This window comes from Paenibacillus chondroitinus NBRC 15376 (genome assembly GCF_004000765.1).
Lineage (GTDB): Bacteria > Bacillota > Bacilli > Paenibacillales > NBRC-103111 > Paenibacillus_E > Paenibacillus_E chondroitinus.
Genome location: NZ_BILW01000035.1, coordinates 1 through 57,671, shown reverse-complemented (window position 1 = coordinate 57,671; position 57,671 = coordinate 1). Strand labels below are relative to the sequence as shown.

Genomic DNA, 57,671 nt, shown 5'->3' with positions numbered 1-57,671 from the left:
CGCAGGTACATAGCCGTTGTACATCGACTCCAGCAGCAGATGGATAGATTCAAAATCAGCAACGCGTGATAAAAGAAACCTTCGCGCATAGCGTGGAAACAAGCTGTATGGATAGTCTGTCAGCAAGTGATTGATGAACTCAATGGCGGAGGGGAATGGTTGGACATCAACTAGAATGGCTAGTGTTTTGGGATGGAAAAATAGCATGTCCGGCGAAAGAAAGCCCATATAAAACTGTTTATCGTGCAATATTGAAAGCGCTTTACAAAGGGGGATAAGAAGCTTAGCTTTGGTTTTATCGCTTAACTGTTCATGCTCCATTTGCGAAAAAGGCACGAAGCCATCCGGTAGAGAGGGCAGCTGCACAATCAGATCCCCGTCCGTGAGCTTCCAACTTGTCGGTTGACGGAAATAGTCTCCTTGAGCGGCTTCCGCCCAAGAGAGCAGGCGGCTCTCAATTTGTTTATAAGGGAAGTAAGACCATAACTTATGATTAAAATGCATTTCTGTATAGTCAAAGGTGTGAGAGTAAGTTAGATGTCGAGTTTCCGAAAAATTTCTATAAGTTGTAGTATTCATCTTACTCCCTCTCCTTCTAAAGTATAGGGTTTATGTATGTAGGGGATGGGGATGGTTCCATCGAATAGGTCTGATTTCTTAATTGTAACAAAAATAAGCGACAAATGGGAGATCGAAATGGTGAAAACACCAGAGAGCCTGTCATTTTTCGTCCTGATTGGACATCTACCTGCTTGGCTTGCAGAAAATGAGCCCATTTACCGGAAAACTAGGCATTGGTACATTCCTTGGACTAGGCATAGACGTATACTATCTCAAACCTAAAGAGGAGTTGACTTCATCAATGGCTTATCAACCGAATCAAACTAGCCAAGGAAAACAATTTCAGTGTCCCCCAGCTGACCCTATAATGACAAGTCCAGAAAGAATCGTTAGAGATTTCTATCACCCCCAAAAGGTTCAAGTTATTCACCCGATTCAAATCGTAAATAGACATCATTGTGTGCCAGTTTATGAGCATGTGTGTACGTATGAAGAGACAGATGAGTATTGTGGTACTCACCCGCATCCGCACCAAGGCATGCTGCGCGACAAATAAAGATGATACCCTAGTCTGAGTCTGTAAAGATTCCAGCTAGGGTTTTTTTATCGATGGGCGCCTTTTCCTGTATAATGAATAGATAGCTTTTTTGAGCGAGGAGGTCGGGCATGCACGAACTAGATGCTAAACCACAAATTGATTTAACGGCCCGGGGTCCGGTAAGCACTCCGAAGGAGACAGGAACGTGTGCGGATTGGATCCTTTATTTTGACAAGCAATATGCGAATTCTAAAGTATACAACGCTTTTAGCGTCGAGGAATTATATATGCGGGCGTGGGGTCAGCTCAATCAGTTTGCGGACGATTGGGAGTTAACAATCAGGGGTATCTATGATATTCAAGTTGTTCTGTATCTAACTCAGCTCTGCGATGCTTTGGCGGATGCGAAGTCAGGCATGTATGACTTTTTTTATAATGCAGGTTACTTTTTTTCTAAAATAACAAAGCACAGTCAGGGACAACTGACCACTGTTTTGCGTAGCATTGATATGGAGCATGCCCAGGAAAGGTACTCAGAGCATTTGAAAGAGCTTGCCGGTTATGTGGCTGTACAGGTTTTTAAGGAATCGAGGGAAGCCAGAGGCAAATGGTTTGAGATCAGTAAACTGCTGTGGTCTGGATTATTGTATGAAAAGGAGCTTATAGCGGACGAGCTTGTAAGGTTGCGGAAGATGGCAGGTGAAAGAGGAAGAAGTCAAGCGGAGCGTGAAACGGCGGTTATGGCGTTAGCGCATTTCGATATGTTGTCCGGTGAGGACGAAAATGCATGGGATCGCGTCCTGACGGGGACTGAGGTGATTGAGCCGGGGGATTGGTTTGGTTATCTAAGAGATTTTGTGCATGAGGAGAAGTGGGATCGATTACTGAAGTGGCTCAGATGGCTAGGTCATTCAATTCGCAAGGAAGTGACGTATGAGGCTGCTGAGTATTTTGATTTGTGGGAAGAGGCGGCAGCGGGCACGGGCATAGATGAAGAGTACAGGAGAGCCATGGTGGAGCAGCTTCCTGGCAGTTACCGGCATTACGCTCGCTTCTTGCTGGGGAAAGAGGAGTACCGGGCATGGGCAGATTTGATGCTTTGCTTAAGCATATCTCCCCTCGATATTGACTCTAATCAGCTGAAAATGGTCGAGAAAGCCGATGCTCACGCGCTGCTGCCGCTGTATCATTATGCCATAGATGAAATTCTCCAGGTTAAAAATCGCGAATCGTATAAACAAGGCGTCAAGCTCCTCAAAAAGCTGGCCGCTGCCTACAAAAAACTGAAACAAACGCCTAGATTTGAAGCGTATTTGGTGCAGCTTATTAAACAGTATTCGCGATACCGCGCATTTCAAGAGGAGTTACGGAAAGGGAAGCTACTGCTATGATCAGCTTGTCACAGGTACATATTCGCGTGCAAAAGCTCCCTACAGGGAGTTTTGCCTTCTATGGAGAGACAGAACAGGCCAACGAGGTTCCCGGCTACGCGCTGCGAAAGCTGCTATTTGCTTGGCATGAGGGGTCTTTTTACGGCACTCAGCTTGAAAGTATTCGAACGGGGTACGGCGAGGCCTTGGTCTTGACCCCTTATATGGCCTTGGACTACTTGGCTAATCCGGGTACATTATTGCATGGGAAATTATCCTGGGATGCAGATGTACTTTTGATGAAAAAAGGGGCTGCGCTGTTTAGTGAGGCGCTAACTGCCGGGTGGTACATGCCGTCTTTCCGGCATTGGCTTCAAGGCGGTATGGGGTGGAAGCCGCAGCTGCCAGGTGCGAAGCTGGGAGAGCTTGAGCATCTATACAAGGGGACGCAGGATGAGGATTTCTGGCATGACTGGTTCCATGCGGCAGCCTTGGAAATGATGAAAGAAGCGCCTGATTCGGAGATCGGCAAGGAATGGAGGCGATTATCGGAGGGGAATGCACTCTTGAGAGAGGGTCCATCCGCTGAAACGAGCTGGATGCAAGAGGAAGATTGGCTGCTGGCCATCGGTTGGAAACAGGACGGTAAACCTTACCGAATCTGTGTACAGCTCGTAGAACCCTATGCGGAAACGTATGTAGACGGGACAACGACGGCCAAAGATAACGGAGCGGACTGGCGGCTAAGATTCATCGCGCAGGATCGTCAGGATACTAATCATTTTGTGGAATTCAGCACGGCGGGGACTATTTTGGTGGGGAGAGTTCCTGCAGCATGGCAGGATGGCATAGATGCCAGCATCCAGGATCAAACGAATCGCGTGCTGCGTATTTTACCACAGCTTGAAAGTGAGTTTCAGAAGGGGAAAATCGTAGAGCAGTTATCAGACGATCAGGCCTGGGAGTTTCTTACGGAATCAAGCTTGCTGCTTGCTGCTGCCGGCATCTCGGTTTTCCTGCCTTCGTGGTGGGGAGAGCTCAGCCGTGCTCGGCCTCAGCTGCGAGCGAAAGTGCGCAGCTCTGTTGGCACATCGCGCAGGCCGATGTTCGGCATGGACCACATCATCCAGTTCGACTGGCGAGTGGCTTTGGGCGGTGTCGATCTATCCGAGGAAGAATTCCATCAGATTGCCGAGCAGAAAAAAAGGCTGATCTATATTCGCGGCAGATGGGTGCAGCTGAATCCTGCCGACTTAGAGCAGATGAAAGCGGCGATGCGGCAGAGAGAGAAGCGCAAGGGGTTCTCCCTTCGGGACGTTCTGGAGATGCAGCTTACGGACGAGCCTTCGCAGCAGGTGTCTTCCACCGGTGAACAGAAGGATGAATTTAAGGTCCATTTTGAACTAAACAGTTCGCTTAGGAACTTACTGAGGAAGCTCAATCAACGTGAATCGCTGCCTTTTGTTCAGATTGATGGCCTGGAGGCTGATCTTAGGCCCTATCAGGAGGAAGGGGTGTCGTGGCTCCTTTTTCTGCGTGGAATTGGACTGGGCGGGTGCCTGGCGGATGATATGGGGCTTGGGAAGACGGTGCAGTTTATTGCTTATTTGCTGGCTGTGAAGGGTGCTGCTGAGCAATTGACAGGTCGAATTCCAAGTCAGAGCCAAAGCAAAGGCCAAGCCCAAAGGAAAGACCAAAGCCACAGCCAGAGCAACGGCCAAACTGAGTTACAAGCTATAGCGGATACAGTTCCCTCCTTGTTGATTTGTCCGACCTCCGTACTTGGCAATTGGCAAAAGGAACTTGAGCGCTTCGCGCCATCTCTTAACATCCATCTCCATTATGGTGCGCAGCGCGCAAAGGGTGAGGCATTCGAAGCTTCTGTGGCAGGCGCCGACCTTGTCATAACTTCTTACAACATTGCTCTGTTGGATGAAGAAGAATTAGCTAGCATCACTTGGAACACGCTTTGTTTGGATGAAGCCCAAAATATCAAAAACGCTTATACGAAGCAATCTCAAGCCATTCGTGGTCTGAATGCCCGCCACCGGATCGCATTGACAGGTACGCCGCTTGAGAATCGGTTGACCGAGCTTTGGTCGATTTTTGATTTTATTAATCCAGGCTATCTCGGTACACTACGCCATTTCAATCATCATTATGTGGGACCCATTGAAAAAAGCACGGACGGCGCGCCAGGACTGACATCACGCGTTCAGCGCTTGATACGCCCATTCTTGTTAAGGCGAGTTAAAAAGGATCCGGCCATTCAGCTGAGCTTGCCCGAGAAAGTGGAGTCCAAAGCTTATGTGGCTTTGACCCCCGAACAGGGTGCACTCTACGAAAACGTCGTGCAAACCTTGATGGAGAGAATCGACAGTCTCTCCGTGATGGAGAAAAAAGGGCTTATTCTGGCTTCATTGACGAAGCTGAAGCAGATTTGCGATCATCCTTCCTTGTTTTTGAAGGAAGGAGATCGTGCGGGGGCAGGGGTAGCCCCCGGGAGAGGTGTGCGCTCAGCGAAGCTGGAGCGCTTGCTTGAAATGATCGACGAACTAAGAAGCGATGGAGGCGGCTGCCTCATCTTCACCCAGTTCGTCGAGATGGGCCACCTCCTGCAGCGCGTGATCGCGCAGGAGCGGGGGGAGCCCGTGCAGTTTTTGCACGGGGCTGTGGCGAAGGCGAAGCGCGATGAGATGATCGCGCGCTTCCAGGACGACGCGCTCCCGGAGGCGGAGCGCTGCAGGATCTTCATCCTCTCGCTGAAAGCAGGAGGAACCGGTTTAAACCTCACCGCGGCGAACCATGTTTTCCACTACGACCGCTGGTGGAATCCCGCCGTGGAAAACCAGGCCACGGACCGCGCCTTTCGCATCGGCCAGAGCCGCGATGTGCAGGTGCACAAGTTCATCACACTGGGCACGCTCGAGGAGCGTATCGATGAGATGATCGAACGCAAAAAAGGCCTCAGCGATCAAATTGTCGGCACCGGCGAGAGCTGGGTCACCGAGATGTCGACGAGTGAGCTGAGGGAGCTGTTTGCGCTTCGCCGGGAGTGGGTGGAGAAATAACGGACACAAAAAAGGCTATCTCTCAGGTCTATTAGACCTTTGAGACAGCCTTTTTACTATTTTGGAAAGCTTGCAGTAACAATCGCTTCAATGTTTTGCTTCTCAGCAGGATCTTTTGCAATTAATTTATCCTGAAGGGCTTGATCGTTTTTGCCTTGTTTCTGTAAAGCAGCCAAATACCATCGGATCAGAGTACGGTTCGGTTGGTCATCGAGATTATCTGTTATATAAGGTTGAATCGTTGAAGATGAACTAACGTAATCTCCACGCATATAGCTGATCTGACCGACATTCAATGCCATATTTGGTGTTACGGCAAAAGGACGGCCTTGTGCCTGCTCTTTAGGCAGGTTTTTCAGGGAATCAACACGAGCTAGAACTTCTTTGTAAATGGCAAGAGCATCATCGAGTCTTGCATTATACTCCTGCGTATTGTTCTTTGCACTTGCTTGATTCGCAAGATCGATATTTAGCGTTATACTTTTTTCGTACATTTCCGTGTACCAAGGGTAGTTTACAATTTGAGATTTCGACCAGTTTAGCGCCTCTTCGTGCTTACCTTTTAACAGAAGCATATTAAGCTGCTGCATGGCCACCGCACGGTTATGAGGTTCTTTTTTCAACAGCTGATTCATTAGATCTTGGGCTTGATTGAAAAAAGGCTCCGCTTTTGTTGGATCTTCTTTCTGCACTTGATTGTAAACCTGAAGCAGAATCCCGATTCTGCTGACTTGGCCCGTTAACAAATAATCCGGATGCGCAGGGTGTAAAGAGATTGCTTTGTCTAATGGTTGAATTATTTGATTGTAATCTTGGCTGGTTTTGATAACCGCAAGCGTTTCTTTATAAGAACCATTCGCCGAGAGAAGCTGAACCGAGATGTAGAACATCACAAGCGACAAGATAGCCAGCAGCGCCGGGAATGATTTGTGAATTACAGCAGAATCGTTTTTAAAACGAAGCGGTGCTGAAGACGTATTACTAAGCAGTCCACCAAGGGCAAGGAACAGAATAGCGCCCAAGTACACATAACTCAAATCGAAGTCAATCATACTGTGGACCAAAAGTGAGATCGTTACAATGAAAAATAGGAAGTGCAGATCTCGTTTCTCCTGCGAATTTTTAATGTAGCTTCGTATATAGAACACCATGACTGCAATTACAAAACCTACAAAAGCAAGGAATCCGAGCGCTCCGGTCTCGACTAGATATTGAAGGGCGAAGTTATGAGCCTGACGGCTTGTGTATGGATTGTTTTGATACTTCTCATATAAAGAAGCCCAAGCTCCCCCGCCGGCACCAATGATCGGATAATCCTTCCAAAGCTTAACTGCGTCTTTGTAGAACGTTCCGCGTTCTAGAACACTGTGCTGTTGGAAGTTAATATTTTCAATCCGAGTTTTTACATTGTCAGGAAGAATGTTTTTGAAGCCTGTATCACTTAGGATTAGAATGGCACCTAGAACACCAACAACGATAGCCGCTACTGGAAGAATGAAAGTAGCATATTTTTTTGCATCAAAACGAGCGGTAATTCGCTCTAACCATGGAGCTACGAAGAGCTGTATAACGATAGCAATCACTGTGAAAACTACAGAAGCAATGAGCAGAATTGACCAGCCGTGCCATGATTCAGAAGCACTAGGCTGCTTTTGTAAGCCGATTCCGATATCCGTTACTTTTTGAAGAATCAAGATAGACGTTAGGAAAGCTAGTCCGAACTGAAGGAGAGCAAGAATCTGTCTGCTGATCGAAAAGAAGAACAACATAATCAAGAAAACAACCGGAATAACCACGATAGCACCGCGGGAAAGCGTCAGCCAGAAGGAAACAAGGATCGGCACCAACAGGAACGCATGCGGGAGAACCGTTTGCCACTTGCGAGACTTCACTACGAAGAACAACGCTCCGAGTGATAAAGTAATTAAGAAAGCCGCGTATGTATTCGCGTATTGGAAAACGGAAGTCAGACGCAAACCGTTCGAGTCCGTCATGATCGCATCGCGGTATAAATTCGGTGAATCCATAAATGCGAACCAGCTAACCAGTTGTGCTGCAAAGCTTCCATTACCCAGCCAGTACAAAAGTCCGAATAAAACAATGAAATATCCCGATATCATCAATAAACTTGCAACTATCGACACACCAAGCTTGTTTTTTGTCAGAAATACACCTAAAATGAAGAAGGTTGCATACAGCATTTGGATATAGACCATATTGGTTGCCAAATAGTGTGAGGCCGAGTTCGACAAAGAAATGACATAAGTAAGAGGCATAATGAGTACTAGAATCGTTAATACATCTTTCTGATCCTTAAGCTTGAAAACAAAGAAAGCCAGGATTGCAATCAGCAGCATAATGATGGAGGACCACACCGAAGCCGAGTAGATCGAGCGCTCGAAATCAAACGTCCCTCCGTTAAACAACGCCCGCTGAAACGGCGCCCAGAACATGAATAAGCCCGTAAACACAATTAAAATCCAAAAGATAACAGAGCTCTTCTCTGTCGTTATCGTACCATTCGCTTTTGCACGCGACGCCGCGTAGGCATTCTTACTTGCACTCATGAGAAAATAGTCTCCTTCTTCGCTAAAGTTCGACTTCATTTTAGCATAGATGGAAGGGAGTTTCCAAATGGAGATTATATATAGTGTTTAGAATTATTATTTGAAATTTACCAGTAACCGTAATAACAATTTATTTTAAGTAACATGTGTCGTTATATGACATCAATTAAATTGAGAAATAAATTTATTAGATCAAATTTATTAAATTTAAGGAATAGCGGAGGCATTTTATTTTATGAAAAAAGCATTAATTACAGGAATAACAGGACAAGATGGAGCGTATCTTGCTGAATTTTTATTGAAAAAGGGTTACGAAGTGCATGGAGTTATAAGAAGAAGCTCTTCTTTTAATACAAGTAGAATTGAACATTTATATATTGATGAGTTGATAGAGGATATGCATTCCAATAGAAAGATACACCTGCATTATGGTGATATGACGGATTCAACCAATATAATTTCTATCATACAAAAGGTACAACCTGATGAGATTTACAATCTAGCTGCGATGTCACATGTGAAAGTTTCATTTGAAACTCCAGAGTATACAGCTAATGCAGATGGAATTGGGACTTTACGAATTCTGGAGGCTGTCAGGCTTTTAGGGTTAAATGACAGAACACGTATTTATCAAGCTTCAACTTCAGAGCTATACGGTCTAGTTCAGGAGATTCCTCAAAAAGAAACTACTCCTTTTTACCCGAGAAGTCCATACGGTGTCGCCAAGTTATATGGATTTTGGATCGTTAAGAATTATAGAGAGTCCTATAATATGTTTGCAGTAAACGGGATATTATTTAATCACGAATCACCAAGAAGAGGGGAGACTTTTGTAACAAGGAAAATTACTTTAGCTGCCTCTAGAATAAAACAGGGAAAACAAAAAAAACTTTATCTAGGTAATCTTGATGCGCTGCGAGATTGGGGACATGCGAGGGATTATGTAGAATGCATGTGGCTAATGTTACAACATGAACAGCCAGAAGATTTTGTCATTGCAACAGGCGAAATGCATAGTGTAAGGGAGTTTTGCACACTTGCATTCAAGGAAGCAGGAATCTCGCTTGAATGGCAAGGACAAGGGATTGAAGAAAGAGGAGTAAATCAATCAAATGGGGATGTTCTTGTAGAGGTAGATCCTAATTATTTTAGGCCGGCAGAAGTAGAACAACTATTAGGTGACCCAACTAAAGCCAAGTCTGTACTTGGATGGAATCCAACAAAAACAAGCTTTGAGGCACTTATTAAAGAAATGGTACACGAAGATATGAAGTTTGTTGAAAAAGAAGAACGTATTAGAAGAGCGTTTGACTAATTTATATATAAGGAAGATGGAATATGAATAAAGATAGTAAAATATATGTTGCTGGTCATAACGGGATGGTAGGATCTGCAATTATCAGAAAGCTTGAGATGGAAGGATATAAAAATATTATTTTTAAGAGATCCTCAGAATTGGATTTGACTAGACAAACAGAAGTTGAAAATTTCTTCTCATTTGAAAAGCCGGATTATGTTTTTTTGGCTGCAGCAAAAGTAGGGGGGATTCATGCAAATAACTCGTATCCTGCTGAATTTATTTATAGTAATTTAATGATTGAATCAAATATAATACATTCCTCTTACATTCACAAAGTTAAGAAATTACTTTTTCTTGGTAGTTCTTGTATATATCCTAAGATGGCATCACAACCTATTAAGGAAGAATCTCTTTTAAATGGTTATTTGGAGCCGACTAATGAAGCATATGCTGTTGCAAAAATAGCTGGTTTAAAAATGTGTGAATATTATAATCGTCAATTTGGTACAGAATTTATTAGTGCTATGCCTACGAATTTATACGGACCAAATGATAATTATGATTTACAGAACTCACATGTGTTACCAGCACTCATCAGAAAATTTCATGAAGCAAAAATCAGTGGAGTGAAGGAAGTCGTGATGTGGGGAACAGGCACTCCCAAACGGGAATTTTTGCATGTTGATGATCTAGCTGATGCTTGTTACTTCTTAATGTTAAATTATAAAGGAAATGAAACAGTGAACGTTGGTACTGGGAAGGAGATTTCTATTATAGAATTGGCTCATCTTGTAGGTGATATTATTGGTTACGACGGGGCTATTGTAAAGGACATAACTAAACCGGATGGTACACCTAGAAAGTTATTAGATGTTACAAAGCTTCATTCTTTAGGATGGGAAGCTAAAATTAAATTAAGAGAAGGTATAGAATCAACATATACTAGCTTTTTACAAAGGTAGGAGATTTTAATGAAAAGGTTCTCGGTTATTATGGCAGGCGGTGGAGGAACTCGCTTCTGGCCATTGTCTAGGCAAAACAAGCCCAAACAATTATTGAACATCAGCGGCAATGATATTATGATTAACGATACAATTCTTAGATATGAAAAAGTAATATCAATTGAAAATACAATAATAGTTACAAATAAATCTCAGGCTTCTCTACTTGAAGATATCTTATTAGAAGAAGTTCCAAGAAGAAACATATTGAAAGAACCACTCGGTAAGAATACCGCTGCATGCATTCTTTATGCAGCATTGTTTTTGCAAAAAAAATATGATGATTGCGTAATGATTGTTCTTCCATCAGATCACCATATTACAAATGTCAATAGTTTTAAATCAGTACTTGAAAAGGCGAGCCAGTTAGCTGAACAGGAAGATAACCTAGTTACTATCGGAATTAAACCGACTTTCCCATCTACAGGATATGGATATATTAACTTTAATAAGAGTATTTTGAACAATGGGGCTTATGAAGTTAAGGAATTTGTTGAAAAACCAAGTTTTGATAAGGCTAATCAATATCTGTCTTCAGGAGAATATTTGTGGAACAGTGGGATGTTTCTTTGGAAGACTAGTAAAATAATTGCTTGTTTTCAGAGATATCTTCCTAGGTTATACAATAATATGATGCAAATTTATGCTGATATTGGTACACAAAATGAAGAACAAGCTATTGCTGAGATTTACCCCAATTTACAAAATATATCAATTGACTATGGCATATTAGAAAGAAGTGATGATGTTATTGTAATTCCGGGGGATTTTGGTTGGAATGATGTTGGAAGCTGGGATGCTTTAGGTGGTATTTTCTCCCCTGATGATAAAGGTAACATTGTGAAAGCAAAACATATTGGTTTAGAAACCAAAAATAGCATCATCTTTGGAAATGATAGATTAATTGCTACAATCGGAATTAATAATTTAATTATAGCTGAAACACGAGATGCAATATTAGTATGTCCTAAAGATAGAGCACAAGATGTTAAAAATATCGTTGATATGCTTAAAGAAAAAGGCATGAGTGATTATGTATAAAAATCACCTAAAGCGTGTTTTAGCTTATTATAACAGCAAAGGACTTAGAAGCTTGATTTATAAAGTTTATAAAAAGATGGTTTATAGATTTTATAAAAAAAGACTGGAATCCTTGCAAAGGTATTCTTCAGATAGTTTTATCGAAAAAAGTCTACCTAAGTATCCAAAAATAATTTCTAGTGAAAAAATGATTGGTCGAACTTATACAAACTTAAAAGTTAGCATTATTATTTTTTTAGATGGAGACAAACAAGAATTATTAAGATGTATTGATTCAATTATCGATAAGAGTACTTATGATAACTATGAGATAATAGTCCTTGGAAACTCCGAGATAGTCGATAATGATTTTTCATTTGAAAATTTGAATGAATTTGACATTAAGATGTTATTCTATGAGAAATGTAATTATTCAATTGTATTAAACAGAATAATTAGAGAAATCAAAACAGAATATGTCGCCTTACTTAATAGTAATATTGTGATAGAAAGTCCAGATTGGATAGAAGAATTAATAACCTGCCTTAATTTTTCAAACACAGGAGTGGCAGCACCTTTAAAACTATCTTCGGATGCTTCATACAAACAAGCTTATAACAAGTCACAGGTCAGTGCTAATAATCTTCTAGAAGTATTAGCAGTGACCCAAGGGTGTTTAATGATAAAAAGTGAATCATTGTTAGAATGTAATGGACTAAATGAGTATCTATCTATTAAATATTCTATTATAGATTTATGTTTGAGGCTTCGTGAAAAAGGGAAGATTATTCTATATCAACCAAATATCATTGTTATTGGACAGGATGATAGTAGAAACAAAGAAACTGTTGATTTATTAGATCGAGCTCTATTTTGGAATAGCTGGGAAGATCGTGTGGAATTTAGATCTTTTTCGATCCAGAATAATTTGTTTATAGGTGAAACTTTGTGAATATACTATTTGTAAATTATCATGATTTTTCTAGCAATAGTGCGATTCATATTTTTAACTTTGCTAATAATTTAGTTAACATGAATGTTGACTGTGGGGTTTGTGTTCCAAATAATAAAGAATCAATTCATTTAATTGGAAAAGCAAATTTTGAGGTATTTGATTTTAATGATTTTCTAGAAGGGAAAATAAAATTCCCAGATGGAAGATATCCTGATATAATCCATGCTTGGACTCCAAGAGAAATCGTTAGAGAATTTACAGAAAAATTGGCTAAGCACTATAACTCTAAACTTATTGTACATCTTGAGGACAATGAAGAAGCTATTTTGAAAGCTTCATATAAAATTGAACATCAACAATGGTCTTTATTACCAGAAAAAGTGGTTAACCGGATTATTGAAAAGCAATTTTCCCATCCAATGAAATATAAAAAATTCTTAGCGAAAGCGGATGGTATTACAGTTATAATTGATAAATTATTAGAATTTAAACCATCTCCAATATTAGCTAAGGTAATCTGGCCTGGTTACGAAGAAAATCTCTTCAAACCAAGGCCTATTGACATAGAACTAAAGAATAAACTTGGAATTCATAATAAGACCTATGTTGTTGTATATTCCGGTAACGTTCATCTTTCAAATAAAAAGGAAGTATACAGTTTGTATCTCGCTATCGCTGCTTTAAATAGAAAAGGGATTTCAGTCAAACTTGTTAGAACGGGGCGAGATTTTGTTGATTTTCACGATGCTGCACTTATGAACTCAAAAGAATCATATATTGAGTTAGGGTTCGTTGAAAGGGAATTGCTTCCTAGAATTATGTCGATTGCCGACGTGTTCGTTCAACCAGGTGTATCAGATGAATTTAATGATTATCGTTTCCCTTCAAAGCTTCCGGAGTTTTTCGCCATGGGCAAACCTGTGATACTTCCAAAAACAAACATTGGGAGATACTTATCAGATATGTATAATTGTATATTATTAGAACAAGGAAATTCGTTAGAAATATGTGAAAAACTTGAATTTGTATTTAATAATAAAACTTATTGTAAGCAAATTGGAGATAGGGGTAAGCGATTCGCAAGTCAAAACTTCAATTGGTCTTTAAATACAAAATTATTACTTGAATTCTATAATGATGTGTTACAGAATTCTTCAAATTGACGGAGGAAACGAAAAGAATTATGCAAAGAATAAAAGAGCTCTTCAATAATAAAAGTTTGATTTGGAATTTTGCTAAAAATGATTTTAAAGTCCGCTATTCTGGTTCGATTTTTGGTATTACATGGGCGTTTATTCAACCTATAATGACTTTACTGACATTCTGGTTTGTATTCCAAATAGGATTTAAATCTACAGCCATCCAAGATGTACCCTTTATCTGTTGGTTTGCCGCGGGAATGATACCATGGTTTTTCTTCTCCGATGCCTGGTCTAGCGCCGGAAATGTTTTTGTTGAATATAGTTATTTAATTAAAAAAGTAGTTTTTAAAGTAAGTATTTTACCAATAATTAAAATAATCTCATCGCTATTCATTCATCTTGTATTTATTATTGTTTTGTTAACCATTTATTTAGTTTATGGTTTTTCTCCAAAAATAATATGGATTCAACTGATTTATTACTCATTTTGTATTAGTATATTAGCACTGGCATTAACGTTAATTACTTCGTCAATTGTTCCTTTTTTCAAAGATATCAGTAATATCGTGACTATAATTCTTCAATTCGGTATGTGGTTAACTCCAATTATGTGGTCATATAATATGGTCCCTTTGAAATACCAAGTATTTTTCAAATTAAATCCTATGTATTATATTGTTGAAGGGTATCGTGATACATTAATTAATCATGTTTGGTTTTGGCAAAGGTATAATCAAACTACATGGTTTTGGTTAATTATTTTAGTATTATTTTTGTTAGGAGCTACTTTTTATAAAAAGTTAAAGCCACATTTTGCAGACGTGATCTGATATACGGTTTTAGAAATTTTGAGTATCGGGTGGTAGCCATGACTGAAGAGATTGCAATCCAAGTAAATAACGTATCTAAGATTTATAAACTTTATGATAAACCAATTGATCGAGTTAACGAATCATTGAATTTTATCAAAAGTAAAAAATATCATAGAGAGTTTTTTGCTGTCAATGATGTTTCTTTTGATATTAAAAAGGGTGAAACCGTTGGTATTATAGGGAAAAATGGATCAGGTAAATCTACTTTATTGAAAATGATAACTGGCGTATTAACGCCCTCAAGTGGAAATATTCAAATAAATGGGAAAATATCAGCTTTACTTGAATTAGGTGCTGGTTTTAATCCGGAATATTCCGGTAGGCAAAATATTTATTTGAATGCATCTATGATGGGGCTGACAAAAGAAGAGATTGAGAACAAAGTTCCTTCTATTATCGAATTTGCTGATATTGGACCTCATATAGATCAACCTGTTAAAACTTATTCCAGTGGGATGTTTGTTAGATTAGCCTTTGCTGTAGCTATTAATGTCGATCCAGAAATATTAATAGTTGATGAAGCATTGGCAGTAGGAGACGACTTGTTTCAAAAAAAATGTTTCTCTAGGATTGATGCTTTCAAGAAAAGTGGTAAAACTGTTCTTTTTGTATCACACTCTGGAAATCTAATTGTAGAATTATGTGATAAAGCAATTTTAATGAATGATGGAGAAAAGCTCATAATGGGCCCCAGTAATACTGTTGTAAATTTGTATCAAAAATTATTATTTACTCCTAAAGACAAGTTGAATAATGTCAAGGAACAAATCGAAAAGATTAACCATTTTGGAATTGATAATAACAAATCGCATACTTCTGATAAGAAAAGTGATTTTGAAGAACATAGAGGAATTTATCATCTCAAAGAAGGGCTATTAGACGAACAAGAAGAATACTTCGATGAAGGACTAATTCCATCAAATCCGATTCTATATGAAAATAAGGGAGCAAGAATATTTGATTATAAAATTTTGAATTACAAGGGTGAAAATATTAATGTTCTTCGTTTTGGAAAGAAGTATGTTCTAAGTTATAAAGTTCATTTTTATGAGAAATGTCAAAATGTTCGTTTCGGGATGATTATTAAAACTAAAACTGGGATTGAAATAAGTGGAGCTGAAACTGCTAAACCTGGAAATGGTTTATCATCCATTGATGTAAATAATATACTTACTATTGAGTTTGAATTTACTCCCAAATTAGCTGCTGGTGTGTACTTTTTGCGATGTGGAGTGGTAGGAATCGAAGACGATACTGAAATATTCTTGGATAGACAAGTTGATGCTATTGCATTCAGAATGTTAGAACATAAAAAATCTCTAATGAATTCATTAGTTGATTTTGATATAACATCAAGCATATATAAGTTGTAAGGGAGATTTGAATTCCATGAAAAATCTAATCAAATCAATATTGCCTCATAGTATAGTTGAATTATATAGACAGCATTATGGAAATAAAGTAGATGCAGATATACAAGTAATTAATTTTCAGGTAAATAATTTTTGTAATTCTAGATGTGTTATGTGTGATATTTGGCGAAAGAATGATCAAGAAAATATTAATACAAGCCAATTTAAAGAGGTGCTACAAGATCCTCTTTTTAAAAATGTACAGCATATAGGAATTACGGGCGGAGAGCCTACATTAACAAAAAATCTCGCCGAGTATTTTCAGGTTGCAATTGAAGCATTACCGAAAGTTACAGGTTTAAGTTTGATTACCAATGCATTGCTACCACAACAAATCAAGACTATTGTAAAAGACATAGCTGATTTATGTAAAGTCAATGATAAACATTTTTCTGTTATGGTTTCTTTGGATGGTGTAAATGAGGTTCATGATTTGAATCGAGGTAGAGAAGGCAATTTTTTAAAGGTTATAGAAATAATCAATTGGCTTAAAGAGGAACAAATTCCCTTCAGTACAGGTACGACTATTACGAAAGTTAATATATGGAACATGGATCAGGTATTGAATTTCTTAAGAAATAATCAAATCTATGGTAGATTTAGAGTCGGAGAATTTATTAATAGACTTTATAATAATACTGAGGGACATGCAAAGGTGCTTAGGAATTTTAATGAAGATGAGATCTATCAACTTTTGCTCTTTTACAGTAAATTAGAATACAGCTATGAAACTGATGAAAATGTGAAAAACACATATAGAAGTATTAAGAATATGTTACAGGGTGGTCAAAGGCTTATCGGGTGTCCATATAAAAACCGTAAAGCTATCAATCTAGATTGTCATGGCGGAATGGCTTATTGTGCTCCAAAATCCAAAGTAATCGGGAATCTATTGGAGAATTCAGGAGAGCAGATTTATAAAAAGAATCTGAAAGTACTGCATGAAATAGAAAAAAATCATTGTATGAATTGTATTCATGATTATCATTCTGATCCTACTTTAGAATTGAAAACGTTGTTAGAAACAGAAAAAAAGTATAAAGATCTAATAAAAGTTTCGGTTTATAATGATCTAAAAGATCAATTTAGTGTGAATTATACTAATAGTAATCCAGAAAAGTATAAAATATTTATAGTTGGATGGTATGGCACCGAAACTGTCGGGGATAAAGCAATTTTAGGGGGAATATTAGATCATTATTCTGAGAAATATGGATCTGAAAACTTAGATATATATATTAGCTCTCTTTATCCTTTTATAACAGAAAGAACTGTTTATGAATTGAAGGTTAGAGCTACTGTTGTGCCTGTATATAGTGAACAATTTTTTCAAAGAGCCTCTGTAGTCGATGAAGTTATAGTTGGCGGTGGACCTCTAATGGAATTGGATGAATTAGCATTAATCGAGTGGTCGTTTAATTTAGCTAAGAAAAATGAGAAAAAGACAACCGTTTTCGGCTCTGGTATTGGGCCATTGTATAGTGATGAAAAAAAAGGTGCAGTCAAAGAAATACTAAAATTAGCTGATAGTATTTACCTAAGAGATAATAAGTCATCTAATTTCGCAAAAGAACTAACCGGACGTGATGATATATTAAATATTGGCGACCCTGCAATTAAATATATTCAGAAATTGAAGAAAGCTGTGAATGTATCCGAAGTTCCAAATAAATTCTCGTGTTTTTTAAGAGAATTAACTAGCGAATATTTTGGAAATTTAAATTATGAAGAGTATATTAGCTTTAAAGAGAAATTTGAAGAGGGACTAGCCAGAAATATTATTTATTTATCTAAGAAAACTGGGTTAAAGCCGCATTTTTATGCAATGCATAATTTTGTTATCGGAAATGATGACAGAGATTTCAATTATAACTTCGTAAATAAGTATTTCTCAAATAATGATGTTTATATTGAAGATAAACTTTCAACAGTTGAGACTATTGTCGATTCGATGAGATCATCTAAATTAAACTTATGTATGAGATTTCATTCAGTGGTATTCGCTGAAACATTAAATTCTGATTTCTTTGCTATTGATTATACTTCAGGTGGTAAAATTAATTCCTACTTGTCTGAAAGAAATAAGCTTGATCATATGGGAGTTATGACAGATATAATGGTTGATGAAACGTATTTGTATAAAAAAATGATGCAAATTAATTTAGTATGAAATAATTTGCACTAGAATGATGGTGATGTATTATGAAAGTAGCTCTTTTGAATACATTTGATAGTGGTGGTGCAGGGAAAGCAGCTTTAAGATTAAATAAAGCACTGAATTCAAATGGTGTAGAAAGTCGTTTGTTTGTGAAATGGAAAAATATCGATGATAATTATGTGAGTCAAGTTATAGCTAAAGACGTTAATAATATGCTATTTGATAAATTATCTATGAAGTATTTTATTCAAAATATAGAAAAAGGGAATACGATTTCTTCTTTAATGTATCCTAGTGTAGGATTTGAATTTTTGAAACAATTTGAGAGTTATGATCTCATCAACCTACACTGGATTCCATCTTTTATATCTATAGAAGCCATTGAAAAGCTTGATAGCATGCAAAAACCTTTAGTCTGGACTTTACACGATGAAAATCCGTTTACTGGCGGTTGCCACTACAGACACGGATGTGAAAAATATAAAAAAGACTGTGATTCATGCCCCCAATTAGTTATTAACCCAAATAATATAACTAAACATATATTAAGTTCTAAAATTAAAAATATTCCCAAGAATATTACAATTGTTACACCAAGCAAGTGGCTTGCTGAGACTGCAAGAGAAAGCGCGCTATTTAAAAATCATCGAATCGAGATTATTGCAAATTCTTTGGAGACAGAAATATATAAACCAAATAAGAATTCTTCTTTTAAAAAAGAAATAGGTTTACTAGAAAAAACAAAAATTATTTTGTTTGGCGCTGAAGATTTAAATGAAAAAAGGAAGGGATTACGTTATTTGTTAGATGCAATTGAGCATCTTAAACAAGATAATAGAATCCAAGAATTATTAGCACAAAATGAATTATATGTATTGGCTTTCGGGAATCCGTCTCCAATTTTAGACGAAATGGACATACCATATAAAGCGCTTGGGTATATAAGTGATGATAAAAAACTAGCCGAAATATATTCAATTGCTGATGTTCTTGCCCTTCCATCACTTGAAGATAATCTTCCCAATATGATGCTAGAAAGTTTAGCTTGCGGAACTCCAGTAGTTGCATTTAATACTGGAGGCATAAAAGATATTATTATTAATGGTTTAAACGGCTATTCCTGCGAAATTGGAAATAGCATTGAATTAGCTAATAATATAAAAAATATTATATTCAGTAATAAAGATTTTTCACAAAATTGTAGGAGTTATGCCGAACAATATTTTTCATTTGAAAAACAAGCAAGTGAGTATAAGAATTTATTTGAAGACATGCTAAAAAATAAAAGCACAAATCTTTATAATTCAAAAGAGATCTCCCGATTTAGTCCTGAGGTTGCGGAGCCTTTAATGGATTGGATTTGTGACACTAGTATGGAAATCGAAACTACTTATGTTGAACTAGAACGAGCTAATAATGATTTAAACAAAGAAAAAGTTGAGTTACAACAATCCATAGATCTCCTAATCAAAGAAAAGGGAAATCTTAATCAAGAAAAACTTGCAATGAACGATTCAATAAAACAATTACAAAATGATATTGAGAATTTGCAGAAACATAATGAGAATTTGAAGAAACAAAATGAGAATTTGCAGAAACATAGCGAGAATTTACTGGTGGAATTAGAAGGGCTACAACATGATAAATTAAATTTAATAACTCAATTAGATAATTTATCACATCAGAAAGATTTAATGACAATTGAAAATCAAATTCTCTCTCAAGATAAGACTGCTTTGTTGATTGAAAAGGAACAATTTATTAACGAAGTTAAGAATTTGCAAAGATTAATCGAAAATTTAGAATACAACAATGAGAATATGTCATTACAACTAGAAAGCATCTATCAATCAAAATCATGGAAAGTTACAAAACCTCTAAGATTACTTGCTAGATTATTCAAAAAGAGATAAAAAAATTGACTAATATGGTGAATTGATATGAAAAAAAAGGTTTTATTTATATACCCACATAACTTCCTAGAACGGAACATGGGGACAAATAATAGAGTTTATGAAATAGCAAAATACCTGAAAAATAATAATTTTTCAATTGATTTATACTCTTTTGAAAATTTTGTGAGTTCAACATTTAATGAATTTCAGAAGTATAACAGTGAAGGGATTATCGATAAATTATTTTTGTATGATTTTAATCATACCCAAAAATATGTTAGGGTTTCAAGTGCCAAAGGCAAATTGCAAAGACTTATATTGAATCTTTTTAAATTAAATAATATTCAAAAAAATGAATTGGATGATTGGGTTACACCAATTATGCAGGAGCAATTTAATGAAATATTAAAGAATGATTATGATTATATTGTGATGTTTTATGTATATACTGGGAATTTATTGAACTTCACAAATGAAAAAACAAAAAAAGTGTACTTCATGGAAGATTTGTTATCTGTAGGGCACTATATTACAGGTTTATCAAGTGAAATTGGTGGACCACTTGAAAGTGAGATCAAGAGATTAGAGAATTTTGATGAAATAATTTGTATTTCAAATGATGAAAAAATCTTCTTTGAAAAAATTCTAAATAAGAAAAAGTTTAGATTTTTACCACACCTAGTAAAAAATAAAATTGAAGAAGATGAAATTAACAAAAAAGATATTGACTTGTTGTTTATTGGTTATGACAATTCTTATAATATTGAAGGAATACGATGGTTTTTAGAAAATGTATACCCACATCTTGATTCGAAAATAAATATAACTATTGCGGGTAAGGTTGTAGAACATATAGAAGAAAATTATAGCAATATTACGAAATTAGGCTACGTAGAAAATTTAGATGAACTGTATAGTAGAACTAAAATTTCTATGTGCCCTTTATTAAATGGAACTGGCATGAAGGTAAAAGTGATAGAAGCGATGAGTTATGGTATTCCTATTGTCTGTACTTCTAGAGGCGTTGATGGCTTCCCGGACAAAACCCAAAATGGCTGCTTAATCACAGATAATAACAAAGAATTTGGACATTTTATTAATCAACTACTTAATGATAATAATTTTTATCAGAAGTCATTAAATGAAGTTGCCCAGTATTTTAACAAGCAGCTTTCGTATGAACAGAATGCATCTAGTTTAAAGGAAGTTTTTAAATAAAGGGGTAACAATTATGAAGATAGGTTATATTGATCACTCATTTCATCAAAAAACGCAATCATCAAAATTCTTTGTGGATTTACTCAGACGCAATGGATTAGAGGTAGAATATATATGGGATGATTCTTGGAGGGGAGGCAAGGCGGTAAACTTAGATGAACTAATTGGATCATATGATTCTTTTATTTTTCATCAATTATCAGCATTTGCCTCAAAACCATACTATAAACTCCCTGTTAATATTACGTATTTACCTATGCTTGATAATTTTGGAAATGACCAGTTATTTCACTTTAATAGGGATTTCTGGAAACATTACGCTGGCGTAAAAGTGTTATCTTTCTCGAAAGCTCTAAATAGTGCAATCTTAAGTCATGGTTTAGCTAGTAAATACGTACAATACTTCCCCGACCCATCAAATTTTACTTATAAAGAGAATGAAATTGAACGACTTAAGGGATTCTTTTGGCAGAGGGTTCCAGAACAAATTAATTGGGAAATTATAAAAAAGTTAGTGAAAGATGCTAATTTTTCATCAATTCATATTCATAATGCAGTTGATCCTGGACTTCAACCGTATTATCCGTCTAATAAGGATATTAAAGATTTTAATATTAGCATTTCAGATTGGTTTCCGGAAAGACAAGATCTTTACAAAGTTATTGCTGAAAACGAAGTGTATTTTACACCCCGTTCATCAGAAGGTATAGGAATGTCCTTCCTTGAAGCGATGGCCATGGGTAAATGTGTTGTTTCACCCAATTATGGTACGATGAATGAATATATCCTTAATGGAATAAATGGCCTATTGTATGATCTGAAAAATCCTCATCAATTAAACTTTGCTAACATAAAAGAGATATGTAAGTTAGCTCGACATAGTGTAGAAATTGGATACGAGCAATGGTTAAGCAAAGAAGAGGAAATAGTTGATTTTATTGTGAAACCTAGTAATGACATCTATTCAGTCTATTATCCTAATGGTTATAATTTGGATGATATCGCCAGAGTTAGCAGTAATCAAGAAGCTTCACAATTATATACCAATAATAATAAGGATTCTTCACTTCAAAGATTAAAAAAGAAAGTAGCAAGTAGTAAAGCTGCTCCATACATAAGACCAATATGGAGACTAATGAAGAGGAATTTATCTACCCATAATAAACCTGTTAAATTAAATAATAGTGTTGAATTAACCAAAACGAATTATTCAACTCAATGTAATATTAGTAAGACATCAGTTAATTTTCCATTTGGTGAAATATGTGGAAAGTACTTTAGCTCTGAGACCAGCAAAGACAATATTATATGTGAGGGTGGGTTAAGATTAAAAGGCGACTATAAAAAGTCATTTCCCAACAAGCCACTTGTTAGTATCGTTACTGTGGTCTGGAATAGAGCACAAAAACTCGAGAGATCCATGAAGTCTGTGTTTAATCAGACATATGATAATATTGAATATATTATTGTAGATGGTGGAAGTACTGATGGAACAGTTGATATTATTAAAAAGTATGAAGATGCAATAGATTATTATGTCTCAGAGTCCGATAAGGGAATTTATAATGCGATTAATAAAGGACTAACATTTGCGTCAGGTGATTTCATAGGAATTTTGAATTCAGATGATTGGTTTACTCCCGATGCAATTGAGTTATCAGTCAAAGAACTATTGAAACAAGAAGCAGATTATTCCGGAGCAGAAGAATATGTTATTAATGAAGATGGGAGCCTAGTGGGAATATATGAACTCAAACCTTTCAATAATATTGCACTATTAGCCCAAAACCCATGTAATCATGGTACTATGTTTATTAGTAGAAAAGCTTACGAAGTAATTGGATTCTATGATGAAACATTCCGAATCGCAGCAGATTACAAAATGCAACTTCTACTTGTAACAAATCCTGAACTGAAGCCTTGCACAGTGCAAAAACCTATTCATTATTACGAAGTTGCAGGGATTTCAAGTATTGAAAGAAGTAAAACTCTAGCAGAAGTAAAACAAATATTGAAGTATTATCATAAAAATCTATTAGATAGTCAAATTGATTCTCTAATTGACTTTATGCATGATTTTAAAATGGATGAAAATATTGTCAAAGATTTAGAGTCAATATTAAGTAAGAATGATTACACATTAGAGCAAAAAGAGTATTTGTTGAATCGGATGGTAACCTATGGTTATAAGCAAAAATCGGAGCTCTATGGGGCGAATTAAATATTGTATTTTAATAATTCTATTATTAATAATCCAAATCTAAATTGAAAAAGTGCGCAAGAGTATGGAGTATACGCTTGCGCACTTTCTAAGTGAGCTTATTTCATAGAGGATATTAGGAATCATTTGGTTTCCATGATAACTATTAGATTGCACCAATAAAAAATGTAACCTAAGATTGTTGTTCTTTCACGAATTATAAATGATGTATTGTCTCCTTGTAAAGATGGGATTTAAAAGGTTTACTTTTTCCTTTATCAATAATCATTTAGTTTCTCCTAAAATATTTAGTAGAAGCTACTACTATAAGATAATTAAGCTAGAACTCCCTCAGCCCAACTTATCCTAATCAACCAATAAACATTATTTAATAAAATTTGGAAAGGGAACTCAAAAGTATGTTATTTTCTTCTCCTTTATTTTTATTTTTATTTGCTCCAATTTTCTTTACAATCTATTTTTTAACAATTAAAAAACATAGAAATCTTGTAATTTTATTAGGGAGCCTTTTCTTTTACGCATGGGGAGGGCCATCGTTTGTAGGGATTCTTTTACTATCTTTATTGGTAGATTGGCACATAGTAAATTTAATGAAGAATTCAAAAGATGGCCGAATAAAAAAGTTTTATTTTATTATTGCTTTATTAATCAATTTATTATTACTTATTTATTTTAAATATGTAAATTTTTTCATATCGAATATGAATGATATCTTAAACTTAATTCATATTCAAGAAATTACATGGCCAAATGTAATTTTACCTATAGGAATTTCTTTTATTGTATTTCATAAAATAAGCTATATTATCGAGATTTATCGTGGGGAAAAAGAACCAACAGAAAAACTTAGTGATTATATAATTTATATAATGTTATTTCCAATGGCTATTGCTGGTCCAATTATAAAATATAAAGATATCTCAGATCAATTAACTAATAGAGAAAGCAGCTTTGACGATATACTCTATGGTGTCCTTCGGTTTTCTATAGGTTTATTTAAAAAGGTATGGATAGCTGATAATGTTGCAATAGTAGCGAATGAAGTGTTTTCGGTTCCAACTAATGAAATTAATATTGTTTTTTCTTGGATAGGAGTTATATGTTATTCATTACAAATCTATTATGATTTTTCTGGATACGCGGATATGGCTATTGGGTTAAGTAGAATTATGGGATTTAAGGTTTCTGAGAACTTCAATTCCCCTTATATTTCTCAGAATATTACTGAGTTTTGGAGAAGATGGCATATTTCTCTTTCTTCTTGGATGAAAAATTATATCTATATTCCACTTGGTGGAAATCGAAAATCAAAAGTTAGAAATTACTTTAATCTTTGGTCTGTCTTTTTAATTTCTGGTCTATGGCATGGAGCAAGTTGGACTTTTATTGTTTGGGGAATCTTACATGGTTTATTTATTGTATTTGATAAATTGTTTTGGTTAAAAGTTTCATTGAAAATTCCAAAATGGATTAATATTTTAATTACATATGTATTAGTATTAGTGGCATGGGTATTTTTCAGGTCTAGCACAATAGAGTCAGCTCTACAATACTTGAAAAAAATGTTTGATTTTTCAACAATATATCAAGAAGTACCGAATTCACTTAAATCTCTGGAGTTTTCAAATGTTATTTTTTTTATTATCATATTTTCAATTATCATAACTTTTCTTCCGTCTTTCGTTCAATATAAGACAGGGTTAATAAAGTACAACCATATATTTGGATCTACATTTATTAAAATGATTTGTATTCTTGTTATTCTTTTGCTTTCCATTACAAAATGTGTTACGTCCTCTTTTAGTCCTTTTATTTACTTTCAATTTTAATTTGGAGGATCGCAAAATGAAGAAGTTTTATATGGGTTGGTGTTTCATTTTATTAATATGGTTGGTAATTGCTATGCCCTTGATTCAGATGAAATATAACCTTATAAAAAAGCCAACACTAACGGGTGTTGTAGAAAAAGTTAATAGGCCTGTGTTCACGATAGGTGATTGGAATAGTGGAACATTTCAACATCAATTCGAAGATTGGTTTAATCAGAATTTCGGTTTAAGAGAGTACTACATAAAGACTAACAAACAGCTGTATTATAGTGTTTTTAATCAAACACCATATAAAGATAACATTACGATAGGAAAAGAGAAACAGTTATATGAAACAGGTTACGTTAATGAATACTTAGGGTTTATTCCACCTATGGACATGATATTATTGGAAGAAAAAGTGAAAGACATCAAAATGTTGCAGGATTTATTACACGAACAAGGTAAGACTTTTTTACTACTCTTGACTCCAAGTAAAGCTTCAATCTATCCAGAATTTTTACCCAACAAACTATTATCCCAAAAGAATAATCTTGCGAGGAATTATGATAATATTAAACCATTACTTGATAAGTACCAAATTCAATATATCGATGGGCACAGTATTACAGAATCTGCGAAGAAAAGTAGTGGCTATGATATGTTTCCACGAGGCGGGACGCATTGGAATTATTTGGGGGCTTATTATACTACTAAAGCTTTAGTAGAAAAGATTGAAAACTTAACTGGTAAGAGTTTAATAGATTTTAATCTCAATAAGATTGAACTATTAGAGCCAAAGGGGACAGATCGTGATTTGGCTGATCTTTTGAATCTGTGGATTCCACCAATAAATTACACCAGTCCAAAACCAATTATATCTGTAGATAAAAATTCAGGAGAATTTAAACCATCTATTTTAATAGAAGGAGGTAGTTTCTCTAACCAAATTATTGATACTCTCTCCAACATTAATATGTTTCAAATGTTAGATTTTTATTTTTATTATAACTCTCATAATCAATACAAAATAGGAGAAGAAGCGAAATATTTAGGTCAGATTTCGCAAGTTGATTGGAAAAATGATGTTCTTAATCACGATGTTATAATTGTTGAAATGAATGAGCAGTATATAGCTGGAAAATTGAATTCTAATAGAATATTTTATGAGGATATGCTGGCACAATTTACACCCGATAATTTGAGGTTTCCAAATGTAAATACCTCCTTGGTAGAAAAGACTGAAGTAAATGGTAGTAAAGGATATATTATTAAGAAGGGGGTCCCAGCTCCTGGAACAGTTTTTTTAGAAAGTGGAAAATTGCAGTTGATCCCGGGTAAGAAGTATAGACTTAGTTATAAAGCAAGTGGATTTTCCAAATTAAATTTTGATTTGTTTCCAGATGACCTTCCTCAATTTAATAATGATAAAATAACAGATAGTGTAACAGAGTTCTCCTTTGTATTTAAATCAGATAATGCTAGTATTAAATCTGCAACTGCTCGATTTTTTATTGATGGTCTAGAAAAGTCGACAGACAAAGATTTAGTGATTTATGATATTAAATTAACTCCTGAATCCTAATATTTTAAATGCAAGTTAAGGGCTGATTGAATTTAAACCGATTATTTGCTGGGAAATTACAATTTGTATTTTGTAGTCAATCGAATACTCCTGTCTCTATTAGGAATATTTAAAAGCAGTAAGAATTAACTACAGGATTGTAAAAATCTAATAAACTTGGAGGACGAAATGAAAGGAATTATTCTCGCAGGTGGGACGGGCTCGCGTTTGTACCCGCTCACAAAAGTGACAAATAAACATCTACTTCCTGTAGGGAAATATCCTATGATATTCCATTCTATTGCTAAACTAAAGCAGGCTGATATCAATGATATCCTGATCGTAACCGGCAAAGAACATATGGGGGATGTAGTAAACCTACTAGGCAGTGGTAAGGAGCTTGGTGTATCATTCACCTATAAAGTACAGGATGAAGCAGGTGGTATTGCCCAAGCTCTTGGTCTTGCAGAAAAATTTGTTGGTAAGGACAAAATGGTAGTGATCCTTGGAGATAATGTTTTTGAGGACAGCATCGTTCCATTTGTAGATAACTTTAGTGTTCAAGATAAAGGTGCTAAGATACTGATCCGAGAAGTTAGAGACCCGCAGAGATTCGGGGTTCCTGAATTGCAAGAAAATAAAATCGTTTCTGTAGAAGAAAAACCAAAACAACCCAAAAGTAATTATGCGGTTACTGGCATTTATATGTTTGATAGCATGGTATTTGATATAATTAAGTTATTGAAACCATCAGGTCGCGGTGAACTTGAAATTACTGATGTTAATAATGCATATATTGGAAATAATTCACTTACCTATGATATCCTCGAAGGCTGGTGGACAGATGCAGGTACGCATGCCTCTTTAGCTAAAGCCAATGAACTAGCGAAGGAACTGTTGTTTGGTGAAGAGTTCGGGGAACTTAAAATGTAAGAGGTGTAAATGCTGATGTATATTTTTTCTACTAAATTAGAAGGATTGCATATCTTAGAACCCGATGTCCATGGAGATAATCGGGGCTTTTTTATGGAAAGCTATAGTCGTAAAAAGTTACTGGAACTTGGAATAAGGCAAGAATTCATCCAAGATAATCATTCATTGTCCGTAGAAACTGGCGTACTACGTGGACTACACTATCAGTTGAATCCTAAAGCTCAGACAAAGTTAGTCCGAGTAGCATCCGGAGCTATTTATGATGTCGCGGTAGACATTCGCAAAGATTCATCTACGTTTGGCGAGTGGGTAGGCGTTATTCTAAGCGAAGCCAACAACCGTCAACTGCTTGTTCCAAAGGGATTTGCTCATGGTTTTTGCACCATTGTTCCGAATACACAAGTGCTTTACAAAGTGGACGAGTACTATTCGCCTGAGCACGATAGAGGAATTCTTTGGAGTGATCCTGAATTAAATATTGATTGGCCAACATCTAAACCTATTCTTTCTGATAAAGATCAAAAGCATCCGCTGCTTAAAGATGCGGAAATAAACTTTTAAATGGGAATAATATGCTGATGAAAATACTCGTTACAGGCGGAGCCGGTTTTATCGGTAGTAACTTCGTGCATTATATGTTAGATCGTTATCCGAATTATCGAATCATTAACTTGGATGCATTAACTTATGCTGGTAATCTGGAAAATCTCAGATCCATCCAAGAAAATAGTAATTATTCTTTCGTAAAAGGCGACATTACAAACTCTGTGCTTGTAGATAGCCTATTCGAACAAGGCGTAGATACTGTCGTTCATTTCGCCGCGGAGTCGCATGTGGATCGGAGCATCTTAGAGCCAGATGTTTTCGTGAAAACAAACGTTCTTGGCACGCAAGTGCTGCTTGAAGCCGCACGGAAATATAATGTTAAGAAATTCGTCCATGTGTCAACAGATGAAGTGTATGGAACACTTGGAGAAACGGGTCTTTTCACAGAAGAAACCCCTCTTGCTCCAAACAGTCCATACTCAGCTAGTAAAGCAGGTTCGGATCTTTTAGTTAGATCTTATCATGAGACGTTTGGCCTCCCTGTGAACATTACTCGTTGTTCCAATAACTATGGGCCTTATCAATTCCCAGAAAAGTTAATCCCATTAATGATTGCTAATGCTTTGAGTGATAAATCTCTCCCTGTATATGGAGATGGTCTTAACATCCGTGACTGGTTGTATGTAGAGGATCACTGCAGTGCGATCGATCTAGTTTTACATAAAGGAATTAATGGTGAGGTTTATAATATTGGCGGAAATAACGAGAGAACAAATATACAAATCGTACAGACTATTCTTCGTGAGCTAGGAAAACCAGAGTCATTAATTCAGTACGTTAAAGATCGTCCTGGACATGATCGCCGATACGGAATTGATGCAACGAAGATAACAAATGAGCTGGGTTGGGTGCCTAAGCATAATTTTGAGACGGGTATACATGAAACAATTCGTTGGTACCTGGATAATCAGGTTTGGTGGAAAAGAATTCAGACTGGTGAATACCAACAATATTTTGCGAAGCAATACGGCGAACGTTTAGGTGTTTAAGATGAAGATTTTAGTGACTGGGGCTAACGGTCAATTAGGACGAGATATTGTTAAGATTCTAGGTACCAGGCATGAGGTTTACGGCCTTGGTAGAGAACAGTTGGATATCACGAATGAGAAACAGTGCGAGAACGTTCTTAAAGACTTAAATCCAGATGTGATTATTCATACTGCAGCTTACACCGCTGTTGATCTTGCTGAGAAGGAAACAGAGTTAGCTTTCCTTGTTAATGCCCAGGGAACTAAGAATTTAGCAATCACAGCAGAGAGTATCGGGGCCAAATTCTGTTATATAAGTACGGATTATGTATTTGATGGAACGGCCACGAATGCTTATCGAGAAGATGACGAAGCCAATCCGCAAAGTGTATACGGCAAGTCCAAAAGAGCTGGTGAACAGCATGTGCAACTGTTATCGTCTAAGTTTTTTATTGTGAGAACTTCCTGGGTCTATGGGATTTATGGAGCTAATTTTGTTAAAACGATGCTCAATTTAGCAAAATCTCGTGATTCTTTAATGGTAGTAAATGATCAATTTGGATCACCTACTTATACGGTAGATCTCGTTTTATTCCTTGAAAAGCTTATAAAGACGGAACAATACGGGATATTTCACGTTTCAAATGCTGGAATTTGTTCGTGGTTTAAATTTGCTTGTGCCATTTTCGAAGAGAGTGGAGTGAAGGTGCAAGTAAATCCTTGTACGACTGAAGAATTTCCACGCTCAGCTCCGAGACCACGAAATTCAGCTATGCAGCATGAAGCCATCCGTGCAAATGGCTTTGATGAAATGCGACCTTGGCGGGAAGCGCTGAAAGCATTTTTGAAAGAGCTAGAGGAGAGTAAGTAATGAATACAGTCAGTATCCATATAGTGACCTACAATAGCTCTGAACACATCGACGACTGCTTAAATGCAGTCATCATGCAATCCTACCCCATAAATCAAATCATTATTATTGATAATGCTTCAAAAGACAACACGCTTGAAAAATTAAAAAAGTGGTCTGACAAGATTCAACTTGTTAAGAATGCCAAAAACAATGGTTTTGCTGGCGGACACAATCAAGCAATAAAATTGACAGACACAGACTTTTGCCTGATTTTGAATCCAGACGTAGTCCTTGATAAAGATTATGTTCTTAAGACAATTGAAGCATTAGAGAACACACCTCAGGCTGGAAGTGCCACAGGGAAACTGCTCTTCAAAGCCGATCCAAAGCACATTGACAGCACAGGCCTTATCATCAACAAAGCTCGTAGAGCATTTGACCGCGGCGCACATGAGACAAGCGATCTCTTTCAGCTACCTGAGGAAGTGTTCGGCGTCTCAGGCGCCGCGGCCATGTACTCTCGCAAGATGATCAACGACATTAGTTTAGATGGCGAGTTTTTCGACGAAGACTTCTTTGCATACAAAGAAGATGTAGACGTCGCTTGGCGAGCACAGCTGCTCGGTTGGAAGGCTCAGTACGAGCCATCTGCAATCGCTTATCATGAACGAGGTTGGAAAGAAGGCGGTAGGAGCAGTAAGCCGCTTTTTGTCAGGAGACTGTCCTACATAAACCGTTACAAAATGATGGTGAAGAACGATAGCCTCTCCAATATGTGTAAGCATATTGCTCCTCTTTTCATATACGAAGGCCTTAGTTTCGCTTATTCTCTTTTAAGAGAACCAAAGCTGCTAGGCGCATGGGCCGACTTCTTTCGTAAATATGCGAATCTACAGAAGAAGAGACAATCAATACGCTATAAGCAAAAAGTATCACCTAACGAACTTAATAAATGGTTCAGATCATAAGATTAGCACAAGCTAGTCTTATTTTTTTAGGCTAATTTTAATATTCGCATGTTATAATAGGGTTAATGAAATTAAGACAAGTGAGGTTTCCCCTTGGATTTATCAATTATTATCGTTAATTACAAAACACATGACTTAACCCTAGCCTGTATAAAGTCAGTATTTTCGTCAGCTACAGCATACACTTATGAGATTATTTTAATCGACAATGCCTCGAATGACGGAATCATTAAGTCCGTTAACGAACAGTTCCCCCAAGTCGTTTGTATCGCCAATAAAAACAATGTAGGCTTCTCAAGAGCCAACAATCAAGGCATTCGCAAATCAAAAGGGAGATACGTGCTGCTCCTGAACTCTGATACCGTCGTCCAACAAGACACGCTGGATACAATGCTGCGTTTCATGGACGAGAACCCAATCGTAGGAGCCAGTGGCTGCAAAATTGTACTTCCAGACGGTTCGCTCGACAAAGCCTGCAAAAGGGGCTTCCCGACGCCGTCAGCGTCCTTTTACTATGCCTTCGGATTTTCTAAGCTATTCCCGAAAGTTCCACGCTTCAATCAATACCAGCTGGGCTACTTGGATCCAGACGAGGAATACGGCATTGATTCACTAGTAGGTGCTTTCATGTTAATCCGCCGCGAGGCGATTGATCAGGTTGGAATGCTGGATGAGGAATTTTTTATGTATGGTGAGGATATAGATTGGTGTTATAGAATTAAACAGGCAGGCTGGGTCAATTATTATTACCCTAGGACGCAAATCATTCACTACAAAGGCGCGAGCAGCCGAAGGAAGCCGTATAAAATTATCTATGAATTCCATCGTGCGATGATTTTATTTCATAACAAACACTACCGTCAGAAGTATTCCTGGCTGACCAATGCGGCGGTTTACATAGGTGTAGGTTTGAAGTTCGGTCTTTCTTTAGCAAGAAATAAACTAAAACCAACGAGGTGATTTACATTGATTCGACAGAGTCAAGGTTTTTTGACCCAACTTTACGCGCTGGCCGACTTCATATGTATTCAGCTCGTATTTTTACTTTCCTGGTGGCTGAAATTTAAAAGCGGCTGGATTCATTTTGATTCTCCACTGCCAATTAAGCATTATTTGATGTGGAGCGTCAGTTACGCCTTAATTGCAATTTTCATCAGTTATATGACTAATTTTTATACGCCAAAAAGAAAAAAGCAGTTTTCATTTGAGGTATTTAAAATTATTCAAGTGCATGTATTCAGCTTGTTGCTGCTTTTAAGCCTTTTGTTTATTCTAAAAGAAGTAGACGTTTCGCGTTCTTATCTGTTGCTTTTCTTAGTGAACAACATCCTAGCTATTAGCTTTTACCGCTATATGATCAAAATCTCGCTGAAGCGAGTCCGGCAAAAGGGCTATAATAAGCAATTCATCCTTATTCTTGGAGCGGGTTCGCTTGGTAGACAGTTTTACACGAAACTCAGACAGCATCCTGAGCTAGGGTACGAGGTTGTTGGGTTCCTTGATGATTATCAAGAAAAACACGAGATCCCTTACCAGAATTATAAGCCGATTATTGGTAAAATCGACGATCTTGAATCGATATTGAATGATACTATAGTCGATGAGGTCATTATTGCACTCCCGTTGGATGCTCATCGTAAATTCGGACATATCATCAATGTCTGCGAGAAAATTGGTGTCAAAACGCTCATTATTCCGGACTTTTATGATTTCTTGCCTTCACGCCCTTATTTCGATAACTTTGCGGAGATGCCGCTCATTAATGTGCGGGATATTCCCCTGGATGAGTTCCGAAATCGGCTGTTCAAGCGAGCTTTTGATATCATATTTGCTAGCGTAGCTATCATCATTACAGCACCGGTCATGCTTGCATCGGTTATCGCGATTAAATTAACTTCTCCAGGGCCAATTATTTTCAAGCAAGAGCGGGTTGGACTGAACCGCAGGAATTTTATGATGTATAAGTTTCGCAGCATGAATGTGTTGCCCGAAAGTGCTTCTAATACGGAGTGGACGGTTGAAAATGACCCGCGGCGCACAAAGGTTGGAACTTTCCTGCGCAAAACAAGTTTGGATGAGTTACCTCAGTTTTTTAATGTGCTTTTTGGTCATATGAGTGTTGTCGGCCCAAGGCCGGAACGTCCTTATTTCGTGGAACAATTCAAGGAAGAGGTTCCGAAGTATATGGTGAAGCATCATATTCGACCTGGCATTACGGGATGGGCGCAAAGCAATGGTTTGCGTGGAGACACATCGATTGAAGAGCGTATCAAGCACGATATTTTTTATATTGAAAATTGGACTTTTTTATTTGATATTAAAATTATTTGGCGAACGATTATTAATGGCTTTATCAATAAAAATGCATATTAATTAATTTTTTTCACCTCAACCGCATGATTCGTCAACATCTTCCCCATACTAAGCATATACTGAAGTAGTGTGGGGAGGTTTTTTTATGATCGATCATGATGACGCTTACCAAGATGAACACGTTTCAATTGGCAAAGGTTTGATTGTTGGCGTGGTGTTCGGTTCCCTGATCTGGGCAGGTATTATTGCCGGTATTGTGTATATGTGGTGAAGATAAATAAAAGAGGACTGCTAGGGCTTAAAGCCTTAAGCAGTCTTTTTGTTTAGGAGACAGGTTTTGAAGAGCGGGAAGGACTTACCTTTATGACGTCGCGAAGTCCAGCGACAAGCGGTTTCTCAGCTAATCTGTACGCCATGTGACATAGCGGCACGACACATATAACAATTATTAAGTTTGTGAGCAGAGGACCCAAATAATCGACCAGATGAGTAGCCACGCTTAACTTCATTAATATGGAGATAAATATCAGATGAGTTAGTAAAATCGTGTAAGACGCATCCCCTAGTTTGCTGAGGGAAAGAACCCACCTCGGCAGCTGAATCCGTTCAGGTACGGAGGAAGCGCCGAGCAGTACAAATATGGCCGGAATAACGTATAGCAGGTAACTATGAAGAGGAGCAAATTGATATTTGTTATTGATCCATATCAGTAAAAATCCAAACATTCCGATCGCAATCAACCATTTGTAATGTTTACTTCTATGCTGCTCCACCCATTTGGCCAATAAACAACCAGCCATGAATTCCAGGTTCACATCACTAAAAAGAAAGTTTAAATAGAAATGACGGTCGATATCTGCACTTATCAGTGGTACTCGCAAAAAATGGCATAAAGTTAAGGCAATCCAAATTGAAGCGAAAATAAAGGCTGGCTTTTTCCCAAGAGCGAGAAGAAGGCTGAAAGCCAAGTAAAACAGCACAAAGTAGCTTAACGACCAAGCCACCGGCAGTATGGGGCCATGTGCTTGAGGGAGCAGCAGGAATGATTTAATAATGGTATCTTTGTCCGTCTCAAAGCCGTATCCAAAACTCGGAACAAAAAAGTAGACAGGCAGCACAATAAGTGTGATTAGCCAGTAGAAGGGATAGATACGAATAAGACGTTTAGTTAAGTAGGGGAGTACGGGCATTTGAGTCCCTATTTTGTGGCCATATGTACGAAAGAGCAGGAACCCGGTTAATAGGAAAAAGAAGTCTACCCCGCCTGATCTCCCAATCGAGCTGATCCCTAGTAAGTCGTATTGATAATACTTGAAAGACATGGCTGACGTATGGAAAAGCAGCACAAAAAATGCCGCCGCTCCTCTTGTGGCTTGAAGCGTGATTTTTTGGTTGTTATTCAAAGATAGTTCCTCCGGTTCATGAATGAATCTTCAATAGGTCATTATGTCAGATGACTGTGAAGAAACTATGTCTGGAACCTGAAGGGTTGCTGAATTTTAGTTGAGTTAAAAAGAGTTTTCATTTTTTTAGGGATTCTTTTTGCCTATAACCTAGGTTATAATGTAATGACTAGGGCTTATAAGTTGGAGGACAAGATGAATGGCTGAAATGACAGATCGTGAGTTTTTAAGTGCTATGCTCGGTAGAATTAATGAAATTGGCGCGGATGTTAAAGCTATTAAAGACAGAGTTGACAGTATGGACAGACGCATGGGTAATCTAGAAGACCGCATGGGGAATCTTGAGAACAGAATGTCAAAAGTAGAAGACACGCTACAAGAAATCAAGCAAGTTCAAGTGCAGCAAAGCGAGCAAATTGCAGGAATCGCTGTGACGATGATGGAACACGCAGCCAGTATTCGTACACTTAAATTAGTAAGATAAATGAGTAAGATTAGACGAATCCGGAGCTAGTCTTATTTTTTTTGCCTAAATGGGTCCAAGCCGGTAGCTTGGCTGCATAATCGGCCAAGTCCCCTCATATGCATGTACTATGTTGATGTTAATCATGAGTGAGGGGATGATCGAATGCGCCGGGTCACATGGATGGTAGCAGTGGTGATGTGCTTAGCATTGGTTCTCGCGGGATGCGGGATAGGCAAGAAAGATGCAGGATCTATCGTAAAGGATTTGGATCATGTGATCAGCAAAGCGGATAGCTATCAGGCTTCTGGCAGCATGATTTTGCACACAGGGTCTCAGCCGCAGGAGTACCAGGTGGAGGTGGCGTTTTCACCGGAACATTTCTACCGGATTTCGCTGACGAATGCATCGAAAGATGTAACGCAAATTGTGCTGCGTAATGAAGAGGGCGTGTTTGTTTTAACGCCGCATCTGAAGAAAAGCTTCCGTTTCCAAAGCGATTGGCCGGAGAACCAAGGACAGGTTTACTTGTTCCAATCTCTAGCTAGAAGTATTATTGCGGACAAGGATCGCCAGTTTACAACGGACAATGATGCTTATGTGTTCGATGTGGCGGCGAATTATCAGAATGAGCAGCTGTCCCGCCAGAAAATTTGGCTGAATAAAAAGACGCTGGCACCTACACAGGTTCAAGTGTCGGATGCGAACCAAAATGTGATGGTGCAGGTGAATTTCACGAAGTTCGAATTCGATGCGAAGTTTGATAAGGATTTCTTCCAAATGGAGCGCAACATGACGAGCTGGAACATGCAAACATTGCCGACAATGTCCAATGTTAAGGTAACGGATGCCGATCATCCGGCAACAGGTGTGACGGACAAAAACTTGACCGCAACAGGCGGCCAATCCGATCAATCCCAACCGACAACGTCTACAGGCACAAAAACGGATGCAACGAAGTCAAATGCCGCGGCAAGCAAGCCGCAAAGTATTGGTATTATTGAGCCGAGCTATCTGCCTAAAGATGTCGTGAAACAGGACATTACGGATATGAAACTGGGCGAAGACGCGGCTGTTCTTTTGAGATATAAAGGGAAGTATAACTTTAGTATGGTTGAGGTTAGACCTCAGGCCAAATCGGTTTCTTTGCAGCCAGGTGATATTGTGGATCTCGGCTTCACGATCGGCGTTCTCACAGGGGAAGATAAGAAGACTCTCACTTGGACGAATGACGGCGTAGAGTTCAGATTAACGACGGGTGATTTGCCGACAAATGAAATGATTAAAGTGGCTATGGCAACGGAAGGCCAATCCGGTAAGTAACTAACCAAAGATCTGCTCTTAGGAGCAGGTCTTTCTTTTTGGCATTTTAAGCGATTATCAGAGAAAATTAATGTGGGAAAGTGTGCCAATGGGGGATTGAATACAATGGAAGATCATACTTTTTAGAAAAGAACTGAATGGGCTGCAAATGTACGAGGGGAGTAGCATTGAGCCGATTTCCTTTTGGAGACGGCCATGCGAACAGACATGCTCATAAAAAGAGTCGTTTGGATATGACGCGATTTCGCCTTATTTAAGGCCAAAGGACGGTTGACAGTGTTTCGTGACTCGGTTTAACATAGGTTTATCGGTCCTAACGGGTTCGGAATTATTGGAGGGGGAGTCCTGCTGCTCGCATGGAGCGGGCCTTCCCTTGTCCTTTGCATTTGGAAAAAGAGGTGAACGCTGGTGGATGCTTTTTATCGTCCCACGTGGGTTGAAATTTCGTTAGATGCACTGCGAAGCAACATTGAAGGTTTTCAGAAGATACTGCCGGCAGGAATGAAGCAGATGGCAGTCGTTAAAGCGGATGCGTACGGACACGGGGCTGTAGAAGTATCCAAAGAGGCTATAGCCGCAGGTGTGGATTACTTGGGTGTAGCGTTTTTTGATGAAGCGCTGGAGCTTAGGAATGCAGGAATAACCGCTCCTATTCTGGTGCTTGGTTACACGCCCCCAGAGGGAGTCGAGCGGGCACGAGAGCTTGATGTTACGATAGCGGTCTATAGTCATGATGTCCTCAAGGAGCTGCAGGCGCAGCAGCATAAGAAGAAGCTGAAAATCCACATCAAGCTCGATACCGGAATGGGTCGTCTTGGTTTGCATACGGAAGCGGATGCAATTCCTTTCATTGAGCAAGCGTTGACGCTGCCAAATGTGGAAGTTGAAGGATTGTTTACTCATTACGCGAATGCGGATGAAGTGGATAAAAGCTATACGCTGGAGCAGTACCGCCGTTTTGAGCGGATTGTGAGCTATTTTACGGATAAAGGTGTAACATTTCCATATATACACGCTGGCAACAGCGCAGCAGCTATTGATTTGCCTGGTCTCACTTATTCCATGGTACGTTTGGGTATCTCGATGTATGGGCTATATCCTTCCCGGGATGTGGATCAAACCCAAATTGCGTTAAAACCAGTACTTAGTCTCAAAACAGGTATCGTCCATCTCAAAACATTGCCGCCAGACTCCGGGATCAGCTACGGAACGATCTATCATACCAAAGGCGAAGAGCAGATCGGAACGCTGCCAATCGGGTATGCGGATGGATATTCACGTATGCTTTCGGGCAAAGCGGAAGTTCTGGTTCGCGGCAAAAGGGTGCAGGTAGTCGGTCGAATTTGTATGGACCAATGCATGATCAACGTGTCTGACGTCGAAGGTGTCCAGTCTCTCGATGAGGTTGTGCTGATCGGGGAGCAGGATGGAGAACGAATTACGGCTGAAGATATTGCAGATCAACTGGGCACAGTTAATTATGAAGTGATTTGTATGATTTCACATCGGGTTGCACGTGTGTATGTGCGCGGCGGCGAACGGGTGGATGCCATTAATCCGCTGATGCGTCATCGTTACTAAATAGGGTTTCATTCTAACTCGGATGAATTTACCATTTAAAAATGTTCCTTCCTTTAGAGGAATTTAGAGTAGGCTATCGAATACGTAGTGTAGAATCTTATATCCATAGGTGTAACATATTTGATATACTGGTTGCATATATCTATTGTATAATTTGGTTTTCAATTTGACATACTGGTAATATTGTCTTTGTATCGTTTCTTGGGGGTGCGAGAGTGTGAGTAATGCGCATAATACGAAAAGGATCATGATTAGCTTGCCTGACAATCTGTTGCAAGAAGTGGACGGCATTGTCGAGAAGGAGAACTCCAATCGCAGCGAATTTATTCGCCAGGCAATGAAGCTGTATTTAATTGAACGCAAAAAGCGCAGTCTACGCGAATCCATGCAGCGTGGGTATATGGAGATGGCGAAAATTAATCTCAGCATGGCATCTGAAGCTTTTCAAGCGGAGGAAGAAGCGGACGGTACGCTTGATCGCTTAGTAAGCGGGGTGTAAGAAGTGATTGTGAAACGTGGCGATGTTTTTTTCGCAGATCTTTCGCCGGTAGTAGGATCGGAGCAGGGAGGAGTTCGTCCTGTTCTCGTGATCCAAAATGATATCGGCAACCGCTTTAGCCCAACTGTGATTGTTGCAGCGATTACCGCTCAAATCCAGAAGGCGAAGCTGCCCACGCATGTGGAAATCGACGCGGAGACGCATGGTTTCGACCGAGATTCGGTCATTCTGCTTGAGCAGATCAGAACGATTGACAAGCAACGGCTAACGGACAAAATTACGCATTTGGATGAAGAAACGATGCGAAAGGTTGACGACGCTTTGCAAATTAGCGTGGGACTGATAGAATTTTGAATAGGATCAGGAACGGACGGGGGGAAGTGGTTCCCTCGTTTTTTGGTTTGCATACATACTTGAATCTAAGTAGAAGTGGGGAATGACTGTGACAATATTGGAAACGATGATGAACAAATGGTTCCACGCAGCCGGCGAAGCATCCGGAAGATCAGGTGTGAAAACGGAAGAAGAGCAGGCGGGAAGCAAGGGTGCAAAGAACAAATACGAGGAAGAGCCGAAGGAAAAGGTCGTCCTTTCTGAAGAGAAGAAAGCGGAGATCCAAGAACGAATCTTGAAGCAGATCTCCGCTGAGCTCCAGCTGCCCGCAGGGAAAGTAAAAACGACGATGGGGCTGCTGGATGAGGGGAATACGATTCCTTTTATCGCTCGGTACCGGAAAGAAATGACGGGCGAGCTGGACGAAAACCAGTTGCGGGACATCGAGGAACGTTTGCAGTATTTGCGCAACCTCGAGGATCGCAAGCTGGAGGTCGTGCGTTTGATCGACGAGCAGGGGAAGCTGACGGATGAGCTGCGCAAATCGATTGAAGGCGCTGCAAAGCTGCAAGAAATCGAAGATTTGTACAGGCCGTATCGTCAAAAGCGGAAGACGAGAGCCAGCGTAGCCAAAGAGCGTGGCTTAGAGCCGCTAGCGGATTGGATCTGGAAGCAGCCTAGAAACGGCTCGCTCGAACAAGAGGCTGAGCGTTACATAAACGCGGACAAGCAGGTTGCAAGCGCGGCTGACGCGATCCAGGGCGCGATGGATATCTTGGCGGAGAACATTGCCGACGATGCTAAGATTAGAGCCTGGGTACGCAAACACACGCAGGATCAAGGGGTTCTGCATACGGAGGCAAAAGATGCAAAGGCTGAGTCCGTCTATGAGATGTACTACGCCTATCAGGAGCCGGTGAAGCGTCTCCCGCCACACCGTATTCTTGCCATCAATCGTGGAGAACGCGAGGAAATCCTAAAAGTTAATTTGGTCGTTGCGGTAGATAAAATTCATGATTATATAGCTAGGCAAATTATCAAAGGGCAATCCGTTGTACAAGATGTACTTCGTGCGGTTGTCGAAGATGCTTACAAGCGTCTCATCGCACCGTCCATCGAGCGCGAAGTGCGCGGAGAGATGACTGAGATGGGCGAGGAGCAAGCGATTAAGATTTTCGCAGAAAATCTGCGTAATCTGCTGCTCCAAGCGCCCGTCAAAGGGCACGTGGTGCTCGGTGTCGATCCCGCTTACCGGACAGGCTGCAAGCTGGCCGTCATTGACGACACCGGGAAAATGCTTGAAATCGCCGTGACGTACCCGACACCTCCGAATAATAAGGTGGCGGAAGCGAAGGCGAAGTTCAAGCAATTGATCAGCAAGCACGGCGTAGAGCTGATCGTCATTGGGAATGGAACGGCTTCCCGTGAAACGGAGCAGTTTGTTGCGGAGCTGATTGGCGAGATCAAGGAGCAGAAGCTCAAGTACTTGATCGTCAGCGAAGCGGGGGCGAGCGTGTACTCCGCGTCGAAGCTGGCGCAGACGGAGTTCCCTGACCTCGACGTCGCCGAGCGCAGCGCGATTTCGATCGCGCGGAGGCTGCAGGACCCGCTCGCAGAGCTTGTAAAGATCGAGCCGAAGGCCATCGGCGTCGGGCAGTACCAGCATGACGTTTCGCAGAAACGTCTGGATGAGAACTTGAAGGCCGTCGTAGAGTCGGCCGTTAACCATGTCGGCGTGGACCTGAACACGGCGTCCCCGTCTTTGCTCTCGTACGTGTCGGGCGTCAACGCGACACTGGCCAAGAACATCGTCAAGTATCGCGAGGAGAACGGCAAGTTCGGCTCCCGACAGGAGCTGTCGAAGGTTCCGCGCCTTGGCGCGAAAACCTTCGAGCAGTGCGTCGGGTTCATGCGGATTCCCGGCGGCGGGAACCCGCTGGACAACACCCCGATCCATCCGGAGTCTTACGACGTCGTGGATCGGCTGTTCAAGGAGCTGCGCCTGGAACTGGCGCAGCTGGGCTCGCAGCAGCTTCTGTCGCTGCTGCAAACGCTGGAGCCTGAGGAGATGGCTCCGAAGCTGGGCGTGGGTGTCCCGACGCTGCGGGACATCTTAGACAGCCTGCAGCGTCCTGGGCGGGATCCGCGGGAGGAAGTGCCCGCGCCGATCTTCCGTACAGACGTGCTGCAGCTGGAGGACCTTGTGCCGGGCATGGAATTGACCGGCACGGTGCGCAATGTTATCGATTTCGGCGCTTTTGTCGATATCGGCATTAAGAACGATGGGCTGGTGCACATCTCCCAGCTCAAGAATGGCTTCGTGAAACATCCAATGGATGTCGTTTCCGTTGGAGATATTGTTCAAGTGTGGGTGCTGAACGTGGATCAGAAAAAAGGCCGCGTCGGCTTGACCATGAAAAAGCCGCAGCAATAAGCAAATAGATAGCAGTTGGCAGCGATGAGCTGCCGGCTGCTTTTTTACATCATCCTCTCTTATTGGCTTCATCCTTTCGCTTCTTCCGCATCATCCTTTCTTATTGGCTTCATCCTTTCGCTTCTTCCACATCATCCTTTCTCTTTTGAGTATCATCCTTCTCTGTGTCCCACCTCCTTCACGAAATAAACGATTGCCTGCTGCTGACCAACGACCGCCGTAAGCAGGCCCTCGCGCGCTAAACGGGTTAGCCACCCGGCAGCTATGCGAAAAGGAACATTACATTCGGCCGCGATGTCCTGGATACGGATTTGGCCATTACGGCGCTTAGCGACATGGAAAATAACTTGCTTTCTTAACTCCCACAGATCGGGTGTAGAGGGGGCGGGGGTGTTATGTACAGAATAAGATGACCTCCTTTCATGCAGCAGATAGACGTTGTCTCCTTGACCTTTTTTCACTTTTCGACGTAAAACCATGAATGATCGACTCCCTTATACATATTTAGACAACAAAAAAGCACACCGACCGGCAGATCATTCTGCGGGGTCAAGTGTGCTTCACTCAACGGACTATTACATTTATTTACAGTATAGTGGGCTCATTTCAAATATGCAACATATTTTTCATTTAAGCTTGCTGCTTCTATGTACCGGTTACGGCAAAAAAGCCAGCACCTGTCTCAAACAAGTACTAGCCCTTTTATCAAAATTTACGTTTGCCCGGTCCGTCCGTCGATTGGGTGTCAGGCCACTCCTCTTGTGAGCGGCGGGTGCGGTAAAAGTACCAGCTATCATTCAGCAATCGGATTTGTCTGCGGTTTTTGTTCTGGAAGGCCCGCATTAATTGATTACAGAGCCATTGCGGCATATGCCCATCCCCTTCTTCGCCATGTACTTATAGCATATGAAGGAGAAGGGAGTAGGGTGCAGGTCCTTTTGACATTAATCTTCAAATTCCTCTTCGTACCATTGCTCCAGCTGTGCCTGAAGCGCACGGATTTCAGTTAGCAGCGAGATCAGCGGGTAGGATTTCTCCTGGATGCCGGCAAAGGATTTTTCCAAACGATTAATATACTCTAATCCTTGAATGAGCGTATACGTCGTTCCGATTAGCTCCAGATCATCGCATTCTGCAATCACTCGTGGAAGCTGAGGGACTTCTTCGGCCGTCAGTTTGTCCAATTCTTTGTGCAATCTTTGATTCAGAGCGGTAAGTTGATAGGAATAGGAAGATGGCATGGCAACAAATTCTACTTGCTGGTCGAGCTTTAGAATGGCATATCGCATTTGTGGCATTCGATTGGTCAAATCCTTTCTGTATAAAGCTTTCGTTCTTTCTTTTCTACTTGACAGTATAGCCGTACATACGGTACAAATTCAAGTGAGAACTTGTCTAAGCTGATCTTGCGACGAAAGTTTTTAATGAAAAATCTAAGGAGCGTAGGGGATGGAGGATCGGGAACTTCAGGAGTGGATTGAGCAGATTTCTTTGGCATCGTTTGGAAGGCCGTTTGTTCATCAGGCGCGTTTTAACCGAAGATTAAGGTCGACGGGAGGACGTTATTTTACCAAATCCCATGATATTGAAATCTCTTGGATGCAGTGGGAGACGTTTGGCCGTGAGGAAATTGAGAAAATCATTAAACATGAACTTTGCCATTATCATTTACATATATTAAAACGAGGTTATAAGCACCGCGATCATGATTTCAAAACATTGTTGGCGCAGGTTGGCGGGTCTCGCTTCTGTCAGTCTCTGCCTCAGGCACGCCAGAAAAGGGCTTATAAATACCGGCTGGAATGCGTCAATTGCAAAACGGAGTATTTCCGAAAGCGAAAAGTGGACGTCCGCAAGTATGCCTGTGGAAAATGTAAGGGAAAATTGAAATCGTATACACTTGACTTACAAGCCCCTTCATAATAAAATTATAATTATTCATTCCCTGATAGCTCAGTTGGTAGAGCACTCGACTGTTAATCGAGTTGTCACAGGTTCGAGTCCTGTTCGGGGAGCCATATCTTTGGAGAGATACCCAAGTGGCTATAAGGGGACCCTCTGCTAAGGGGTTAGACTGCGTAAGCGGTGCGAGGGTTCGAATCCCTCTCTCTCCGTATGAATTTTGGAATAAGCTCAGATGGCGTTTGCGCCATTTGGGCTTATTTTTTTTGCGCTTTGCTAACAATTGTTTAATATTTAATAAACGATTATCCCTTATAGTGATGAAAACAACAGACAACTAGACGGGGGCTGAAGAGATGGTGAAAGGTTTATCCATTCGAGTGCGTTTGATTTTATTGTTATTAGTGCCTTCCATCCTGTATTTGGGGACAAGTATTTATTTAATGGAGCAAAACAAAAGCAATACAACGGCGTTGGCATCATCCCTATATGAAACAACCGACAAGAGTACTTCGCTCATTTTGAACGCGGACCGGGACATGTATCAGGCGCTAGTGGCATACCAACTGCTAGTATCAGGTACATTGAATGCGGAGAACACAACGACGCAGCTCAAAGCGATGAAAGAGAATATTGAACAAGCGAATACCAGAGTCGAGCAGGCGGCAAACATTTTAAAAGCAAAGAGTCTTTATCAGGTGGCACACGCAGAAACGAAGCTGACGATCGAGCAGAATGTTGCCGGGTTTCATGCCTCTTTTGATCAGTGGGCGAAGGAAGCAGATGCCGTGGTACAGACTTTGGGAAAAGGGAAAAATGCCAGCAATGACCCTAAGCTTATGGCTACTTTCGAGAAAGGGCGCGAAGGAATGAACCAAATTGGTGAAATTTTGGACGCCTATGCGAATGCGAGTATCGATCAGATTGAGGATCAAAATCGTAAAACGGAGCAAACCGTGTATGCATCTGTCGCATTTATCGTCCTTTTGCTGGCCATATCCGGTTGGATGATCATTCGTCAAATAATGAGGACGGTTCGTTCCATCATGAGGGTCACTTCTGAAGTGGCGGCTGGAGATTTGCGGCATGAGCCGGGGAACAAGTACGCGAAGGATGAGCTGGGGAAAATTACAGAGTCTGTCGATACGATGGTTATGAAAATAAAAGGCTTGATCGCTGTCATTGCCACCAATACGCAATTCGTCCATGACGCTTCAATCGAGCTCTCGGATAGCTCCAAGGAATCAGCTACGGCTGCCGAGCATGTCGCTACGAACATTCAAGATATGACGCATGACGTTGAGATTCAAGTCAGAAGCAGTGAAGAAACGAGCAGAACGATCGAGGAAATGGCGATTGGTATTCAAAAGGTGGCTGAAAACTCGAGCGTCATGGCGGATCACTCGTCGCTAACTTCTCGCCATGCGGAGTTAGGCAATGAACTGCTAGGGAAGTTGCAGCAGCAAATCGCGAGCATCCTGAAATCGGTGGATCAACTCTCACAAACGGTTTTATCATTGACGCGCAAATCCGATGAAATCGGGTCAATTGCTTCGAGCATTACCTCTTTCGCTAATCAAACGAACCTGCTGTCACTGAATGCTTCTATTGAAGCGGCCAGAGCAGGCGAGCACGGCAGAGGATTTAACGTTGTCGCCAATGAAATCCGCAAGCTGGCCTCACAGTCCATCGCTTCTGCAGATGGGATTAATCAATTGATTCACGAGACGCGAGTGGAGATTGCAAGTGTGTCCGAGTCCATGCAGGTGACTAAGCAGGAGGCTGGTACGGGCTCAGCGATGATGAAGGAAGTAAATCAGAGCTTCCATACGATCATGGCATCCGTCACGCACATTGTGACACAAATTCATGAGACTTCAGCCATCACGGAGCAAATGTCGGCCAGCTCGCAGGAAATTTCTGCGACGATGGAGCACTCGGCTGCGAGTTCGTCGCAGATTCTGATCAAATCGCAGAACGTTGCCGCTGCAACGGAAGAGCAGTTAGCCATGATGCAGAATATCGCGGCAGCTTCCGAGCAGCTTCGCTCGGTTGTGAATACACTTAATGAATCGGTTGCTTATTTTAAAATAGCATAAGGAAAAGAGGCACCCGGTGATTGTGGATTTCACGGCGGGTGCCTTTTGTTTTTTTTCACAATGCATAGTCAGAACCAATGTTTACGTTTGAAAAAGTACCACATCAAGAAACCAATGCAAATCATCAGGATCCAGACATACAGGTAGCCATAGTCCCAGCCTAGTTCGGGAATGATCTTGAAGTTCATGCCGTAGACGCCGACAATAAAGGTGAGCGGCAGAAAAATCGTACTGAAAACGGTCAATGTTTTCATAATTTCGTTCATGCGATCGGATTTCATACTCATTTGGAGCTCAAGCAGCCCAGTCAGCGACTCACGGAAAATATCCAGCGAATCTACGACGCGCGAAATATGGTCCATAACATCCATGAAGTAGACATTATCTTCTTCCCGTGTGTACGGAAAAGAGTGGTGAGCAATAGCCGCCAGGGCAATTCGCTCATCGACAATGACGCGGCGGAGCTGGTGCATGATCCTTTTCAGCTGGAATATATCCTGTGCGATGCGAATTGCCGGGTTTAGATAGACAGACTGTTCCATACGGTCCAGGCGATCGTCCAGATGTTCCACGAGGACGGTATAATCGTCAACACAGCGGTCCAGAATGGCGTGCAAAATGACGCCGGGATGGCTGATGCGTTCAGGCACTTCTTGGCATGTCAGGTAGAGCTGGTCCATGAAAGGAAGCTTGTCTTTGTAAACGGTGATAACAAAATTAGAGCCGATCACGATCGCAATTTCTTGGGGCTCCAGCCCCTCGGAGACAGCGAAGAAGGTCAGGAAGACGTGATTTTTATACGTATCCATCTTCGGCCGTTGGTTTAGCTTAATGGCATCCTCGACGAGGAGCGGGTGGCACTTGAATACATCGCCAAGGACATGCTTGACTTCATCGGGCGACGGGTTCTCCAATCGCACCCAAACAACTTCGTTTGGAGCTGGAATGCGCACCTCTTCCTCGTGGACGGTTGCCTGTGCAGATTCATATATGAGCATGGATGACAAACCAAACACCTCGGTCAGGTTGAATTGGTTTCAGCATACCATATTTGTCCGGAACTGTTCCAGATTTTGCACTTGTCAATTGAGATTCCATCCTTTATAATAACAATTGTCGTCAAAATGGGCTGCACAAGCTTCATGACTTTCGTGGCCCGTTGGTCAAGTGGTTAAGACACCTCCCTTTCACGGAGGTAACAGGGGTTCGAGTCCCCTACGGGTCAGTTTTTTATCCTCTTATGCGGTCGTGGTGGAACGGCAGACACACCATCTTGAGGGGGTGGCGCTCACAAGGCGTGAGGGTTCAAATCCCTCCGACCGCATCCCAGTTTTTCAAGAAATTTATTAACCAAGGAGCTAAGCGAGTTATTCTCGCTTAGCTTCTTGGTTTTTTGTATTACTGAAATTGTGGGCAAGGGATAAGGGATTGCCGAGTCTTCCTAGTCTTCCTAAGAGTTTTCCAAGCCGTGTTTATTGACAATTCGCTCACTCTGGTTAGGCTGGCCCTTACCTTCCGTAATCAAGCTGCGCAGGCTGCCGTTGATATAGGTGCCCCAGGAGTCCGAGCAAACGCTGTAGCACTCATATGAGGGGACTAGACCTACGTGCGTAAAGCGAACTTCTGTTGTTCCGTCCTTCTCGGTGATTTCAAAGATAATGTCGGTATCCTTCCACTCGCTCTTGTCTACTACGAAGTTGAAGTAGTTGTCTATCACGTGCCAAACAACCTTCTTACCTGGAATAAGTTCGGTGATTGCGATGGTGCAGCGGTGAATGTCCTGGTACTGATGCTTAAATTCGCCAAGTTCGTCGGTTTTGCCTTCGATATCTTCGGACCACCATCCTCGGACGTTATTGATAGCGGCGAAGACTTCGTCGGGGCTTTGCTCCACATTAAAGGCCGTGGTGTAGTTTTGATTCATGCAAGCTATCTCCTCTCAATATTTGGTAATAGCACTCCTAGTATAAAATCATTACTTGCAAATTGCAAGTACAAATGGAGCGAATATGTTAACTTGTAAGATGCAAGTATGGATAGTATAATCGACTCATGAAAAAACGAACCCCTACAGTTTGTCCAATCGTCTATGCACTCGACATATGGGGCGATCCATGGAGCCTCATCATCCTTCGTGATGTCCTTATCCATAATAAGCGGCATTACCGCGAGTTTCTTGCTTCACGCGAGGGCATAGCAACGAATATTTTGAGCGCACGCCTCCAATCCCTCACGGATGCAGGCCTTCTTGTCAAAATAGAAGGCGCTTCAAGCCGCGCACAAACGATGTACCGGCCAACGCAGAAAGCACTTGATCTGTTTCCGGTCGTATTCGCCGTTATGCGCTGGGGCTTAAAATACAACCCCGATACCGATATGGAGATTCCGATTATGCAAGAACTGATATCAGACGAAAAAGGTCTGGAACGACGCCTTTTGCAGAATTTCGACGATGTTACTTCTTAGATGATGAATAGTCGAAGAGGACAACGTTCACCGGGAGTTAAGTAGGTATAAGCCGCTTAGCTCCTTTTGCATTTGTCCAAATTGCTATTTATGTATTTTGAATAAACACATAATTCCGACTAAAAACACATGTGAATTTTTTGTAAGTGTTAATATAATGAAAACTATCATGGGCCCATGATAATAAAGTTTATAGAGAGGGGCTACTTCATTTGAAAGCACTTTCGAACAACTCCCGTTTCCTTCGCAAGCGGAGCGCTATCACGATAGTTGGAGCTTTGATGTCTGTTGTTATGCTAGCCGGCTGCGGCAATTCTTCTAATGATCCCAAAGCAACTTCCACTTCAGGTGCATCGGCTTCCGATCCCATTCATATTCTTCTGTCCCATTCCGAATTTGCCTATGCCAAACAAGCCAAAGAAGACGATATCTACAAGAAAGAACTGAATCGATTATCCGGTTTCAATGTGAAGTATGATTTCTTGGGACATAGCGATTATGCCCAGCAGTTATCCCTTCGGTTTGCATCCGGTGATCTGGCTGACTTGATCCGGACGGACAGTATCGTATCTACCATTCACAGCGGTGCTGTCGATCAAGGTGTTTTTCTCGAACTCGGTCCCCTCATTGATAAATACGCGCCTACGCTAAAAAAGAAAATACCCGCAGAATTCTGGAAAAGTCCCCGTATTTCCAAGGACGGTAAAATTTATGGCATACCCGTTACCCGTGGGGTACCGGCCGATCGTTCTATCTTTATCCGCCAGGATTGGCTGGATAAGCTGAAAATGGATACTCCTAAGACACTTGACGACTACTTAGCCTTTTTCGAAGCGGTTAAGAAAGAAGATATGAACGGCAACGGCGATCCAAATGATGAATATGGTTTAGGCATGTTCAACAATATTGTTTGGACGGATATTTTCACACCTGCATTCGGTGTTCATACGAATAAGTGGAGCCTCAAGAACGGGCAGCTCGTTCCGGATATTATCGACCCAAGGATGAAGGAAGCGATCGCTTTCTACAAGCAGTTATACGATAAAGGCTATATCAATCCCAATTTGTTTGTGAAAAAAGAAGATGAACAGAATGCTTCCATTGCCAAAGGGGAAGTTGGGGTATGGGGCGCTGCCGTTTATCAATACCTGGCTGGGTACGGCAAGGATAACGCAGCAAAAACGTTCCTTAACCAACCTAACGCCTCTGTTAGCATGATTGCACCTCCACAAGGTCCACGCGGTGATAAAGGCATGGCGCTGCAATCGGATGAGATTTATTTCGTCTGGGTGATTCCGGCCACAACCAAAAATCCAGAAAACATCATTAAATACCTGGAGTGGGCTTACAGCAGTCCCGACGCTGACCAATTTTTTGCATATGGAATCAAAGGACAAAACTTCACAGAAGAAAACGGACAGATTAAGTACGATATTAATCAGCCGATCAATGTAGAGAAAAATGCTTTCCAAATGTATCAGGTGTCCTTGAACCCGCGTGAGATCGGTTTCGCAGCTCCACTTGTGCTGAAGGCGCTGCCGGAATCCGAGAAGATTACCAAAGGTTATGCGACGTCCAAAGAAAGTCTAATCCCGAATGAAGCGAAATATATGCCTCGTTTGGAATCACTCGCAAGCCATCCGGAATTAAATATTGGAGCTGCTCAAGGCACGCTTTTCCTGGACATGTTCGCCAAAGTGCTTACAGGACGTGAACCACTGGATTCAGCGTTCGACAACTTTGTGGTTGAGTGGAAAAAGCGAGGCGGCGATGCCGCAATTAAAGAAGCGACAGAATGGTATAACAAATTCAATACGAAATAACGGATAGACCCGGTTAAGCGTGGATCGAGCTCAGCTCCGACTTGGACCTCCTGTTGCTCGATCCACATTATTTCACAAAGGGGGAGAACGCCCTGTTTGCACAGATCCGATCCAAAGAGTCCTGGGTGCTGATTCTTATGGCAATCCCCGGTTTACTCTACTTTTTTACTTTCAAATACATTCCTCTGGCAGGTAATCTCATCGCATTTCAGAATTACAACCTATTTCAAGGTTTTATGCACAGCAAATGGGTGGGGTTGGATCATTTTCTGACGTTGTTCCAATATGATGATTTCTGGATTATTATGCGGAACTCCTTAAAATTGGGGCTTTACTCCATTTTATTTGGTTTTCCGGCGCCTTTGATTCTAGCCTTATTGTTGAACGAATTACGGGCAATGTGGTTGAAACGTCCACTTCAGACGATGTTGTATTTACCGCATTTCCTGTCATGGGTCATTGTGGGCGGTATCTTTTCCAATCTGCTTGACGCTAAGGGCTGGATGAATCAATTGCTTCATTACGTTGGCCTCGGACCCTTTGACTTCCTGGGGAACTCGACAACTTTTCTAGGAACGATTATATCTATTAGCATTTGGAAGGAAATTGGATGGGGCACTATCATCTATTTGGCCGCGCTTGCCGGAATTAATCCGAGCTTATATGAAGCTGCCACTGTAGATGGGGCAAGTCGAATTAGGCAAATATGGTCGATTACGCTGCCATCGCTGATGCCGGCAATTATCGTTCTGCTGCTTCTTAGAGTAGGGAATCTATTGGATGCTAATATTGAACAAATGCTAATGTTCTTAAACCCGCTTGTGCGAGATGTCGGTGAAGTATTCGATACCTTTATTTATAGAGTTGGCTTGCTAGACAGCCAGTATAGTTACTCTACTGCAATTGGTGTGTTTAAATCCGTCATTGGGTTGATATTGTTGACGTTGGTGAATACGTTAAGCAAAAAGACAACAGGTGAAAGTGTTTATTAGAACAAACAGGAGGGGATTGACCTGAGAATCGCTCGTTCCTTTCAATGGTTTTCAGTTGTAAATATAGCTGTTTTAGTTATAACCAGTTTGAGCATGATCGCGCCATTAATTCACTTATTGGCCGTGTCGCTTAGCCTTCCGGAATATGCGAATGCCAAATTGGTAGGGCTTTGGCCTAAAGGCATGCAGTTTGATGTCTACGGATCTATTTTTGCGTTAGATGAGATTTGGAAAGCTATGGGAGTAAGCATTTATATTACTGTGGTCGGAACGCTTGTGACACTGCTCCTCTGTTCGCTCTTAGCCTACACGCTTACTAGGCCGAAGATGCCGGGGCGCACTATCATTTTGAAGCTTATTGTCGTTACGTTCGTATTTCCTGTCCCTTTAATTCCGAGTTATTTGCTAGTCAAACAGCTGGGCATGATTAATTCGCTTTGGTCTCTCATTATTCCTGGAGCGATGAGCGCATTTTATGTTCTGATCATTCGAACTTTTTTTAAAGCACTTCCTGGGGAATTGTTTGAAGCGGGCAAAATGGATGGTTGCGGGGAACTGCGCATCTATACACGAATTGTTTTGCCATTATCTATGCCCGTATTGGCGACTATTACGTTATTTCATACTGTCAGCCAATGGAATTCCTATTTTTCAGCAACGATTTACATTCGCACGCGAGACTTATATCCGCTTCAAGTTCTGCTGCGTAATCTCATTGTAGACAATGGCGCCAATACCGGAATGAGCGATTTCCAACTGAGTACGCAGTTTACGCCGGAAATGATGAAAGCGGGCATCGTGCTGGTCGCTACCTTGCCGATTCTCATCGTATATCCGCTTCTTCAAAAGCATTTCGTAAAAGGCGCGATGCTTGGTTCGGTCAAAGAATAGATAAGGGTTTCTTGATTCCGTAAAATACGTTATTTTTATAGTAGACAACCTAGAAGCACAGACGGAAGAAAAAGGGGAATGGAGTATGCGAATCAAGACGATGACGATTAAGTTAAAGCTGGTTCTGCTCTTCTTCGGCTTCTTCTGTTTGCCGTTTTTGATCCTCGGTAAGTTCTGGTACGATCGTTCCATGGAAACCATTGAGTATAATGCCATTAATAATAATCAACAGCTTATGCGCCAAATCAACTATAACCTTGATGTCTATTTTTCTGATATAAAAAAGGCGACACTTCCTCTGCTTGCCCATCCACTCGTACAGCAATTTGTCAAAATAGACCCTAATAATCAATATGACTATTATGATTTAAGCTCACGTATCCGGGCGGATCTCATTCCCAACATGGTCTATAATCGAGATGATATTTATGGACTGTCCATTATTTCACTGAAGGGTCCTTATTATAGCAACATAGCTTTCTCAGATCGTGTTGATAGTTATAGAAAAGAATTTGCTGATAACAACAAGGACAATTTTCGGATTTTGGGCATCAGCATGACAGGAGACGGTACGGAGGTTATTACGGTCTTTCGAAGAATCATCGATAATGAAACGTATGTAACGGCAGGTTATCTGATCATTGACTTATCCTTGAACCGAACGACCGACATCATTAACCAAGCCCAACTGGGTAAAACAGGGATGATATCCATCGTGAACACGGACGACAAGTACTTGTATCATCCCGATCCGCAAAAATGGCAGCAGCTACTGCCGGCAAAATATAAGAGTCATTTCGAAAACATAAATACGCCTTACTTTACAAACGGTACAGGAGCAGGCAAGTCAATTGTTGTGTATAACCGCTCAGCATCAACAGGGTTAACGATTGTGTCAGAAGTTCCGCTGCGGGAACTGATGGAAGATTTGATTTATTTTCGAAATTTAACCCTAGGGTTTGTCTTATTACTCATTGTTTTGGCCTTTGTGACGATTCTCAGCTTTTCACTCTCCATCACGCGTGCACTCTCGCACTTAATGAATTTAATGAAAAAAGTGGAGATGGGCGACCTGAGCATTCGCGCTCCGCTGCGGAAGGATGAAATCGGAAGTCTGAATAGAGGTTTTAATCTGATGTTGGAAGACTTGAATCGGCTGATCAAAATGATGCATACTTCCCATCAGAAGGAAAAAGAGATGGCCATTCACCAAAGAGAATCCAAGATTCAGATGCTGCAAGCTAGAATTAACCCCCATTTTCTTTATAATACGTTGGGAGTAATTAATGCCTATGCCATCATCGCCAAGGTGAAGCCGATCAGTCAGATGACGGTATGGTTGTCCGATATATTCCGCTACAGCATCGACAATCCGGAGGACACGGTATCGCTGGCTGAAGAAATCCAGCACATGTTCAACTATATTCACATTCAGAAGGAACGTTATCAAAGCTTGGAAGTAGACGTCGATTTGGACTTGAATGGTTTGAAGGATATTCATACACTTCGTCTCACGATCCAGCCGATTGTGGAGAATGCCTTTATTCATGGCTATGAGGATTATTCGATTAAGCCTACGTATATTGGTCTTCGAGCCAGCTTCGATGATGCCGGAATTAAACTTCTGATTATTGACAAAGGCAGGGGGATGCCACCGGATCTGGTGGAGACGTATAACCAAGCTTTTGACTACATGTCGGAGGAGCAAATGCTGCAAGCCAGCGCTCCGTTCGGAGGCATCGGCATGTGGAACGTTCACAGCAGGTTAAGACTTGAGTTCGGTGAACCCTATGGCCTTTCCATTGTGTGCTCGGAAAACACAGGAACCATTGTCGAGATTAGAATGGCTTATCGGAAGGAGCGATCCGTATGATGACCGTCGTCGTTGTCGAAGACGAACCGATCGTAAGAATGGGGCTGATCGCTCTGATGGAGACGGAAGCCGAAGGATTCAAAATCGTAGGGGAAGCAGAGGATGGGCAGATGGCCCTTGCCCTGGCAAAGCTGCATGTGCCGGACATCATTATTACGGATATTCGTATGCCTGTCATGGATGGAATAGCCTTAATGTCGGCTCTTAAACAGGAAGGCATTTCATCTTCGGTCATCGTAGTATCCGGTTATGGGGAGTTTGAATACGCTCAGCAAGCTTTACGTGCTGGTGCAGCGGATTATTTATTGAAACCGATTAATGAGGAGCATCTGCTGCCAACTTTACATGCCTTGCGGGAGAAGATACTGCTTGAGAAAGCACGCATTGTTCATGACAACAAAGAGCAGTTATGGTCATTCAAAACGAGTGCGAAGCAGCTGGCCCGCGATTTATGGGATCTCCGGGAACTGGAGATTGAGAAAGAGCTGAACTCGTTGCAGCATGAATTAATGAAAAACAAACTGAATACCTACGACATGGAAAGAAAATTGACGGGTTATATCGCTTTGTTGGAAGATGAATTTCGTTCTGCTTCGGGGCAAGAATTGCCGTTTCCGCGAGGTTCGGATAAGATCACGCATCACTTCGACACCTTCATTGCCCATATTTATGCCGCCATGAAGACGATTCGGGGGACGAGGAACTGGGGATACGGCAAGGTGATTCAAGCGGGAATTGCCTATGTGGAGAAGCATTTTGGTGATCCTGAGCTTACATTAACGAAAATTGCCCAACAACTGGAAGTCAAACCGGCTAATTTCAGCCATATGTTTAAAACAGAGCTTGGCGTTCCCTTCAGCCAGTATCTGATTCGACTTAGAATGGATAAAGCCGCCAAACAGCTCTCGGATTCGGCTAATAAGGTTTACGAAGTTAGTGCAGCCGTTGGATTTTCGGATTATGTGCACTTTTCCAAAATGTTCAAACGGCATATGGGCTATACTCCCACGGAGTATCGTCAAAGTAAGTGGAAGTTGTAGCAGCTCAACAACGTCTCGCTAACCTCTATGGCAGACCACTGCCGGGCTTATGCCAATGAGCCTTCGTTTGACGGTCTGGAGCTTGTGCTCAAGGGCGGCCAAGTGGGCGTCGTGGATTTTTTTGAGCGGGTCGCCGGGTACAGATATGAAGGTTGATTTACATGATTAATGGCATGAAGACTATTTCTGCAGCTGCGTTGCAGGGATAGTCTTTTTCTCCGTTTCCGGCTTTGGGTTGTTATCTAAATGGGCTATAATAGGAGTTGAAATTCATAATAGGGAGAACTAACATGACTCAATATAAAAGAAATAAATTGGTTGAAGTGAGCGGGAAGTTGGCTAAAGTCGCCATGGGCAGCGCTTATGCGGATGTTGTCATTAAAAACGGTACACTGGTCAATGTGTACTCAGGGGAATTAATTCCGCATATGGATGTTGCTGTGGCCGAGGGACGTGTGGCATTTGTCGGGAACGCCGACCACACGATTGGCGACCAGACGGTTGTGATTAATGCAGCTGGGAAATACATAGCTCCTGGATTCCTGGACGGTCATATGCATGTTGAAAGCACGATGCTTTCTGTGACGGAGTTTGCCAAAGCGGCTCTGCCCAAAGGAACAACGGGAATCTTCATGGACCCTCATGAGATTGCCAATGTGTTCGGTTCCGAAGGAGTAAAGCTGATGCATGAAGAGGGCCAGCAGCTGCCGCTCAAAGTGTTCACGACCTTCCCGTCCTGCGTGCCTGCGACGACAGACTTGGAAGATGCGGGTGCCAGCTTGGAAGTGAAGGATATTGAAGAAGGATTGCAATGGGACAATGTGGTCGGACTTGGTGAAGTGATGAACTTCCCTGGTGTCGTCTACGGGGATCCGAAAATGTGCGGTGAAATTGAAGCAACGATTAATAGCGGTAAAGCCGTAACGGGGCATTTCCCAAGCGAAGATGACCGTATGCTGCAAGCTTATATCGCGTCCGGCGTGACCTCCGATCACGAAACCGTAACACGCGAGCAAGGACTGCACAAAGTTCGCATGGGCATGCATTTGATGATTCGCGAAGGCTCCGCTTGGCATGATGTCAAAGAGGTTATCAAGGTGGTTACCGAAGATAAAGTGAACACCTCTAACATTTCCCTCGTCACGGATGATGTCAGTCCGCAAACATTGGTGGAAAAAGGACATCTCAATCATGTGGTGCGCCGTGCGATTGAAGAGGGCGTCGATCCTGTTACCGCGATTCAAATGGTGACCATTAATGTGGCGCGCTATTTTAACCTGGAGAAAGATCTGGGCAGCATTACGCCAGGTAAATGTGCGGACATTTTATTGCTCGCTGATTTGCAAAAGGTTGAGCCTGTCACTGTCATGACGGACGGGAACATTATCTTTGACCAAGGCCAAATTGTTGCAGATTTCCCTACGTATGTGTATCCGTTGCATATTCGCAGTTCCATGAATGTGAAGCGGGAGCTGACGGCGCAGGACTTTCAGCTTGCTAGCCGCGGTAACGATGAGCGAACAAGCGTCAATGTCATTCAGGTGATTGAAAATAGTGCAAGAACAGCGAAAATGACAGCAACGCTAAATGTCGAGGATGGCATAATTCAACCGGATATCCAGCAGGACGTTGTCCGTCTGGCTTGTATTGAGCGGCACCGCGGCACAGGTGAAATTTCGCTTGGCTTCACGAGCGGATTTCAATTGAAATCCGGCGCTGTAGCCTCTACCGTTGCGCATGACAGCCATAATTTGATTGTTATGGGGATTGATGAGCAAGATATGGCTTTAGCCGCTAATGAGCTTGTCAAATTGGGAGGCGGCACCATCGTCGTAGAGAATGGCCGCGTGCTGGCTCAAGTGCCGTTAACGATAGCCGGCCTTATGTCCGATAAATCTCTGCTTGAAGTCGTTGACGAAGTTGCCGGGCTCGAAAAAGCATGGAAACAAATCGGCTGTCCGTTAAACGCACCGTTTATGACTTTTTCATTGATCGCACTGCCGGTTATCCCTGAAATTCGGATTTCGAACCGTGGACTAGTCAATGTAACTCAGTTTAAGCTCATTGACGTGGAACTGGTTTAGGTTATTGAAAGGTGCCCCTTAGGGTGCCTTTTCTTATTTGGGGGAGGGAACTACCGTCCGCTATTTTGCCGATTTCACCCGGAAAATCTGCTATGAAGGCAGAATAAGACCCGACAGTTCCGCTCGGAGAGTCGTTTTCCTTGCAATAGTGGCCTCCAGTTCCCCTATCGGTGTTCTCGCTAGGTTTTGAAAATTAGCAAAAGACCGTCAGGGCTCAGGGCCTTGGCGGTCTTCATGTTTGTTTAACGTAAATAAGGAAAATACGGAATGGGGATAGGCGCACTGTTCACATTGGCAGGTTTAATCGTGATGTCCGTCGGAACGGTCTTCCCGGGTGGCAATTGAATGATACCGCTTCCATCATAATACACAGGTTTATCCGATTCTGCCGCCATTCCTGTTTCCTCCTAATAAAGGGGATTTTTTTCGACTTCTGCCGATACATTAATGTATGACGGTAAAGAGAATTAAACAACGGTTTTCTTCCAGAAATTGTTTGACAAAAGATAGGCGCCGAGTTACGATAAAATGGAATGAGTAATAGTTAGTAAATAATTTTTAATAAGTTATTACTTAGGAGGCGTAACTTTTATGGCCAAGTCAAAATGGGCAGTAGATGCAAGTCACAGCAGTATTGACTTCTCCGTCAGGCACATGATGATTGCTAAGGTTAAAGGCACATTCCACTCGTTCGAAGCACAGATTGAAGCGGATGCGACGGATCTCTCGTCGGCCAATATTCACTTTCAGGTAGATATAAGCAGCATTGATACTCGCAATACAGATCGAGACGCACATCTGCGTTCAGCCGATTTCTTTGATAGCGAGAAGCACCCTGCGATGACATTCCAATCCACTCAAGTTACAAAAACCGGTGATGGGGAATACGCGCTAACCGGCGATTTGACGATACGCGGCGTTACGAAGTCAGAGACGTTCGAAGTTACTTTTGAAGGTACGGGCAAAGATCCTTGGGGCAATGAGAAAGCTGGTTTCAGTGCCGTTGGAAGCATCAAACGCGCTGATTACGGGTTAACCTATAATGCCGCGTTGGAAACAGGCGGAGTCTTGATAGGCGACGAGGTCAAAATTTCAATTGAAATTGAGGCTGTTGGTCAGCCTTCATAAAATAAAAAGCAGGTCGGGGAACT

Annotated in this window: 49 protein-coding genes and 4 tRNA genes (1 of these 53 running past the window's edge); 44 read left to right on the top strand and 9 right to left on the bottom strand. The window is 40.9% G+C overall.

All coding sequences use genetic code 11. The annotated features are described in order from the left end of the window. A protein-coding gene (locus tag PCH02S_RS27385; RefSeq protein WP_127457280.1) for a GGDEF domain-containing protein crosses the window boundary here: on the bottom strand, positions 1-579 show its 5' portion. The gene continues 3,660 nt to the left of window position 1, outside the view; only the first 579 of its 4,239 coding nucleotides appear in the window; its start codon is at positions 577-579; its stop codon lies off the left edge, out of view. A 283-nt stretch (positions 580-862) separates the two neighbouring features. Between PCH02S_RS27385 and PCH02S_RS27380 the strand changes: the two genes are divergently transcribed. The 3 genes from PCH02S_RS27380 to PCH02S_RS36530 all read left to right on the top strand — a co-directional run bounded on the left by PCH02S_RS27380 (position 863) and on the right by PCH02S_RS36530 (position 5,540). Continuing rightward, positions 863-1,117 (top strand): hypothetical protein, encoded by a 255-nt coding sequence (locus tag PCH02S_RS27380; protein WP_127457279.1) that lies wholly within the window; start codon positions 863-865, stop codon positions 1,115-1,117. A 110-nt stretch (positions 1,118-1,227) separates the two neighbouring features. Then, positions 1,228-2,490: a hypothetical protein gene (locus PCH02S_RS27375; RefSeq protein ID WP_127457278.1), complete on the top strand. Its 1,263-nt coding sequence runs from the start codon at positions 1,228-1,230 to the stop codon at positions 2,488-2,490. Beyond that, positions 2,487-5,540: a DEAD/DEAH box helicase gene (locus PCH02S_RS36530; RefSeq protein WP_246069272.1), complete on the top strand. Its 3,054-nt coding sequence runs from the start codon at positions 2,487-2,489 to the stop codon at positions 5,538-5,540. The genes PCH02S_RS27375 and PCH02S_RS36530 overlap by 4 nt, the downstream gene beginning before the upstream one ends. Before the next feature lie 56 nt (positions 5,541-5,596). Here PCH02S_RS36530 and PCH02S_RS27365 read toward each other — a convergent pair whose 3' ends face one another. After that, positions 5,597-8,107: an O-antigen ligase family protein gene (locus PCH02S_RS27365; RefSeq protein WP_164819760.1), complete on the bottom strand. Its 2,511-nt coding sequence runs from the start codon at positions 8,105-8,107 to the stop codon at positions 5,597-5,599. A 235-nt stretch (positions 8,108-8,342) separates the two neighbouring features. Here PCH02S_RS27365 and gmd point away from each other — a divergent pair, with 235 nt between their 5' ends. The 21 genes from gmd (at position 8,343) to PCH02S_RS36765 (ending at position 33,585) form a co-directional block, all read left to right on the top strand. Beyond that, positions 8,343-9,422, top strand: coding sequence for a GDP-mannose 4,6-dehydratase (gene gmd, locus PCH02S_RS27360; RefSeq protein WP_127457276.1), 1,080 nt, complete (start codon positions 8,343-8,345; stop codon positions 9,420-9,422). A gap of 23 nt (positions 9,423-9,445) precedes the next feature. Then, positions 9,446-10,369 (top strand): GDP-L-fucose synthase, encoded by a 924-nt coding sequence (gene fcl, locus PCH02S_RS27355; RefSeq protein WP_127457275.1) that lies wholly within the window; start codon positions 9,446-9,448, stop codon positions 10,367-10,369. Between the two features lie 9 nt (positions 10,370-10,378). Next, the gene (locus PCH02S_RS27350; protein ID WP_127457274.1) at positions 10,379-11,449 is read left to right on the top strand and encodes a mannose-1-phosphate guanylyltransferase; all 1,071 of its coding nucleotides are present in this window, start codon (positions 10,379-10,381) and stop codon (positions 11,447-11,449) included. Next, positions 11,442-12,380 carry a glycosyltransferase family 2 protein gene (locus tag PCH02S_RS27345; RefSeq protein WP_127457273.1) on the top strand — a complete coding sequence of 313 codons (939 nt, stop codon included), beginning with the start codon at positions 11,442-11,444 and terminating at the stop codon, positions 12,378-12,380. Before PCH02S_RS27350 ends, PCH02S_RS27345 begins: the two co-directional genes overlap by 8 nt. Next, positions 12,377-13,546 carry a glycosyltransferase family 4 protein gene (locus PCH02S_RS27340; protein ID WP_127457272.1) on the top strand — a complete coding sequence of 390 codons (1,170 nt, stop codon included), beginning with the start codon at positions 12,377-12,379 and terminating at the stop codon, positions 13,544-13,546. Before PCH02S_RS27345 ends, PCH02S_RS27340 begins: the two co-directional genes overlap by 4 nt. Positions 13,547-13,566: 20 nt before the next feature. Further along, entirely contained in the window at positions 13,567-14,355 is a 789-nt protein-coding gene (locus tag PCH02S_RS27335) for an ABC transporter permease (protein ID WP_127457271.1), read from the top strand. A gap of 38 nt (positions 14,356-14,393) precedes the next feature. Next, positions 14,394-15,770 (top strand): ABC transporter ATP-binding protein, encoded by a 1,377-nt coding sequence (locus tag PCH02S_RS27330; protein ID WP_127457270.1) that lies wholly within the window; start codon positions 14,394-14,396, stop codon positions 15,768-15,770. Between the two features lie 16 nt (positions 15,771-15,786). Further along, entirely contained in the window at positions 15,787-17,979 is a 2,193-nt protein-coding gene (locus tag PCH02S_RS27325; protein ID WP_127457269.1) for a polysaccharide pyruvyl transferase family protein, read from the top strand. A 32-nt stretch (positions 17,980-18,011) separates the two neighbouring features. After that, complete coding sequence (locus PCH02S_RS27320; protein WP_127457268.1) at positions 18,012-19,880, top strand: glycosyltransferase; 1,869 nt, start codon at positions 18,012-18,014, stop codon at positions 19,878-19,880. A 27-nt stretch (positions 19,881-19,907) separates the two neighbouring features. Then, positions 19,908-21,080, top strand: a complete 1,173-nt coding sequence (locus PCH02S_RS27315; protein ID WP_127457267.1) for a glycosyltransferase — start codon at positions 19,908-19,910, stop codon at positions 21,078-21,080. 13 nt (positions 21,081-21,093) lie between these two features. Further along, positions 21,094-23,301 carry a glycosyltransferase gene (locus PCH02S_RS27310; RefSeq protein WP_127457266.1) on the top strand — a complete coding sequence of 736 codons (2,208 nt, stop codon included), beginning with the start codon at positions 21,094-21,096 and terminating at the stop codon, positions 23,299-23,301. A gap of 398 nt (positions 23,302-23,699) precedes the next feature. Next, positions 23,700-25,130, top strand: coding sequence for an MBOAT family O-acyltransferase (locus tag PCH02S_RS27305; protein WP_127457265.1), 1,431 nt, complete (start codon positions 23,700-23,702; stop codon positions 25,128-25,130). Positions 25,131-25,146: 16 nt separating this feature from the next. Continuing rightward, on the top strand, positions 25,147-26,694 hold the full coding sequence (locus PCH02S_RS27300) for an alginate O-acetyltransferase AlgX-related protein (RefSeq protein WP_127457264.1): 1,548 nt from the start codon (positions 25,147-25,149) through the stop codon (positions 26,692-26,694). A 168-nt stretch (positions 26,695-26,862) separates the two neighbouring features. Continuing rightward, the gene (locus PCH02S_RS27295; protein WP_127457263.1) at positions 26,863-27,606 is read left to right on the top strand and encodes a sugar phosphate nucleotidyltransferase; all 744 of its coding nucleotides are present in this window, start codon (positions 26,863-26,865) and stop codon (positions 27,604-27,606) included. 15 nt (positions 27,607-27,621) lie between these two features. Beyond that, positions 27,622-28,167 carry a dTDP-4-dehydrorhamnose 3,5-epimerase gene (rfbC, locus tag PCH02S_RS27290; protein WP_127457291.1) on the top strand — a complete coding sequence of 182 codons (546 nt, stop codon included), beginning with the start codon at positions 27,622-27,624 and terminating at the stop codon, positions 28,165-28,167. A gap of 17 nt (positions 28,168-28,184) precedes the next feature. Next, positions 28,185-29,201, top strand: a complete 1,017-nt coding sequence (rfbB, locus tag PCH02S_RS27285; protein ID WP_127457262.1) for a dTDP-glucose 4,6-dehydratase — start codon at positions 28,185-28,187, stop codon at positions 29,199-29,201. 1 nt (position 29,202) lies between these two features. Continuing rightward, entirely contained in the window at positions 29,203-30,051 is an 849-nt protein-coding gene (gene rfbD, locus PCH02S_RS27280) for a dTDP-4-dehydrorhamnose reductase (RefSeq protein WP_127457261.1), read from the top strand. Continuing rightward, positions 30,051-31,001 carry a glycosyltransferase family 2 protein gene (locus PCH02S_RS27275; RefSeq protein WP_127457260.1) on the top strand — a complete coding sequence of 317 codons (951 nt, stop codon included), beginning with the start codon at positions 30,051-30,053 and terminating at the stop codon, positions 30,999-31,001. Before rfbD ends, PCH02S_RS27275 begins: the two co-directional genes overlap by 1 nt. Positions 31,002-31,094: 93 nt before the next feature. Beyond that, complete coding sequence (locus tag PCH02S_RS27270) at positions 31,095-31,961, top strand: glycosyltransferase family 2 protein (RefSeq protein WP_127457259.1); 867 nt, start codon at positions 31,095-31,097, stop codon at positions 31,959-31,961. Between the two features lie 6 nt (positions 31,962-31,967). Further along, the gene (locus PCH02S_RS27265; RefSeq protein WP_127457258.1) at positions 31,968-33,374 is read left to right on the top strand and encodes an undecaprenyl-phosphate glucose phosphotransferase; all 1,407 of its coding nucleotides are present in this window, start codon (positions 31,968-31,970) and stop codon (positions 33,372-33,374) included. A gap of 85 nt (positions 33,375-33,459) precedes the next feature. After that, on the top strand, positions 33,460-33,585 hold the full coding sequence (locus PCH02S_RS36765; protein ID WP_268598011.1) for a hypothetical protein: 126 nt from the start codon (positions 33,460-33,462) through the stop codon (positions 33,583-33,585). Positions 33,586-33,637: 52 nt separating this feature from the next. Here PCH02S_RS36765 and PCH02S_RS27260 read toward each other — a convergent pair whose 3' ends face one another. Next, the gene (locus PCH02S_RS27260) at positions 33,638-34,717 is read right to left on the bottom strand and encodes an acyltransferase family protein (RefSeq protein ID WP_164819759.1); all 1,080 of its coding nucleotides are present in this window, start codon (positions 34,715-34,717) and stop codon (positions 33,638-33,640) included. Positions 34,718-34,916: 199 nt separating this feature from the next. Here PCH02S_RS27260 and PCH02S_RS27255 point away from each other — a divergent pair, with 199 nt between their 5' ends. The 6 genes from PCH02S_RS27255 (at position 34,917) to PCH02S_RS27230 (ending at position 41,350) form a co-directional block, all read left to right on the top strand. Beyond that, a complete protein-coding gene (locus tag PCH02S_RS27255; RefSeq protein ID WP_127457256.1) occupies positions 34,917-35,201 on the top strand; it encodes a hypothetical protein in 285 nt (94 codons plus the stop codon). A 144-nt stretch (positions 35,202-35,345) separates the two neighbouring features. Beyond that, positions 35,346-36,503, top strand: coding sequence for an outer membrane lipoprotein-sorting protein (locus tag PCH02S_RS27250; RefSeq protein WP_127457255.1), 1,158 nt, complete (start codon positions 35,346-35,348; stop codon positions 36,501-36,503). Between the two features lie 408 nt (positions 36,504-36,911). After that, positions 36,912-38,084 carry an alanine racemase gene (gene alr, locus PCH02S_RS27245; protein WP_127457254.1) on the top strand — a complete coding sequence of 391 codons (1,173 nt, stop codon included), beginning with the start codon at positions 36,912-36,914 and terminating at the stop codon, positions 38,082-38,084. Positions 38,085-38,301: 217 nt separating this feature from the next. Beyond that, entirely contained in the window at positions 38,302-38,583 is a 282-nt protein-coding gene (locus tag PCH02S_RS27240) for a CopG family ribbon-helix-helix protein (protein ID WP_028553892.1), read from the top strand. Between the two features lie 3 nt (positions 38,584-38,586). Beyond that, on the top strand, positions 38,587-38,937 hold the full coding sequence (locus PCH02S_RS27235) for a type II toxin-antitoxin system PemK/MazF family toxin (RefSeq protein WP_028553893.1): 351 nt from the start codon (positions 38,587-38,589) through the stop codon (positions 38,935-38,937). Positions 38,938-39,046: 109 nt separating this feature from the next. Continuing rightward, a complete protein-coding gene (locus PCH02S_RS27230) occupies positions 39,047-41,350 on the top strand; it encodes a Tex family protein (RefSeq protein ID WP_127457290.1) in 2,304 nt (767 codons plus the stop codon). Positions 41,351-41,502: 152 nt separating this feature from the next. Here the strand turns inward: PCH02S_RS27230 and PCH02S_RS27225 are convergent, their stop codons facing one another. The 3 genes from PCH02S_RS27225 to PCH02S_RS27215 form a co-directional block, all read right to left on the bottom strand. Continuing rightward, positions 41,503-41,829 (bottom strand): hypothetical protein, encoded by a 327-nt coding sequence (locus PCH02S_RS27225; RefSeq protein WP_127457253.1) that lies wholly within the window; start codon positions 41,827-41,829, stop codon positions 41,503-41,505. Between the two features lie 226 nt (positions 41,830-42,055). Beyond that, positions 42,056-42,220, bottom strand: coding sequence for a cortex morphogenetic protein CmpA (cmpA, locus tag PCH02S_RS27220; RefSeq protein ID WP_090818813.1), 165 nt, complete (start codon positions 42,218-42,220; stop codon positions 42,056-42,058). A gap of 74 nt (positions 42,221-42,294) precedes the next feature. After that, the gene (locus PCH02S_RS27215) at positions 42,295-42,648 is read right to left on the bottom strand and encodes a hydrolase/acyltransferase (protein WP_127457252.1); all 354 of its coding nucleotides are present in this window, start codon (positions 42,646-42,648) and stop codon (positions 42,295-42,297) included. Between the two features lie 151 nt (positions 42,649-42,799). Here PCH02S_RS27215 and PCH02S_RS27210 point away from each other — a divergent pair, with 151 nt between their 5' ends. The 4 genes from PCH02S_RS27210 (at position 42,800) to PCH02S_RS27195 (ending at position 45,351) form a co-directional block, all read left to right on the top strand. Next, positions 42,800-43,273, top strand: coding sequence for a SprT family protein (locus tag PCH02S_RS27210; RefSeq protein ID WP_127457251.1), 474 nt, complete (start codon positions 42,800-42,802; stop codon positions 43,271-43,273). 19 nt (positions 43,274-43,292) lie between these two features. Then, positions 43,293-43,368, top strand: a tRNA-Asn gene (locus PCH02S_RS27205). A 7-nt stretch (positions 43,369-43,375) separates the two neighbouring features. After that, a tRNA-Ser gene (locus PCH02S_RS27200) sits at positions 43,376-43,464 on the top strand. A 144-nt stretch (positions 43,465-43,608) separates the two neighbouring features. Next, positions 43,609-45,351, top strand: coding sequence for a methyl-accepting chemotaxis protein (locus tag PCH02S_RS27195; RefSeq protein ID WP_127457250.1), 1,743 nt, complete (start codon positions 43,609-43,611; stop codon positions 45,349-45,351). Between the two features lie 68 nt (positions 45,352-45,419). Here the strand turns inward: PCH02S_RS27195 and corA are convergent, their stop codons facing one another. Continuing rightward, on the bottom strand, positions 45,420-46,349 hold the full coding sequence (gene corA / locus PCH02S_RS27190) for a magnesium/cobalt transporter CorA (protein ID WP_127457289.1): 930 nt from the start codon (positions 46,347-46,349) through the stop codon (positions 45,420-45,422). 155 nt (positions 46,350-46,504) lie between these two features. On the opposite strand from corA, the gene PCH02S_RS27185 reads away from it, so the two are divergent. Further along, positions 46,505-46,576, top strand: a tRNA-Glu gene (locus tag PCH02S_RS27185). A 17-nt stretch (positions 46,577-46,593) separates the two neighbouring features. Continuing rightward, a tRNA-Leu gene (locus PCH02S_RS27180) sits at positions 46,594-46,675 on the top strand. 126 nt (positions 46,676-46,801) lie between these two features. Here the strand turns inward: PCH02S_RS27180 and PCH02S_RS27175 are convergent. Beyond that, positions 46,802-47,275: an SRPBCC family protein gene (locus PCH02S_RS27175; protein WP_127457249.1), complete on the bottom strand. Its 474-nt coding sequence runs from the start codon at positions 47,273-47,275 to the stop codon at positions 46,802-46,804. Positions 47,276-47,403: 128 nt separating this feature from the next. Between PCH02S_RS27175 and PCH02S_RS27170 the strand changes: the two genes are divergently transcribed. From PCH02S_RS27170 to ade, 7 genes are all read left to right on the top strand, one after another. Beyond that, positions 47,404-47,817 carry a winged helix-turn-helix transcriptional regulator gene (locus PCH02S_RS27170; protein WP_127457248.1) on the top strand — a complete coding sequence of 138 codons (414 nt, stop codon included), beginning with the start codon at positions 47,404-47,406 and terminating at the stop codon, positions 47,815-47,817. 212 nt (positions 47,818-48,029) lie between these two features. Continuing rightward, positions 48,030-49,640 (top strand): extracellular solute-binding protein, encoded by a 1,611-nt coding sequence (locus PCH02S_RS27165; RefSeq protein ID WP_127457247.1) that lies wholly within the window; start codon positions 48,030-48,032, stop codon positions 49,638-49,640. Between the two features lie 137 nt (positions 49,641-49,777). Beyond that, entirely contained in the window at positions 49,778-50,632 is an 855-nt protein-coding gene (locus tag PCH02S_RS27160; protein WP_127457246.1) for an ABC transporter permease, read from the top strand. 93 nt (positions 50,633-50,725) lie between these two features. Further along, positions 50,726-51,523, top strand: coding sequence for a carbohydrate ABC transporter permease (locus PCH02S_RS27155; RefSeq protein ID WP_127457245.1), 798 nt, complete (start codon positions 50,726-50,728; stop codon positions 51,521-51,523). An 85-nt stretch (positions 51,524-51,608) separates the two neighbouring features. After that, positions 51,609-53,396 (top strand): sensor histidine kinase, encoded by a 1,788-nt coding sequence (locus PCH02S_RS27150; RefSeq protein WP_127457244.1) that lies wholly within the window; start codon positions 51,609-51,611, stop codon positions 53,394-53,396. Beyond that, a complete protein-coding gene (locus PCH02S_RS27145; protein WP_127457243.1) occupies positions 53,393-54,436 on the top strand; it encodes a response regulator transcription factor in 1,044 nt (347 codons plus the stop codon). Before PCH02S_RS27150 ends, PCH02S_RS27145 begins: the two co-directional genes overlap by 4 nt. A gap of 290 nt (positions 54,437-54,726) precedes the next feature. Beyond that, positions 54,727-56,520: an adenine deaminase gene (ade, locus tag PCH02S_RS27140; RefSeq protein ID WP_127457242.1), complete on the top strand. Its 1,794-nt coding sequence runs from the start codon at positions 54,727-54,729 to the stop codon at positions 56,518-56,520. Between the two features lie 242 nt (positions 56,521-56,762). Here the strand turns inward: ade and PCH02S_RS35920 are convergent, their stop codons facing one another. Further along, the gene (locus PCH02S_RS35920; protein ID WP_164819758.1) at positions 56,763-56,915 is read right to left on the bottom strand and encodes a hypothetical protein; all 153 of its coding nucleotides are present in this window, start codon (positions 56,913-56,915) and stop codon (positions 56,763-56,765) included. Between the two features lie 196 nt (positions 56,916-57,111). Here PCH02S_RS35920 and PCH02S_RS27135 point away from each other — a divergent pair, with 196 nt between their 5' ends. Further along, positions 57,112-57,648, top strand: a complete 537-nt coding sequence (locus PCH02S_RS27135; protein ID WP_127457241.1) for a YceI family protein — start codon at positions 57,112-57,114, stop codon at positions 57,646-57,648. Positions 57,649-57,671 lie beyond the last annotated feature (23 nt).

What these genes read in the sequence shown, in the direction of transcription:
- PCH02S_RS27380 (WP_127457279.1), top strand. Translation starts at nt 863, where the DNA reads ATGGCTTATCAACCGAATCAAACTAGCCAAGGAAAACAATTTCAGTGT.
- PCH02S_RS27375 (WP_127457278.1), top strand. Translation starts at nt 1,228, where the DNA reads ATGCACGAACTAGATGCTAAACCACAAATTGATTTAACGGCCCGGGGT.
- PCH02S_RS36530 (WP_246069272.1), top strand. Translation starts at nt 2,487, where the DNA reads ATGATCAGCTTGTCACAGGTACATATTCGCGTGCAAAAGCTCCCTACA.
- PCH02S_RS27365 (WP_164819760.1), bottom strand. Translation starts at nt 8,107, where the DNA reads ATGAGTGCAAGTAAGAATGCCTACGCGGCGTCGCGTGCAAAAGCGAAT.
- gmd (WP_127457276.1), top strand. Translation starts at nt 8,343, where the DNA reads ATGAAAAAAGCATTAATTACAGGAATAACAGGACAAGATGGAGCGTAT.
- fcl (WP_127457275.1), top strand. Translation starts at nt 9,446, where the DNA reads ATGAATAAAGATAGTAAAATATATGTTGCTGGTCATAACGGGATGGTA.
- PCH02S_RS27350 (WP_127457274.1), top strand. Translation starts at nt 10,379, where the DNA reads ATGAAAAGGTTCTCGGTTATTATGGCAGGCGGTGGAGGAACTCGCTTC.
- PCH02S_RS27345 (WP_127457273.1), top strand. Translation starts at nt 11,442, where the DNA reads ATGTATAAAAATCACCTAAAGCGTGTTTTAGCTTATTATAACAGCAAA.
- PCH02S_RS27335 (WP_127457271.1), top strand. Translation starts at nt 13,567, where the DNA reads ATGCAAAGAATAAAAGAGCTCTTCAATAATAAAAGTTTGATTTGGAAT.
- PCH02S_RS27330 (WP_127457270.1), top strand. Translation starts at nt 14,394, where the DNA reads ATGACTGAAGAGATTGCAATCCAAGTAAATAACGTATCTAAGATTTAT.
- PCH02S_RS27325 (WP_127457269.1), top strand. Translation starts at nt 15,787, where the DNA reads ATGAAAAATCTAATCAAATCAATATTGCCTCATAGTATAGTTGAATTA.
- PCH02S_RS27320 (WP_127457268.1), top strand. Translation starts at nt 18,012, where the DNA reads ATGAAAGTAGCTCTTTTGAATACATTTGATAGTGGTGGTGCAGGGAAA.
- PCH02S_RS27315 (WP_127457267.1), top strand. Translation starts at nt 19,908, where the DNA reads ATGAAAAAAAAGGTTTTATTTATATACCCACATAACTTCCTAGAACGG.
- PCH02S_RS27310 (WP_127457266.1), top strand. Translation starts at nt 21,094, where the DNA reads ATGAAGATAGGTTATATTGATCACTCATTTCATCAAAAAACGCAATCA.
- PCH02S_RS27305 (WP_127457265.1), top strand. Translation starts at nt 23,700, where the DNA reads ATGTTATTTTCTTCTCCTTTATTTTTATTTTTATTTGCTCCAATTTTC.
- PCH02S_RS27300 (WP_127457264.1), top strand. Translation starts at nt 25,147, where the DNA reads ATGAAGAAGTTTTATATGGGTTGGTGTTTCATTTTATTAATATGGTTG.
- PCH02S_RS27295 (WP_127457263.1), top strand. Translation starts at nt 26,863, where the DNA reads ATGAAAGGAATTATTCTCGCAGGTGGGACGGGCTCGCGTTTGTACCCG.
- rfbC (WP_127457291.1), top strand. Translation starts at nt 27,622, where the DNA reads ATGTATATTTTTTCTACTAAATTAGAAGGATTGCATATCTTAGAACCC.
- rfbB (WP_127457262.1), top strand. Translation starts at nt 28,185, where the DNA reads ATGAAAATACTCGTTACAGGCGGAGCCGGTTTTATCGGTAGTAACTTC.
- rfbD (WP_127457261.1), top strand. Translation starts at nt 29,203, where the DNA reads ATGAAGATTTTAGTGACTGGGGCTAACGGTCAATTAGGACGAGATATT.
- PCH02S_RS27275 (WP_127457260.1), top strand. Translation starts at nt 30,051, where the DNA reads ATGAATACAGTCAGTATCCATATAGTGACCTACAATAGCTCTGAACAC.
- PCH02S_RS36765 (WP_268598011.1), top strand. Translation starts at nt 33,460, where the DNA reads ATGATCGATCATGATGACGCTTACCAAGATGAACACGTTTCAATTGGC.
- PCH02S_RS27255 (WP_127457256.1), top strand. Translation starts at nt 34,917, where the DNA reads ATGGCTGAAATGACAGATCGTGAGTTTTTAAGTGCTATGCTCGGTAGA.
- PCH02S_RS27250 (WP_127457255.1), top strand. Translation starts at nt 35,346, where the DNA reads ATGCGCCGGGTCACATGGATGGTAGCAGTGGTGATGTGCTTAGCATTG.
- PCH02S_RS27230 (WP_127457290.1), top strand. Translation starts at nt 39,047, where the DNA reads ATGAACAAATGGTTCCACGCAGCCGGCGAAGCATCCGGAAGATCAGGT.
- PCH02S_RS27225 (WP_127457253.1), bottom strand. Translation starts at nt 41,829, where the DNA reads ATGGTTTTACGTCGAAAAGTGAAAAAAGGTCAAGGAGACAACGTCTAT.
- cmpA (WP_090818813.1), bottom strand. Translation starts at nt 42,220, where the DNA reads ATGCCGCAATGGCTCTGTAATCAATTAATGCGGGCCTTCCAGAACAAA.
- PCH02S_RS27215 (WP_127457252.1), bottom strand. Translation starts at nt 42,648, where the DNA reads ATGCCACAAATGCGATATGCCATTCTAAAGCTCGACCAGCAAGTAGAA.
- PCH02S_RS27210 (WP_127457251.1), top strand. Translation starts at nt 42,800, where the DNA reads ATGGAGGATCGGGAACTTCAGGAGTGGATTGAGCAGATTTCTTTGGCA.
- PCH02S_RS27195 (WP_127457250.1), top strand. Translation starts at nt 43,609, where the DNA reads ATGGTGAAAGGTTTATCCATTCGAGTGCGTTTGATTTTATTGTTATTA.
- corA (WP_127457289.1), bottom strand. Translation starts at nt 46,349, where the DNA reads ATGCTCATATATGAATCTGCACAGGCAACCGTCCACGAGGAAGAGGTG.
- PCH02S_RS27175 (WP_127457249.1), bottom strand. Translation starts at nt 47,275, where the DNA reads ATGAATCAAAACTACACCACGGCCTTTAATGTGGAGCAAAGCCCCGAC.
- PCH02S_RS27170 (WP_127457248.1), top strand. Translation starts at nt 47,404, where the DNA reads ATGAAAAAACGAACCCCTACAGTTTGTCCAATCGTCTATGCACTCGAC.
- PCH02S_RS27160 (WP_127457246.1), top strand. Translation starts at nt 49,778, where the DNA reads ATGGCAATCCCCGGTTTACTCTACTTTTTTACTTTCAAATACATTCCT.
- PCH02S_RS27155 (WP_127457245.1), top strand. Translation starts at nt 50,726, where the DNA reads ATGATCGCGCCATTAATTCACTTATTGGCCGTGTCGCTTAGCCTTCCG.
- PCH02S_RS27150 (WP_127457244.1), top strand. Translation starts at nt 51,609, where the DNA reads ATGCGAATCAAGACGATGACGATTAAGTTAAAGCTGGTTCTGCTCTTC.
- PCH02S_RS27145 (WP_127457243.1), top strand. Translation starts at nt 53,393, where the DNA reads ATGATGACCGTCGTCGTTGTCGAAGACGAACCGATCGTAAGAATGGGG.
- ade (WP_127457242.1), top strand. Translation starts at nt 54,727, where the DNA reads ATGACTCAATATAAAAGAAATAAATTGGTTGAAGTGAGCGGGAAGTTG.
- PCH02S_RS35920 (WP_164819758.1), bottom strand. Translation starts at nt 56,915, where the DNA reads ATGGCGGCAGAATCGGATAAACCTGTGTATTATGATGGAAGCGGTATC.
- PCH02S_RS27135 (WP_127457241.1), top strand. Translation starts at nt 57,112, where the DNA reads ATGGCCAAGTCAAAATGGGCAGTAGATGCAAGTCACAGCAGTATTGAC.